General features: G+C 70.0%; 36 protein-coding genes and 1 rRNA gene. 19 read left to right on the top strand and 18 right to left on the bottom strand.

Going from position 1 to position 57671, the window contains the following annotated elements:
* The first annotated feature begins 151 nt into the window (after positions 1 to 151).
* Positions 152 to 268 (top strand): 5S ribosomal RNA (gene rrf / locus ACH4EW_RS08515).
* A 109-nt stretch (positions 269 to 377) separates the two neighbouring features.
* On the opposite strand, the gene ACH4EW_RS08520 is transcribed toward rrf, so the two are convergent.
* The 5 genes from ACH4EW_RS08520 to ACH4EW_RS08540 are packed head-to-tail and all read right to left on the bottom strand — an operon-like array spanning position 378 to position 5822.
* Positions 378 to 1688 (bottom strand): DUF58 domain-containing protein, encoded by a 1311-nt coding sequence (locus ACH4EW_RS08520; RefSeq protein ID WP_398254730.1) that lies wholly within the window; start codon positions 1686 to 1688, stop codon positions 378 to 380.
* A gap of 10 nt (positions 1689 to 1698) precedes the next feature.
* Positions 1699 to 2700 carry an AAA family ATPase gene (locus ACH4EW_RS08525; protein WP_398253376.1) on the bottom strand — a complete coding sequence of 334 codons (1002 nt, stop codon included), beginning with the start codon at positions 2698 to 2700 and terminating at the stop codon, positions 1699 to 1701.
* The gene (locus ACH4EW_RS08530; protein WP_398253378.1) at positions 2697 to 3902 is read right to left on the bottom strand and encodes a DUF4350 domain-containing protein; all 1206 of its coding nucleotides are present in this window, start codon (positions 3900 to 3902) and stop codon (positions 2697 to 2699) included. The genes ACH4EW_RS08525 and ACH4EW_RS08530 overlap by 4 nt, the downstream gene beginning before the upstream one ends.
* Positions 3899 to 4588 carry a DUF4129 domain-containing protein gene (locus ACH4EW_RS08535; RefSeq protein ID WP_398253380.1) on the bottom strand — a complete coding sequence of 230 codons (690 nt, stop codon included), beginning with the start codon at positions 4586 to 4588 and terminating at the stop codon, positions 3899 to 3901. The genes ACH4EW_RS08530 and ACH4EW_RS08535 overlap by 4 nt, the downstream gene beginning before the upstream one ends.
* Before the next feature lie 4 nt (positions 4589 to 4592).
* On the bottom strand, positions 4593 to 5822 hold the full coding sequence (locus tag ACH4EW_RS08540) for a hypothetical protein (protein ID WP_398253382.1): 1230 nt from the start codon (positions 5820 to 5822) through the stop codon (positions 4593 to 4595).
* A 140-nt stretch (positions 5823 to 5962) separates the two neighbouring features.
* Here ACH4EW_RS08540 and mtnA point away from each other — a divergent pair, with 140 nt between their 5' ends.
* From mtnA to ACH4EW_RS08575, 7 genes are all read left to right on the top strand, one after another.
* The gene (gene mtnA / locus ACH4EW_RS08545; protein WP_398253384.1) at positions 5963 to 7108 is read left to right on the top strand and encodes an S-methyl-5-thioribose-1-phosphate isomerase; all 1146 of its coding nucleotides are present in this window, start codon (positions 5963 to 5965) and stop codon (positions 7106 to 7108) included.
* Between the two features lie 4 nt (positions 7109 to 7112).
* Positions 7113 to 7802, top strand: a complete 690-nt coding sequence (gene mtrA, locus ACH4EW_RS08550; protein WP_187438793.1) for a two-component system response regulator MtrA — start codon at positions 7113 to 7115, stop codon at positions 7800 to 7802.
* A gap of 1 nt (position 7803) precedes the next feature.
* The gene (gene mtrB, locus ACH4EW_RS08555; RefSeq protein ID WP_398253386.1) at positions 7804 to 9828 is read left to right on the top strand and encodes an MtrAB system histidine kinase MtrB; all 2025 of its coding nucleotides are present in this window, start codon (positions 7804 to 7806) and stop codon (positions 9826 to 9828) included.
* A gap of 85 nt (positions 9829 to 9913) precedes the next feature.
* Complete coding sequence (locus ACH4EW_RS08560; RefSeq protein WP_398254733.1) at positions 9914 to 11683, top strand: LpqB family beta-propeller domain-containing protein; 1770 nt, start codon at positions 9914 to 9916, stop codon at positions 11681 to 11683.
* Between the two features lie 71 nt (positions 11684 to 11754).
* Positions 11755 to 12480 carry a ComF family protein gene (locus ACH4EW_RS08565; protein ID WP_398253388.1) on the top strand — a complete coding sequence of 242 codons (726 nt, stop codon included), beginning with the start codon at positions 11755 to 11757 and terminating at the stop codon, positions 12478 to 12480.
* Between the two features lie 323 nt (positions 12481 to 12803).
* Entirely contained in the window at positions 12804 to 13493 is a 690-nt protein-coding gene (hpf, locus tag ACH4EW_RS08570; RefSeq protein ID WP_398253391.1) for a ribosome hibernation-promoting factor, HPF/YfiA family, read from the top strand.
* Between the two features lie 187 nt (positions 13494 to 13680).
* On the top strand, positions 13681 to 14427 hold the full coding sequence (locus ACH4EW_RS08575; RefSeq protein ID WP_398253393.1) for a response regulator: 747 nt from the start codon (positions 13681 to 13683) through the stop codon (positions 14425 to 14427).
* A 58-nt stretch (positions 14428 to 14485) separates the two neighbouring features.
* On the opposite strand, the gene ACH4EW_RS08580 is transcribed toward ACH4EW_RS08575, so the two are convergent.
* Positions 14486 to 15661: a winged helix-turn-helix domain-containing protein gene (locus ACH4EW_RS08580; RefSeq protein ID WP_398253395.1), complete on the bottom strand. Its 1176-nt coding sequence runs from the start codon at positions 15659 to 15661 to the stop codon at positions 14486 to 14488.
* Between the two features lie 72 nt (positions 15662 to 15733).
* Positions 15734 to 16309: a GNAT family N-acetyltransferase gene (locus ACH4EW_RS08585; protein ID WP_398253397.1), complete on the bottom strand. Its 576-nt coding sequence runs from the start codon at positions 16307 to 16309 to the stop codon at positions 15734 to 15736.
* A gap of 238 nt (positions 16310 to 16547) precedes the next feature.
* Here ACH4EW_RS08585 and secA point away from each other — a divergent pair, with 238 nt between their 5' ends.
* Entirely contained in the window at positions 16548 to 19367 is a 2820-nt protein-coding gene (gene secA / locus ACH4EW_RS08590) for a preprotein translocase subunit SecA (RefSeq protein WP_398253400.1), read from the top strand.
* A 305-nt stretch (positions 19368 to 19672) separates the two neighbouring features.
* Here the strand turns inward: secA and ACH4EW_RS08595 are convergent, their stop codons facing one another.
* Complete coding sequence (locus ACH4EW_RS08595) at positions 19673 to 20101, bottom strand: Rv3235 family protein (protein WP_398253403.1); 429 nt, start codon at positions 20099 to 20101, stop codon at positions 19673 to 19675.
* 291 nt (positions 20102 to 20392) lie between these two features.
* On the opposite strand from ACH4EW_RS08595, the gene ACH4EW_RS08600 reads away from it, so the two are divergent.
* Positions 20393 to 20899, top strand: coding sequence for a DUF6912 family protein (locus ACH4EW_RS08600; protein ID WP_398253405.1), 507 nt, complete (start codon positions 20393 to 20395; stop codon positions 20897 to 20899).
* 94 nt (positions 20900 to 20993) lie between these two features.
* A complete protein-coding gene (locus ACH4EW_RS08605; RefSeq protein ID WP_398253407.1) occupies positions 20994 to 21665 on the top strand; it encodes an HAD family hydrolase in 672 nt (223 codons plus the stop codon).
* 17 nt (positions 21666 to 21682) lie between these two features.
* Here ACH4EW_RS08605 and ACH4EW_RS08610 read toward each other — a convergent pair whose 3' ends face one another.
* The gene (locus tag ACH4EW_RS08610; protein WP_398253410.1) at positions 21683 to 22252 is read right to left on the bottom strand and encodes a DJ-1/PfpI family protein; all 570 of its coding nucleotides are present in this window, start codon (positions 22250 to 22252) and stop codon (positions 21683 to 21685) included.
* Between the two features lie 390 nt (positions 22253 to 22642).
* Here ACH4EW_RS08610 and ACH4EW_RS08615 point away from each other — a divergent pair, with 390 nt between their 5' ends.
* Positions 22643 to 27637, top strand: coding sequence for an NAD-glutamate dehydrogenase (locus tag ACH4EW_RS08615; protein ID WP_398253412.1), 4995 nt, complete (start codon positions 22643 to 22645; stop codon positions 27635 to 27637).
* An 82-nt stretch (positions 27638 to 27719) separates the two neighbouring features.
* Here the strand turns inward: ACH4EW_RS08615 and ACH4EW_RS08620 are convergent, their stop codons facing one another.
* Together ACH4EW_RS08620 and ACH4EW_RS08625 are read right to left on the bottom strand one after the other, a co-directional pair.
* Positions 27720 to 28496 carry an ABC transporter ATP-binding protein gene (locus tag ACH4EW_RS08620; protein ID WP_398253414.1) on the bottom strand — a complete coding sequence of 259 codons (777 nt, stop codon included), beginning with the start codon at positions 28494 to 28496 and terminating at the stop codon, positions 27720 to 27722.
* Between the two features lie 4 nt (positions 28497 to 28500).
* Positions 28501 to 29442, bottom strand: coding sequence for an ABC transporter permease (locus ACH4EW_RS08625; protein ID WP_398253416.1), 942 nt, complete (start codon positions 29440 to 29442; stop codon positions 28501 to 28503).
* Between the two features lie 128 nt (positions 29443 to 29570).
* Here ACH4EW_RS08625 and ACH4EW_RS08630 point away from each other — a divergent pair, with 128 nt between their 5' ends.
* On the top strand, positions 29571 to 30176 hold the full coding sequence (locus tag ACH4EW_RS08630) for a TetR/AcrR family transcriptional regulator (RefSeq protein ID WP_398253418.1): 606 nt from the start codon (positions 29571 to 29573) through the stop codon (positions 30174 to 30176).
* 228 nt (positions 30177 to 30404) lie between these two features.
* Here ACH4EW_RS08630 and ACH4EW_RS08635 read toward each other — a convergent pair whose 3' ends face one another.
* A complete protein-coding gene (locus tag ACH4EW_RS08635) occupies positions 30405 to 33929 on the bottom strand; it encodes a CDP-glycerol glycerophosphotransferase family protein (protein ID WP_398253420.1) in 3525 nt (1174 codons plus the stop codon).
* A gap of 102 nt (positions 33930 to 34031) precedes the next feature.
* On the opposite strand from ACH4EW_RS08635, the gene ACH4EW_RS08640 reads away from it, so the two are divergent.
* The 5 genes from ACH4EW_RS08640 (at position 34032) to ACH4EW_RS08660 (ending at position 43227) form a co-directional block, all read left to right on the top strand.
* Complete coding sequence (locus ACH4EW_RS08640; protein WP_398253423.1) at positions 34032 to 36056, top strand: CDP-glycerol glycerophosphotransferase family protein; 2025 nt, start codon at positions 34032 to 34034, stop codon at positions 36054 to 36056.
* Positions 36057 to 36185: 129 nt separating this feature from the next.
* A complete protein-coding gene (locus ACH4EW_RS08645; RefSeq protein WP_398254735.1) occupies positions 36186 to 39752 on the top strand; it encodes a CDP-glycerol glycerophosphotransferase family protein in 3567 nt (1188 codons plus the stop codon).
* 204 nt (positions 39753 to 39956) lie between these two features.
* Positions 39957 to 41198, top strand: a complete 1242-nt coding sequence (locus ACH4EW_RS08650; RefSeq protein ID WP_398253426.1) for a glycosyltransferase family 39 protein — start codon at positions 39957 to 39959, stop codon at positions 41196 to 41198.
* 54 nt (positions 41199 to 41252) lie between these two features.
* Entirely contained in the window at positions 41253 to 42782 is a 1530-nt protein-coding gene (locus ACH4EW_RS08655; RefSeq protein ID WP_398253429.1) for a methyltransferase domain-containing protein, read from the top strand.
* 70 nt (positions 42783 to 42852) lie between these two features.
* Positions 42853 to 43227, top strand: coding sequence for a hypothetical protein (locus tag ACH4EW_RS08660; RefSeq protein ID WP_398253432.1), 375 nt, complete (start codon positions 42853 to 42855; stop codon positions 43225 to 43227).
* Positions 43228 to 43309: 82 nt separating this feature from the next.
* Here ACH4EW_RS08660 and ACH4EW_RS08665 read toward each other — a convergent pair whose 3' ends face one another.
* From ACH4EW_RS08665 to ACH4EW_RS08690, 6 genes are all read right to left on the bottom strand, one after another.
* Positions 43310 to 45484: a CDP-glycerol glycerophosphotransferase family protein gene (locus ACH4EW_RS08665; protein WP_398253434.1), complete on the bottom strand. Its 2175-nt coding sequence runs from the start codon at positions 45482 to 45484 to the stop codon at positions 43310 to 43312.
* A 97-nt stretch (positions 45485 to 45581) separates the two neighbouring features.
* Positions 45582 to 47894, bottom strand: coding sequence for a CDP-glycerol glycerophosphotransferase family protein (locus ACH4EW_RS08670; RefSeq protein ID WP_398253436.1), 2313 nt, complete (start codon positions 47892 to 47894; stop codon positions 45582 to 45584).
* 159 nt (positions 47895 to 48053) lie between these two features.
* The gene (locus ACH4EW_RS08675; RefSeq protein ID WP_398253438.1) at positions 48054 to 48959 is read right to left on the bottom strand and encodes a carbohydrate ABC transporter permease; all 906 of its coding nucleotides are present in this window, start codon (positions 48957 to 48959) and stop codon (positions 48054 to 48056) included.
* Positions 48956 to 50374: a carbohydrate ABC transporter permease gene (locus tag ACH4EW_RS08680; protein WP_398253440.1), complete on the bottom strand. Its 1419-nt coding sequence runs from the start codon at positions 50372 to 50374 to the stop codon at positions 48956 to 48958. The genes ACH4EW_RS08675 and ACH4EW_RS08680 overlap by 4 nt, the downstream gene beginning before the upstream one ends.
* A gap of 4 nt (positions 50375 to 50378) precedes the next feature.
* Positions 50379 to 51746 carry an ABC transporter substrate-binding protein gene (locus ACH4EW_RS08685; RefSeq protein ID WP_398253443.1) on the bottom strand — a complete coding sequence of 456 codons (1368 nt, stop codon included), beginning with the start codon at positions 51744 to 51746 and terminating at the stop codon, positions 50379 to 50381.
* Positions 51747 to 51888: 142 nt separating this feature from the next.
* Entirely contained in the window at positions 51889 to 55362 is a 3474-nt protein-coding gene (locus ACH4EW_RS08690; protein ID WP_398253446.1) for an FtsK/SpoIIIE domain-containing protein, read from the bottom strand.
* 488 nt (positions 55363 to 55850) lie between these two features.
* On the opposite strand from ACH4EW_RS08690, the gene ACH4EW_RS08695 reads away from it, so the two are divergent.
* Positions 55851 to 57506 (top strand): serine/threonine-protein kinase, encoded by a 1656-nt coding sequence (locus ACH4EW_RS08695; RefSeq protein WP_398253448.1) that lies wholly within the window; start codon positions 55851 to 55853, stop codon positions 57504 to 57506.
* Positions 57507 to 57671: the final 165 nt, after the last annotated feature.

Consider the following 57671-nt stretch of genomic DNA (forward strand, 5'->3'; position numbering starts at 1 on the left):
GTTGATAGGCCAGATGTGGAAGCCCGGTAACGGGTGGAGCTGACTGGTACTAATAGGCCGAGGGCTTGTCCTCAGTTGCTCGCGTCCACTGTGTTAGTTCTGAAATAACGAACGGCCGTGTTTGTTCCGGTGTTGGTTAATTTCATAGTGTTTCGGTGGTCATTGCGTTAGGGAAACGCCCGGTTACATTCCGAACCCGGAAGCTAAGCCTTTCAGCGCCGATGGTACTGCAGGGGGGACCCTGTGGGAGAGTAGGACGCCGCCGAACTCCTTTTCGGGAAAGCCCCGTGCCCTTGTGGCACGGGGCTTTTCTGCGTTCACGAGGTTCGCCGGGAGGGCCCTTCCCGATGAGTGAATTCTTTGACGTGAAAGGTGAGTCAGAGGCGCCCCGCTCCCTTGAGGGCCAGGTAGGCGTCGGCGACAGCCGGGGCGAGGTTGTCCGGGGTGGCATCGATGACCACCGCGCCGTGGCGCTGGAGCTGCTCTGCGGTGCGGAGTCGCCTCGCTTGCGCCTGTGCGCTGGCTGCGGCCTCGTAGATCGCGTCCACGGTGCCCCTGGCTCCTGCCATCTGTTCGATGTGTGGGTCGGCCACTGAAGCGACCAGCACCGTGTGGCGCTGGGTCAGTCGGCGGAGGACGGAGAGCAAGCCTTCTTCTACGGGCGCCGCGTCCAGACTGGTGAGGAGCACGATCAAGGAGTGACGAGGAGCGCTGGCAAGCACGGCAGCGCTGAGACCGCGGGCGTCCGTTTCCACGAGTGCGGGTGTGATCGGCGCCAGTGCATTCACCATGGCCGACAGGACTTCTCCCGCGGACCTGCCCTGGATCTGGGCGCGGACGCGGCGGTCGTAGGCGAGCAGATCGACGCGGTCGCCTGCCCGCGTAGCAAGCGCTGTGAGGAGCAGGGCCGCGTCCAGAGCGGCGTCGAGACGGGGCATGTCACCGACACGGCCCGCCGAAGTACGGCCGGTGTCCAGGACGACGAGGATGTGACGGTCCCGCTCGGGGCGCCACGTGCGCACTGCGACCGCGGACTGACGTGCCGTGGCCCGCCAGTCGATGGACCGCGTGTCGTCGCCGGGCACGTAGGCACGCAGGCTGTCGAACTCCGTGCCTGCTCCACGAGTGAGGACGCTGGTGCGGCCGTCCAAATCGCGCAGCCTGGCGAGGCGGGACGGTAGGTGCTTGCGGCTGGTGAAGGGCGGCAGAACACGTACCGTCCACGGGACCTTGTGATTCCCCTGGCGGGCCGCAAGCCCCAGAGGCCCGAACGAGCGCACGGTGACGCGTTCTGCTCGGCGATCACCGCGCCGTGCCGGTCGTAGGAGCGTGGTCAGCCGGCGGCGTTCCCCCGCTGGGATCGTCAGCGTGTGACGGGATGATGCCTGCTCCGTGCCGGTGGGCCAGCTGCTGGGTGGCCAGGCGTCGCGGAGGTGTGCCCGCAGGCGGCGACGGGAAGGATTGGTTACGGTGAGTTGCACTTCGGCGACCTCGCCAAGTCGAACAGTTGTGTCACCGGATCGAGTGAACTGAAGGGTTCGCACTGGCGCAGCCAGGGCGTAGTCGCACAGAATTGCTAGAGACAGCGGTGCATTGACCGCGAGCATGCCCGTCCAGCTGGGGGCCAGAATCCCTACAGGGAGTGACCCCAAGGCGGCCAGCAAGGCGGTACGTCCGGTGAGGGCCACGGTCACCGCCTCATCGGGGTACGGGGACGTGGGCGAGGACTGCGGTGATGACGGAGTCGGGAGTGACTCCCTCCATCTCTGCCTCGGGCCGCAGTTGGATTCGGTGGCGAAGCGTGGGGAGTGCCAGGGCTTTCACGTCATCCGGGATGACGTAGTCACGGCCGGTGAGCCAAGCCCAGGCACGGGCTGTCGACAACAGAGCGGTGGTGCCTCGGGGAGAGACGCCGAGAGAGAGCGAGGGGGATTCGCGCGTGGCACGACAGATATCGACGACGTAGCCGGCGATCTCGGGGGAGACCTTGGTCTGGACAACTGCGTTGCGGGCGGCTTCCAGATCGGCCGGGCCCGCGACGGGGCGGATGCCCGCTGACCTGAGGTCGCGCGGATTGAAGCCGTCGGAATGACGGGTGAGTACGTTGATCTCCTCGTCGCGGGACGGCAACGGCACCGTCAGTTTGAGGAGAAACCGGTCCAGTTGGGCCTCGGGGAGCGGGTACGTGCCCTCGTATTCGACGGGATTCTGCGTGGCGGCAACGAGGAAGGGCTCGGGCAGTAGCCGTGGGGTTCCGTCGACGGTGACCTGGCGCTCTTCCATCGCTTCCAGGAGGGAGGACTGCGTCTTGGGAGGGGTTCGGTTGATCTCGTCGGCGAGAAGCAGGTTGGTGAAGACAGGGCCGGGCTGGAAGGAGAACTCTGCCGTGCGGGCGTCGTAGACCAGTGAGCCGGTGACGTCGCTGGGCATCAGGTCGGGGGTGAACTGGACACGCTTGGTGTCGAGTTCGAGTGAAGCCGCGAGAGCCCGGACCAAGAGGGTCTTGGCCACGCCGGGGACGCCTTCGAGAAGGACATGGCCTCGGCAGAGAAGAGCGACGACGAGCCCGGTGACTGCTGGGTCCTGGCCGACTACGGCCTTGGCGATCTCGGAACGCAGCGCTTCCAGGGATCCGCGGGCTGTCTCGCTGTTCCCGACGGTCTCGGTAGTCCCGGCAGGCACTGGGGGCGGGGCGCTCATGATGTGCGTACCTCTCTTTCGAGGGCGTCGAGTTGGTCTGCCAGATGTACAAGAGCGGCGTCGTCGGACGGGGTGGGGCCGAAGAGCAGGGTTTGAAGGTCGTTGCCTGTGGTGCTGAGACAGGCGGAAACGGCAGGGATGAGTGTTGCGGGGGAGTCGGCATTACGTGGGGAGACGCCGATGAGTGGGGCGATGCGGGTGCGGGTGGCGGCGCGCAGTGAGTCGGCGGCCCGGTCACGGGCATTCGCCCTGCGGTAGAGGCGGGCTCGGCCTTCGGTGGATTCGGAGGCGCGGATGGCCACGGGCAGCCGCTCGACCACCAGCGGGCCCAGGCGACGGGCGCGCCAGATGGCGGCGAGCACGGCGGCGAGTGCGAGTTGCAGGGTGCCCCACAGCCAGCCCCGTGGAATCAGGTCGACGAAGCTGCGGTCGTCGTCGGAGCCGTCCCCGCTGCCCTCGGCGGCAGCGGAGGTATCAGCGAGCGAGGGGAGGTACCAGACCAGATGCGGGCGGGAACCAAGCAGTTGCAGGGCCAGGGAGGCATTGCCCTGTTTTCCGAGCCGTTCGTTGTGGAGAAGGTCGGGGGAACCGAGGAGAACGGTGTCACCCGCGCCCTGCTCGACCAGGAGCAGGGTGGGGAGGCCGTCGCTCGGGAAGCAGGCGGTGGTATCGAGGCCGTCCGAGGCGTAGTGGAAGCCCCCCGTTTCGACATCGCCGGCCTTGCGGGCGGCGGGCAGGGAGCACTGAGGGGCGCGGGTGGCTACCGGTCCGGCGGACTCCGCGCGGACACCGGGGACCAGTGTGCCCACGGAGGGAGGGCCCGCCGCGAGAAGGACGGTGCGGCCGGCGGAGTGGTCGGTCGTGGCACGGAGTTCGCTCTGCTGGTGCGGTGTCAGCAGATTGGGGGAGGCGACGAGCAGCGTGGTTTCGGGGCCGACCCGGGTTGTGGCCTCGTCGAGCGTCGTGACCACGTGAACGGAGACGCCACGCTCCTTGAGGAGCTCAGCGATGGCCCGGCTGCCGTGGCGGTCGGCGGAACGGGGGTCGAGGCGGCCGTGCTGGTCACCGGAGCGCACGGTTGCCAGCGTGATGCCGGCAGCGAGGAGTACGAGGAGGGCGAGCAGCAGGCCGCGGATGCGGATCCAGATCTGGTGCGGGGCGAGGGATGCCGAGGTGGTGGGGGCGGGGGTGACCTCGGTCATTCGGCTGCTCCGTGGGCCGCGGCTGTCAGGAGGGGCTTGGCGGTTTCGAGATCGAGGTCCAGAGCTTGTATGTCCAGATACGCCTGCTGGTCTGCAGTGCGGCCGCCGTACGTGACATCGTCGAATTCTCTGGCGGCGGCGTGGAGGCGCCTGGCGTGTGCGGGCAGTGGACGGCCCGCTTCGGCAGCGGCCTCGTCGGCGGTGCGCCCGGGGCGGGGGTCGAGCAGGGCGCGCTCCTCCAGGGAACGGACAATGGCGCGCATGCGCTCCTGGACCGCCTCGGTCCAGCGGTGGGCGGCGGCGTGGGCTTCGGCGGCCGTGCGGTGTTCGGCCGCGCTGCGGGGGCGGTCGTCGAAGAGGGCGTCTGCGGAACGCACGGTGCGGTGCGGGGTGCCCAGCCGCCACCAGAGTGCGGCGGCCAGGCCGATGACCACCAGCACGAGCACGGCAAGACCGAGTGGGCCCCCTGGTGCGGCGCCGGAAGCCGCGTTCAGGAGTTCGCCGATCCAGCTCCAGAGGCGGTCGAGGCCGCGCTGGAAGAGGTTGGGATCGTTCTCGTGGTACATCGGTTTGGACAGCTCGTGCTTCGCGGCCTCGCGGGCGGGGACACGTGGAGTGTCCACGGGTATGTCACTGCTCGCTTGGATGAGTAGTCGTGCTGCTGTTGTGCCCCCCGCCCCCGACACGGCATCACCTCCTGGTGTCGTATCCGGGCAAGCCCGCTGCCCGGGCGAGCTCGAGGTCGAGTGCCTCGCGGCGGATGCGCTGATCGATGTAGAGCAAGGCCATCACGCCGGCGAAGAGGGGGTAGGTGATCGTGGCAGTGATCACCTGACCGATGCCGGAGACGATCAGGAACGGCCAGCCGAAGTCCATGGAGCCGTCCGTCAGGAAGGAGCCGATACCGCCGTCCACAGCCATCGCGATGAAGCTGAACGGGGTGCCGATGATCACGCTCACGATGAGAGTCAGCAGCCGGGTGAGCACCAGGATGCCGAAGATCCGCCACCATGCGCCCCCGACCAGCTTGGCGGAGCGGCGCATGGAGGTCGTGATCGATTGCCGCTCCAGCATCAGCGCCGGCGAGGCGAGACAGAAGCGGACCATCACCCAGATGACGACGACGAATGCGGCCAGGAGTCCAATGAAGACGAGCCCGGCGCCTGCGGCGGAGCCGACCAGCATGCCCGGCAGCACGCCCACCGTCATGATGACGGCGCTGATCAGGGCGAGCAGCAGAGCCAGACCCAGCAACTGAGTAAGCCGGGGCCGGGCCTCGGCCCATGTATCGGAGAGCGTCACCGGGCGGCCCAGCACCGAGCGGCTGATCACCACGGTCAGTACGGATGTCGTGATCAGCAGGGCGATCATGGTGATGAGCAGGGACGGCACATTGCTGACCAGTGCCGACTGAGCCGAGTCGGCGGCTTGCCGGAGTGCCTCCGAGCCGGTGGCGTTCGGGTCGATCGCTGCGGGTTCCGGCAGCAAATAGCGTTGCACGAGGATGATGGCGATCTGGGCGATCACGGACATGGTCAGCGTGATACCGAGGACCGTGCGCCAGTGGGCCCGCATCGTGGAGACCGCGCCGTCGAGGATCTCGCCGACACCGAGTGGCCGGAGCGGGATGACACCGGGCTTGGCCGCGACGGGCGACTGCCCCCAGCCGGAGCCGTGCGGCCCGCCTCCCCAGCCAGGGCCGCCCTGAGGTCCCCCGCCCCAACCGGGGGCGGGGGGCGGTGCGTCGGGACCTGTGCCGGGAGCGCCCGGTGGGGACCACTGCCCTGCGGGCGGCTGCGTGGGAGACCAGTTCCCTGCTGGGCCGCTGCCGTCGACGGGCTCGGAAGGCCGGGGGCTGCCTGCCCCCTGGTCTTCGGAGGAAGCAGATCCGGGCGAGGCCCAGCCCGGAGTGTCGTTCATTCTCGCTCCTTCACGGTCCTGTCCGCTCATCGGGGCGGCAGGTTGGCAGCCATCGTGCCACGCGTTGCTCCGGTACGGGCCTGGCGCTGTATTTCCTTCGTACCTTCATTTGTGGGTGGCTCACGGGGCAGACTGGGCGGATGGCTGATCAGGACGCGCAATCGCCGGTGGACATCGCGCCTCCCGCGCTTCCCGTACTTCGCTGGGACGAGCTTCCGGATAGTCCCGTGCTGGTGCTCCTCGACCAGACTCGGCTGCCTGCCGAGGAGGCCGAGTTGGTGTGCACCGATGTGCTCGCGCTGGTGCAGGCGATTCGAACGCTGGCGGTGCGCGGGGCGCCGTTGCTGGGCATCGCAGGGGCCTATGGTGTGGCTCTGGCAGCGGTGCGGGGAGACGATGTGGCGCAGGCCGCAGAGTTGCTGGAGCGGGCGCGGCCCACCGCGGTGAATCTCGGTTACGGGGTGCGGCGGGCTGCCGGGGCGTACCGGGCGGCTGTGGAGAGGGGGGCGGATCGGGGGCGGGCTGCGGCGGTGGCCCTGGCCGAGGCCAGGGCGCTGCACCGGGAGGATGCCGAGGCCAGTGGGCGTATGGCGCGGTACGGCCTTGCCCTTCTGGACGAACTGCTGCCCGGTGGCGGGCATCGGCTGCTGACCCACTGCAATACGGGGGCGCTCGTCTCGGGTGGTGAGGGCACTGCCTTCGCGGTGGCACTCGGGGCACACCGGGAGGGGCGGCTGCGCCGGCTGTGGGTGGACGAGACGCGCCCGCTGCTGCAGGGGTCCCGGCTGACCGCGTACGAGGCCGCGCGCAATGGCATGCCGTACAACTTGCTTACGGACAACGCCGCAGGTTCGCTGTTCGCCGCAGGGGAGGTGGATGCCGTGCTCATCGGGGCGGATCGCATTGCGGCGGACGGGTCGGTGGCGAACAAGGTGGGGAGCTATCCGCTGGCTGTGCTCGCGAAGTACCACCACGTACCGTTCGTCGTGGTGGCGCCGACCACGACCGTGGACCTGGACACCGCGGACGGGGCATCGATCACTGTGGAACAGCGGCCGGGGCATGAAGTGACGGAGCTCATATCCCCGCAGATCCAGGTGGCAGGAGGGGAAACCGCCGGATTGCTCATCGCGCCGGAGGGAACGCCGGTGTACAACCCCGCGTTCGACATCACACCGCCGGAGCTGGTCACGGCGATCGTCACGGAGGAGGGCACAGTTTCCCCGGTCACGGGGGTCGGACTGGCAGAGCTGTGTGCCAGATCATCACAGGTAACGATTAGCTAATGGGATGATGTCGATTATGAAGGGACGCGTCCTTGTCGTCGACGACGACACCGCACTGGCCGAGATGCTCGGGATTGTGCTGCGTGGTGAAGGGTTCGAGCCGTCGTTCGTAGCGGACGGCGACAAGGCACTTGCCGCATTTCGTGAGGCCAAGCCGGACCTGGTCCTGCTGGATCTGATGCTGCCCGGCAGGGATGGCATCGAGGTCTGCAGGCTGATCAGGGCCGAGTCGGGTGTGCCGATCGTCATGCTCACTGCCAAGAGTGACACGGTTGACGTGGTGGTGGGCCTGGAGTCCGGGGCCGACGACTACATCGTCAAGCCGTTCAAACCTAAGGAGTTGGTTGCCCGGATCAGGGCACGTCTGCGGAGGTCCGAGGAACCGGCGCCGGAGCAGCTGGCCATCGGGGATCTGGTCATCGATGTGGCCGGTCACTCGGTGAAGCGGGAGGGACAGTCGATCGCCCTCACTCCGCTGGAGTTCGACCTGCTGGTCGCACTCGCCCGTAAGCCGTGGCAGGTCTTCACCCGTGAGGTACTGCTGGAGCAGGTCTGGGGATACCGCCACGCTGCCGACACCCGGCTGGTGAATGTGCATGTCCAGCGCCTGCGCTCCAAGGTCGAGAAGGACCCGGAGCGGCCCGAGATCGTGGTGACCGTCCGAGGCGTCGGTTACAAGGCCGGGCCGAGCTGAAATGCCCCTGAGTAGCGCTGCTCCGCAGCCCGGGGAGCCGGGAGTCCGTGCGGAGCGGGCTGCCGCTCCGGGACACAAGGCGTCCCGGGTCGGACTTCTGCTGCGGGGGGGCCGGTTGTTCCACGACCGGGCGCCCGGCGGCCTTGTGCCGCGACTGCTGATGCGCTGGGTACGGCGTCCGCTGCTGCCCGCCGTGCGGCTTTGGCGACGCAACCTCCAGCTGCGGGTCGTCGCGGGCACGCTGCTCATGTCGCTCGGTGTGGTGCTGCTCCTTGGTCTGGTCGTGATCGGACAGGTGCGCAACGGCCTGCTCGAAGCGAAGGGCAAGGCTGCTCAGACCCAGGCCGCCGGCGGTTTCGCGGCGGCCCAGGAGAAGGCGAACGCCCCGCTCGCCCCCGGTGGGCAGGGCGGCGATGCGGCGGACGGCACCTCTGCCAACAACTCCTGGCGGACGGAGCTCGTCGATCAGCTCGCCAGTGGCGGCAAGAACGCCTTCCACGTCGTGGCGCTCAGCGCCGACGAGGGCACCCGTGCGCCGCGAGGCTCGGGCAGTGTGGAGGCGGCGAGCATTCCACAGCGCCTGCGGGACTCCGTGAACAAGGGCCCGGGAGCGTACCAGACGTACTCCATGATCCAGTACGCGAACGGCCAGGAGGAGCAGCCTGGGCTCGTCGTGGGCAAGCGGCTCTACGACATCGACCACAATCCGTACCAGCTCTACTACCTCTTCCCGCTGACGCAGGAGGAGAAGTCATTGATGATGATCAAGGGCACGCTGGCGACTGCGGGACTGTTCGTGGTCGTGCTGATCGGGGCCATCGCCTGGTTCGTGGTGCGGCAGGTTGTCACGCCGGTACGGATGGCGGCGGGTATCGCCGAGCGGCTCTCCGCAGGCAGGCTCCAGGAACGGATGAAGGTCACCGGCGAGGACGACATCGCACGGCTCGGTGAGGCCTTCAACAAGATGGCGCAGAACCTGCAGCTGAAGATCCAGCAGTTGGAGGAGCTGTCCCGGATGCAGCGGCGTTTCGTCTCCGACGTCTCCCACGAGCTGCGGACGCCGCTGACGACCGTACGGATGGCCGCCGATGTCATCCATGAGGCCCGCAGCGACTTCGATCCCGTGACGGCGCGTTCAGCGGAGCTGCTCGGGGATCAGCTCGACCGGTTCGAGTCGCTGCTCTCCGATCTGCTGGAGATCAGTCGGTTCGATGCGGGCGCCGCCGCGCTGGAGGCCGAGCCGATAGATCTGCGGCAGGTCGTACGGCGGGTGATCGGCGGGGCCGAGCCGCTGGCCGAGCGCAAGGGTACCCGGATCAGGGTGGTCGGCGACGAGCAGCCGGTGATCGCGGAGGCCGACGCGCGGCGGGTCGAGCGCGTCCTGCGCAACCTTGTGGTCAACGCCGTCGAGCACGGCGAGGGCAGGGACGTCGTGGTGCGGATGGGGGTGGCCGGAGGTGCGGTCGCCGTGGCCGTCCGGGACTACGGCGTGGGGCTCAAGCCCGGCGAAGCGACGCGGGTGTTCAACCGTTTCTGGCGGGCCGACCCGGCTCGCGCACGGACAACCGGCGGTACCGGACTCGGACTGTCCATCGCCGTGGAGGACGCCCGGCTGCACGGCGGCTGGCTACAGGCATGGGGCGAGCCGGGCGGTGGTTCGCAGTTCCGGCTGACTCTGCCGCGCACGGCGGACGAACCGCTGCGCGGTTCGCCGATACCACTGGAACCCGAGGACTCCCGGAGCAACCGGGAGAACCAGGAGCGAGCCGCGGCCGCTTCCACGACCGGGAGCGAGCACCGGCTGACGGCAGTGCCGTCCCAGCCCGGTGGCAACGACCGGTCCGCGCTGCCCGTACCCGCGCGTGCCCCCGTGGTCTCCCGGACGGCGCCGGCCTCGGTGCATCCGGCGGCCCTGCCGGGCAGCGGCGCACGGGTGGTCGCGCGCGCCGCCGAGGACCGGCCGGACGGCGATTTCGACTCTGCAGTGCAGGACCCGGAGCGGGGGGACACGAATCGTGGGCGCTGACCGTCGTAGGGACGGCCACGGAGGCGCGCTGGGGCTGCTCGCGCTGGTCGGATGCGGTGTCGTACTGCTGTCCGCGTGCGGCTCGATGCCCGTCACCGGGGATGTCAAGGCTGTCGACGCCTCGCAGCCCGGTGACTCCCAGGTGCAGGTGTATGCCGTGGCGCCGCGCGACAACGCCACCCCCAACGAGGTCGTCGACGGCTTCCTGGAGTCCATGACCAGTGATGACTCGAACTTCAGGACGACCCGCAAGTACCTGACGAGGAAGGCAGCCAGTACCTGGAAGCCGAGCGCGTTCACGACGGTGCTCACCAAGGCGCCGAACCGGAGCGACCGCCCGTCCCGCGACAACGGCCCAGGCGCCAAGGAGATCACCTACACCCTGACAGGTGAGAAAGTGGCAACGGTCGACGCCCAGAGTGCCTATCAGCCGCTCGCGCCCACGCACTACGACGAGAAGCTGCGTCTGGTGAAGGAGAACGGGCCGTCGGGCAAGGAGTGGCGCATCGACAGTGTGCCGGACGGCCTTCTGCTCGGGCAGTCGGACTTCAAACGTCTCTACCGCTCTGTGGACAAGTACTACTTCGCGGCGGGGGGGACGCCGGAGCAATCGACCCTGGTTGCCGACCCCGTGTATCTCCGCAGCCGGACGGATCCTGTCACAGGGATGGACACCGTGACACAGGCGGTCCGCAGCCTCCTGGCAGGGCCGACCAGTTGGTTGCGACCGGTGGTCGACTCCCGCTTCCCCGCCGGTACGACGCTGAAAAAGGGCGTCACCTCGCTGGCCCCCGACGACCGCAACGTACTGGAGGTCCCGCTCAACAGCCGGGCGGACAACGCCGGACAGCGCGCCTGCCGCATGATGGCCTCACAGGTCCTCTACACCCTGCGGGACCTGACGTCCGCACGGGTCGAGCAGGTCGAACTGCAGCGCTCCGACGGCTCCCCGCTGTGCGTCCTCGGGACGGACCAGGCGGAGGAGTTCGCCCCTGACGGTTCATCGAGCGGGCCGGACAGCCAGTACTTCATCGACGGCAAGGGGCATGTGGAGCGAATTCCCGGCAGTACCAAGGGCAGTGGCACCCCGGAGGCGGTGGCCGGTCCGCTCGGCGACGGGCCGGAGCCGATGGGCGCGGTCGGTGTGGCCAGGGACGAGCAGTTGGCGGCGGCGGTCACGCGCGACAAGGCGGCCCTCTACGTGTCGTCCATCGTCTCGGGCGGCGAGCTTCCCGCGGCCGCGGTGACCAGCAAGGCCCAGGATCCGAACAACCGTCTGTCCGTGCCGAGTTGGGATGGAAGGGGCGACCTCTGGGTGGCCGACCGGGATCCCGACAACCCCAGATTGCTGAGGCTGACCGGTGGTGTCGGCAAGCCGCAGAAGGTCAGCGTGCCGAGCTTGGACGGCGGGCGCATCGAGGCGCTGCGGATGTCCGCGGACGGAGTGCGGATCGCGCTCCTGGTGACGCAGGATGGCCACAACACGCTGAAGATCGGCCGGATCGAGCGGAGTGGGCCGGAGACGGAGCAGAAGGTCTCGGTGGTGGATCTGCGGCAGGCCGCACCGCAGCTGACGGATGTGACGGCGATGTCGTGGTCGGGCCCGAGCCGTCTCGTGGTGGTCGGCAAGGAGCAGGACGGCGTGCAGCAGGTGCGCTATGTGCAGGCGGACGGTTCGACGCCCGCGTCGGGTGTTCTGCCCGGTGTGAATCAGGTGTCGTCGGTCGCGGCGGCGGACGACGAGCAGTTGCCGCTGATGGCGGTCACGTCGAGCGACGGGATAGTGAAGCTGTCGCCGGGTGACAACTGGCAGACGGTGGTCAAGGAAGGCTCGTCGCTGGTCTATCCGGGCTGAGGTCCCACAAGGCCGCTCCCGCGTTTTCCACAGGGGTGGCCCGGCCCCTTCGGGGAGGGCACAGTGGAGTCATGCGGGGATGGTGGCGGGAGATCTCCGGACTGGTCCTGCCGGTGTCCTGCGGTGGCTGCGGCACGCCGCGTACCGAACTGTGCGAGGAATGCCGTTCGGAGCTGTACGGCGGGGTACCGCGCAGGGTACGGCCCGTGCCGGAGCCCGCGGGCCTACCGGTGGTGCATGCCGCCGCCGCGTACGAGAACGCGGTACGTGCGGTGCTCCTGGCCCATAAGGAGCGGGGTGCACTGGGGCTGGCGGGAGCGCTCGGCAAGGCGCTGGCGGGGGCTGTACGGGCCGGGACGGGGCAGATGGACACCGGGCCGCTGCTGCTCGTGCCCGTGCCGTCGGCGCGGCGGGCCGTGGCAGCGCGGGGGCATGATCCGATGCGTCGGATCGCGCTGGCGGCCGCAGGCGAGTTGCGGCGCGGAGGCACCCGTACCCGGATGGCCGCGGTGCTCCGGCAGCGGCGGCCAGTGGCCGATCAGGCGGGGCTGGGAGCCCGGCAGAGACAGGCGAATCTTGCCGGGGCACTGGAGGTCGTAGCCGGGGGCGAACGGCTGCTTGCCGCTGGACGGGTGGTACTGGTGGACGACCTTTTGACGACCGGTGCCTCGCTGGCCGAGGCAGCCCGGGCGATCGGGGCAGCGGACGGGCGCAAGGGTGCCCTGCCCGGCAGCGGGCAGGCGGCCGTTGTCGCAGTATCTCCGTCGGCTTTTGAAAGAAACCGGAACTGCCTGTGAGCTCGGATCGTTGCAGGTAGTGACTGGGTGAAAACACCTGAACGGAGGTACGTGCGAGTAGCGGGTGCCGACATCCGGCCGGGCAGGCTATGTTCGGTTGTGAGGAATGGTGAATGCCGGACCTCGATGAATGCACCACTAGGTTTCGGGCAGGCAAATCACCCGTAGTCCAGAAGCAGAGGATTCGGTGGGGTGGAGACCCTGCCGATGGGGGAGGAGGAGGTGGAAGTCACCGAGTCCGCGGCTCCGGTTACCACCGGGGCCTGGTGCAAAAAGGGAGATGCTCCGCCCATGAGCGGAGTGATCCGGGAACGGAGTTCTGCGTGGACATCGTCGTCAAGGGCCGCAAGACCGAGGTGCCCGAGCGGTTCCGCAAGCACGTGGCCGAGAAGCTGAAGCTGGACAAGATTCAGAAGTTCGACGGCAAGGTGATCAGCCTCGACGTCGAGGTGTCCAAGGAGCCGAACCCCCGTCAGGCCGACCGTTCCGATCGAGTGGAGATCACGCTCCGCTCGCGTGGACCGGTCATCCGGGCAGAAGCGGCCGCAGGCGACCCGTACGCAGCGCTGGACCTGGCCACCGGCAAGCTGGAGGCGCGGCTGCGGAAGCAGCACGACAAGCGCTACAGCCGTCGTGGCAACGGCCGGATTCCCGCTGCCGAAGTCGCCGAGACCGTGCCGGGCACGGCATCGTTCAACGGCGAGGGTGATCTGGTCGGTAACGAGGCGGCTCAGTCCGTACCCACCACCAGGTTCGGCTCGCTGGAGGTACAGGGCGAGGGTCCGCTGGTGATGCGCGAGAAGACGCACGTTGCCGCACCGATGTCGCTCAATCAGGCGCTCTACGAGATGGAGCTGGTCGGGCACGACTTCTATCTGTTCGTCGACTCCGAAACGAAGGAACCCAGCGTCGTCTACCGACGGCACGCCTATGACTACGGTGTCATTCACCTGAGGACCGATCCGCTGGCCGCCGACGAAGCGGGTGGCGCGGGCGGTGCGCTCGGCGGCTGACGCCACACTTCTGCGGTGCCCCTGGAGCGCCTGTGCGCCCCCCAGGGGCACCTGTATGCGGCCACAGGATCAACCGCTCCGACGTCCAGGCGTGAAATCATGTCGTCCCAAGCCAACCGGTGCTCTGTGAACTGCCGTTGGCGGACAGTTTGTGAACTTCAGGCCATGGCCTTCAGGGGGAGGAACGATGGCGGACACCTTCGGGCCCGTGCGCGATGCTAATGATGTCGACGGCGCTGCCGATACCGAGGCGTCGGACAGTGGTTCCTGCAAGGAGCCGATCCGGGTCCTCGTGGTGGACGACCACGCGCTCTTCCGCAGAGGTCTGGAGATCGTCCTCGCCCAGGAGGAGGACATCCAGGTCGTCGGCGAGGCTGGTGACGGGGCGGAGGCGGTCGACAAGGCGGCCGATCTGCTGCCCGACATCGTGCTGATGGATGTGCGGATGCCCAAGCGCGGCGGCATCGAGGCCTGCACGTCGATCAAGGAGGTGGCCCCCAGCGCGAAGATCATCATGCTGACGATCAGCGACGAGGAGGCCGACCTCTACGACGCGATCAAGGCGGGCGCCACCGGCTATCTCCTCAAGGAGATCTCCACGGACGAGGTGGCCACCGCGATTCGCGCGGTCGCCGACGGGCAGTCCCAGATCAGCCCCTCCATGGCGTCGAAACTGCTCACCGAGTTCAAGTCGATGATCCAGCGGACCGACGAGCGCAGGCTGGTGCCGGCGCCGCGGCTCACCGACCGGGAGCTGGAAGTGCTGAAACTCGTTGCTACGGGCATGAACAATCGCGATATCGCGAAGGAACTGTTCATTTCCGAGAACACCGTGAAGAACCACGTCCGCAACATTCTGGAGAAACTGCAGCTGCACTCCAGGATGGAAGCCGTGGTCTATGCCATGCGGGAGAAGATCCTGGAGATCGGATGACCGCTCCCATGACGGGACCGGACAGGACGACGCAGGGTAAAGGGACGGGAATGCGCGCTCATGCCAGAGCGCGGGCGATTTCCTGGGCCAGCGGCCCGCGCAGCTCCGGCGCGTCGACCCGCTCCAGCCGGATATCCGTACAACCGACCCAGGACGCGGCCTCCAGCAGCGCCTCGGCCATCGGCGTCACGGCCTTCCTGCTCTCCAGGGACACCTGGCGGGCGACCAGCGTGCTGCCCTCACGCGCCGGATCGACGCGGCCCTGCAGCTTTCCGCCCGACAGCAGAGGCATCGCGAAGTAACCGTGTATCCGCTTGGGCTTGGGGACGTAGGCCTCCAGACGATGGGTGAAACCGAAGATCCGCTCGGTGCGTGCCCGCTCCCAGACCAGCGAGTCGAACGGCGACAACAGGGTCGTACGGTGCCGCCCGCGCGGCTCCGTAGCCAGTGCCGCCGGGTCCGCCCAGGCCGGCTTCGCCCAGCCCTGCACCGTCACCGGCACCAGGCCGGAGTCCGCCACCACCGCGTCGAACTGCTCACCCTTGAGCCGGTGGTAGTCCGCGATGTCCGCGCGGGTGCCGACCCCCAGGGACTGTCCCGCGAGCGCGACCAGCCGTCGCAGGCACTCCGCGTCGTCCAGATCGTCGTGCAGCACGGCATCGGGCAGGGCGCGCTCGGCGAGGTCGTACACCCGCTTCCAGCCGCGCCGCTCGGTACACACCACCTCGCCGTACATCAGGGCGCGCTCGACGGCGACCTTCGACTCCGACCAGTCCCACCACTCCCCGCCGTTCTTCGCGCCGCCCAGCTCGGTCGCCGTCAGGGGGCCCTCGGTACGCAGCTGCTTGATCACCGTCTCGTAGGCGCCGTCCGGCAGGTCGTGGTGCCAGTGGGGGCGCGAGCGGTAGGCGCGGCGGCGGAACGCGAAGTGCGGCCACTCCTCGACCGGCAGGATGCAGGCCGCGTGCGACCAGTACTCGAAGGTACGGCCACCCGACCAGTACGCCTCCTCGACCGTGCGCCGGCCGACCGCGCCGAGGCGCGCGTACGGAATCAGTTCGTGCGAACGCGCGAGCACCGAGATCGTGTCGAGCTGTACGGCACCGAGATGCCGCAGCACGCCTGGAACCCCGGCCCGGCGGGCCGGAGCGCCCAGGAAGCCCTGGGCGCGCAGGGCGATCCTGCGCGCCTGATCGGCGGAGAGTTCGGCGGCGGGAGGCGGCGCAGACGTCATGCCCCGCACCCTAGAGGGAGGCACTGACATCCGGTCGTGGCGTTCTCCGAGGCGGCAAAGAGAGGCCGTGAGTCATGTGGTGGCGGGCAGGTAGGCGTGGGTGCCTGGCAGGCCGAGATCGGACGGGAGCAGCGAACCCACCCACGCGTCGCGCCGGACGCCCTTGTTGAGCAGCCCCGACCGCTGCTCGCCCTCCATCCGGAATCCCGCCCGCAGCGCCACGGCGCGCGAGGGGGCGTTGCCGACCTCGGCCCGCCATTCAAGCCGGTCAGCGCCGAGCGAGGTGAAGGTCCAGCGGGCGGCGGACAGCACCGCCTCCGTCATGCAGCCGCGGCCGCGGTGCTGCTTGGCGGTCCAGAACCCCACCTCGTACGTGCCCGGAAGGTTGCGGCGATTGATGCCGAGCGCGCCCGCCAGGGCCCCGCCTTCGCGCAGGACCACCGCGAAGTTGTACATGGAGTCGTCGCGCCAGCCGCCGGGGGACAGCTCGCCCGCGAAGAGCTCCGCGTCGGCTCGGCCGTACGGCGAGGGCACGACTGTCCAGCGCTGGATGTCCGGGTCCTGACAAGCAGCGTGGATCTCGTCCACGTCCCCGATCGTGAAAGGGCGCAGCAGCAGTCGCTCGGTGGTGAGGGTGATCGGCTCCATGTGCGGATTCTGGCGAGATGCCGGCCGTGAAGCGAACACTTTTCGGACTTCCCGGCACCTTCGGAGCCCCCCGGCCGTTGACTCGGAGGGGATGACGGAGCCGACGCGGCGGCAGCCCTCCCGGCGCGGTGGGGTCCTCGCTTACGATGGCCGTTGCGGTGGGGCCCACCTGCCGTGCCCGTGCCAGAGTCCATACACGACCCAGTGCCAGGCCCGACCGGCAAGGAGACCAGCCTCAGTGTCCGTCTTCAACAAGCTCATGCGTGCAGGCGAAGGCAAGATCCTGCGCAAACTGCACCGCATCGCGGACCAGGTCAGCTCCATCGAAGAGGACTTCGTCAACCTCTCCGACGCCGAGCTGCGGGCGCTCACCGACGAGTACAAGGAACGGTACGCGGACGGCGAGAGCCTGGACGACCTGCTCCCCGAGGCATTCGCAACCGTCCGTGAGGCCGCCAAGCGGGTCCTCGGACAGCGTCACTACGACGTCCAGATGATGGGCGGCGCAGCTCTGCACCTCGGCTATGTGGCCGAGATGAAGACCGGCGAGGGCAAGACCCTGGTCGGTACCCTGCCGGCGTATCTCAACGCACTCTCCGGCAAGGGCGTGCACCTGATCACGGTCAATGACTATCTGGCCGAGCGCGACTCCGAGCTGATGGGCCGGGTCCACAAGTTCCTCGGCCTGACCGTCGGCTGCATCATCGCCAACATGACGCCGGCCCAGCGCCGTGAGCAGTACGCCTGCGACATCACGTACGGCACGAACAACGAGTTCGGTTTCGACTACCTCCGCGACAACATGGCGTGGTCCGCGGACGAGCTCGTCCAGCGCGGCCACAACTTCGCCGTGGTCGACGAGGTCGACTCGATCCTCGTCGACGAGGCCCGTACGCCGCTGATCATCTCCGGCCCGGCCGACCAGGCCACCAAGTGGTACGGCGACTTCGCCAAGCTGGTCACTCGTCTGACCAAGGGCGAGGCGGGCAACCCGCTCAAGGGCATCGAGGAGACCGGCGACTACGAGGTCGACGAGAAGAAGCGGACCGTCGCCATCCATGAGTCCGGCGTCTCGAAGGTCGAGGACTGGCTCGGCATCGAGAACCTCTACGAGTCGGTGAACACCCCTCTCGTCGGGTACCTCAACAACGCCATCAAGGCCAAGGAACTCTTCAAGAAGGACAAGGACTACGTCGTCATCGACGGCGAAGTCATGATCGTCGACGAGCACACCGGCCGTATCCTCGCCGGCCGCCGCTACAACGAGGGCATGCACCAGGCGATCGAGGCGAAGGAAGGGGTGGACATCAAGGACGAGAACCAGACGCTCGCCACGATCACCCTGCAGAACTTCTTCCGCCTCTACAGCAAGCTTTCCGGTATGACCGGTACGGCGATGACCGAGGCCGCCGAGTTCCACCAGATCTACAAGCTCGGTGTGGTGCCGATCCCGACCAACCGGCCGATGGTCCGTGCCGACCAGTCGGACCTGATCTACCGCACCGAGGTCGCGAAGTTCGCCGCGGTCGTCGACGACATCGCGGAGAAGCACGAGAAGGGCCAGCCGATCCTGGTCGGCACCACCTCGGTCGAGAAGTCCGAGTACCTCTCGCAGCAGCTCTCCAAGCGCGGTGTCCAGCACGAGGTCCTCAACGCCAAGCAGCACGATCGTGAGGCGACGATCGTCGCCCAGGCCGGCCGCAAGGGCGCGGTCACGGTCGCGACGAACATGGCCGGACGAGGCACCGACATCAAGCTCGGCGGCAACCCCGACGACCTCGCCGAGGCGGAGCTGCGTCAGCGCGGCCTCGACCCCGTCGATCATGTCGAGGAGTGGGCGGCCGCGCTGCCCGCCGCGCTGGAGAAGGCCGAACAGGCTGTGAAGGCGGAGTTCGAAGAGGTCAGGGAGCTCGGCGGGCTCTACGTCCTGGGCACCGAGCGGCACGAGTCGCGCCGTATCGACAACCAGCTGCGCGGTCGTTCCGGCCGTCAGGGCGACCCGGGCGAGTCCCGCTTCTATCTTTCGCTCGGCGACGACCTGATGCGGCTGTTCAAGGCGCAGATGGTCGAGCGCGTCATGTCGATGGCCAATGTGCCGGACGATGTGCCGATCGAGAACAAGATGGTGACGCGGGCGATCGCATCGGCCCAGTCGCAGGTCGAGCAGCAGAACTTCGAGACGCGTAAGAACGTCCTGAAGTACGACGAGGTGCTCAACCGGCAGCGCGAGGTCATCTACGGCGAGCGTCGCCGGGTCCTGGAGGGCGAGGATCTGCAGGACCAGGTCCTCCATTTCATGGACGACACGATCGACGACTACATCCGCCAGGAGACCGCCGAGGGCTTCGCCGAGGAGTGGGACCTGGACCGGCTGTGGGGTGCGTTCAAGCAGCTCTACCCGGTGAAGGTCACCGTGGAGGAGCTGGAGGAGGCGGCAGGCGACCGGGCCGGGATCACCGCCGAGTTCATCGGCGAGTCCATCAAGGACGACATCCACGAGCAGTACGGCGCGCGCGAGAAGCAGCTCGGCTCGGACATCATGCGTGAGCTGGAGCGGCGTGTGGTGCTGTCCGTCCTGGACCGCAAGTGGCGTGAGCACCTCTACGAGATGGACTACCTCCAGGAGGGCATCGGCCTCCGTGCCATGGCGCAGAAGGACCCGCTGGTCGAGTACCAGCGCGAGGGCTTCGACATGTTCAACGCCATGATGGAGGGCATCAAGGAGGAGTCCGTCGGCTACCTGTTCAACCTGGAGGTCCAGGTCGAGCAGCAGGTCGAGGAGGTGCCGGTGCAGGACGAGGCCGAGCGGACCTCGCTCGCCAAGGAGGACCTCGTGCCGGCGGCGCGTCCGGAGATCCGGGCCAAGGGGCTCGATGCTCCGCAGCGTCCGGACCGGCTGCACTTCTCCGCTCCCACGGTGGACGGGGAGGGCGGGGTCGTCGAGGGCGACTTCTCCAACGGTGACGGTGGGGTCGCGTCCGGGTCGGACGGGTTGACTCGGGCGGAGCGGCGCAAGGCGCAGAAGAATGGTGGGGGTGGGCGGCGCCGCAAGAAGTAGCGGTGGCGCCGGCGCTGTTGGCGCCGGTGGGTTTTGGCTGGGGCCGGACACCTTTTGCGGGTGCCGGCCCCGGCTTTTTCTGGGCCCCTGGTGCGGCGACCCCACGGCCCGGGGCCCCCAGGCCGCGGGGCACGGGCCACGGGGCGCGTGGGGTGGGTGGGTGCCTTTGGCGCGGATGGTGTGCCATTGCGCGGGGCTGTTCTCTCCTCCGGTGGTACGCGGGGCTCCCTCCGGCCCCGGGGGGCTTCCCCCCTGGCCCCGCTGTTCGCGCGTCTGAGGGGCGTGGGAGGTCCTGGGCCGGGCGTTTACCGGGTGGGCGTTGCCTGGAGGTGTTCGTCGCCCAGTTCCACTGCCGCGCAGCGCCAGCGGAGGTCCGTACCTTGTTCCAGGCGGAAGGCCATGGCCCTTACCTGTTCGCCCGCTGCGATGCTCGCGCAGGCCTCCACCACGCCCGGAGCCGGCTGGGCGCCGTGGCACATGCGGATGACCGGGCGGGCGCCGCGGGCCCTGAGGGGGGTGCGGGGGGCCAGTTCGGCCAGTTGGTCGTATGCCTCGCCGATGGTGTGTCCGAGCATCCAGTGCACCGGGCGCTGGCCGCTGAGCACCGCCAGGAGGCGCTCGGCGAACCAGTGGTGGGGGCGGACGCGTCGGGGAGTTCTCGCTCGTTGCGGTGGTACGGACTCGGGCCTGCGCTGGTCGTGTCGTCCGCTGGGCCGGGTCCTGTTCGTGCTCATCGTTCATCGCCCCCGTGCTTCAGAGGCCCGGCCGAATACCGGGCGGTAACTTCTGCTGTGGACCTTCTACGGCGACGGCGGGGGCGGTCGCAAGCGCCGATGGGGCGCCGGACGTGATCTGGAGAAATCACCTATCCGGGTGATGCACCCGGTGCCGAGCGGGGTGCGAGGAAGGCGTAGGGAGGGTGAGAGACGGTTGCGGGGTGGACGGGGCAGCAGTGGTGCAGGTAACTCCAAAGGGGGACGTCGCACGTATCCTGAGGGCGTTTCCGACTACGAAAGCGGCCAGCCATGCGCGTGTACGTCCCCCTGACGCTCTCCGGTCTCGCAGCGGCGCACAAGGCCGGCGAGATCGGTCCCGGTCCGCTGACCGCCTATGCGGTGACCCCCGGACTGCGCGAGTGGTACGTCTCCGACGACATCGAGGAGCTGGAGTACGCGGCGCTCAACCGGGCCGCTTCCGCCTCGCTGCGTCTGATCGCCGGGAACCCCGACGCGGTCCGCCGGCGGGTCGTCGTCGCCGTCGACGTACCGGACGGCGCGGCCGTGGCCGACCCGGACCGCAGCCTCGACTCGTCCTCGCTCGGCGAGGTGCGGATCGCGTCCTCCGTGGCGCTGACCGAGGCCGCCGCTGTGCATGTCGACGGGGACGACGCGGAGAAGGACGTCACGGCCGCCGCGGCCGCGCTGGGCGCGGCGGACCTCGGTGACGACGACGCTCAGTTCACCGTGGACGGCGCCGAGGACCACGAGTTGCTCTGGTTCGGCATTCAGGAGATTCCGAATCTGATCGGATAAGTCAGATAAGGGGGAGAGGAAGAGGGAAAAGGGCGGTGGGGATGCTGCCCCTGCTCCTGACCGGGTGTCGGACCCGGCGGGTACTTTCTTGGGTATGGGGACGCATCGGAAGCACCGCACACATCTGGTCTGGGACTGGAACGGCACGCTGCTCGACGACAACGCCGCGGTCGTCGGCGCGGCCAACGCCGCGTTCGGTGAGGTCGGCCTGGAGCCGATCACGCTGGAGCAGTACCGCGAGATGTACTGCGTCCCGATCCCCCGCTTCTACGAACGGCTGATGGGCCGGCTGCCCACGGAGGCCGAGTGGGAGCGGATGGACGGGATATTTCACCGGCATTACACCGAGCAGCGGGCCGCCTGCGCTCTCACCGAAGGTGCCGAGGAGCTTCTCGTGCAGTGGCAGCTGGCCGGGCGCAGCCAGTCCCTCCTGAGCATGTACGGACACGACCAGCTGGTCCCCGTGGTCCGGGGGTACGGCATCGAGCGGCACTTCGTACGCGTCGACGGGCGCACCGGGCCTTCCGGCGGCAGCAAGGCCCGGCACATGGAGCGGCACATCGCCGCGCTGGACGGGGTGTCCCCGGAACACACGGTGGTCATCGGCGATGCGGCGGACGACGCCGTGGCCGCCGCCCATGTCGGTGCGAAGGCCGTGCTCTACACCGGCGGATCGCACAGCAGAGCCAGTCTGGAGGCGGCCGGGGTGCCGGTCGTCGACAGCTTGGCCGAGGCCACCGCTCTCGCCGAGCGGATGGCTGGATAGGAAGGCCGCAAGCGCCGTCAGGTGGTTACCGGGGCCTTGGTGCGGAGCACCTTCAGGAATTCGCGCATCCATGCCGAGTGGTCCGGCCACGCACGGGACGAGATCAGGGTGCCGTCGACCACCGCCTCGTGGTCCTCGAAGACGGCGCCCGCCGTCTGCATGTCGAGCTCCAGGGCGGGGTACGCGGTGACGCGCCGGCCGACCAGTGCGCCGACCGCCGCCGTCATCAGCGGGCCGTGGCAGATCTGGGCCACCGGCCGGTCCGAGTCGAAGAACGCCTTGAGGATCTTGCGCAGCTCGGCGTCGTTGCGCAGATACTCGGGGGCCCGGCCGCCCGGGACGACCAGGGCCACGTAGTCTCCCGGGGAGACCTCGGAGAAGGCCAGGTCGGCGGGCCAGGTGTAGCCGGGCTTCTCGGTGTACGTATCGAAGCCGGGCTCGAAGTCGTGGACCACGAAGCGGAGCGTCTTGCGGGAGGGGGCCGCGATATGGACGTCGTAACCCTCCTCGCGCAGCCGCTGGTAGGGATAGAGGACTTCCAGGGACTCGGCGGCGTCGCCGGTGACGATCAGGATTTTCGGTGCCATGGCGGGGCTCCCACGGTTCGTCGGCCTGTTCCGTCTACCAGAGTGCGGCAATGCGGGCCGACGCGCTGTCCAGAGTGTCAAACTTCGGGGCCATCTTTTATACACAAACGGCTCGTGACGGTTACGGGGGCGGGCGAGATAGCCTGGACCCCGTGATCAGCGCGATACGCCTCGGGGGCAGCGAAGCCCCCGGCCTGCGCCCGGAGTGCCACAGCACCCGGGCCATCACTGATCCTCACATCCCGGGCCGACTGCCAAAAATTGCCAATATGGTCCCGGGCATCTCCCATAGCGGCATAGCGTCGACTCAGACCGGAAACCCCGCGTCGTGGCGGTACGTCGCCTTCTTCACCTACGTCACGCAACGGCGCGCGACAGGAGCCAGAGGACATGCAGACCAAGCTGGACGAAGCCAAGGCCGAGCTGCTCGTACGGGCCGCCAAGGTAGCTGACAACAGCCCGGGCGGTGGTGTCGGTGGCCCGGGCGGTACCTCCCGGGTACGTGTTGCGGCCACCGGGGCCGACCCGGAGCGTCCCGGGCAGGACGTACTCCTTGCCTACCTCCAGCGCTACTACCTGCACACCGCTGCGGAGGACATCGCGGGCCGCGACCCCGTGGACGTCTTCGGCGCCGCCTCCTCCCACTACCGCCTCGCGGAGACACGCCCGCAGGGCACGGCGAACGTCCGGGTGCACACCCCGACCGTCGAGGAGAACGGCTGGACGTGCAGCCACTCCGTGGTCGAGGTCGTCACCGACGACATGCCGTTCCTGGTCGACTCCGTCACCAATGAGCTGTCCCGGCAGGGGCGCGGCATCCATGTCGTGATCCACCCGCAGGTCCTCGTACGCCGCGACGTCACCGGCAAGCTCATCGAGGTCCTTGCCGAGGGCAACGGCATCGCGACGGGCCCGCAGGGCGTCGAGGACGCCGGGACCGAGCTGCCGCACGACGCACTCGTCGAGTCCTGGATCCACGTCGAGATCGACCGCGAGACCGACCGCTCCGACCTCCAGCAGATCGCCACCGATCTGCTGCGGGTGCTGTCCGACGTACGGGAGACCGTCGAGGACTGGGAGAAGATGCGCGACGCCGCGCTGCGCATCGCCGACGACCTGCCCGGCGAGCCGCTCGACGACCTCGCCGACGAAGAGGTGAACGAGGCCAGGGAGCTGCTGCGCTGGCTCGCCGCCGACCACTTCACCTTCCTCGGCTACCGCGAGTACGAGCTGAAGGAAACCGACGCGCTGGCCGCCGTCCCCGGCACCGGCCTCGGCATCCTGCGCTCCGACCCGCACCACAGCGTCGACGAGGCGCACCCCGTCAGCCCGTCCTTCGACCGGCTGCCCGCCGACGTCCGGGCCAAGGCCCGCGAGCGCAAGCTCCTCATCCTCACCAAGGCCAACAGCCGGTCGACCGTCCACCGCCCCAGCTACCTCGACTACGTCGGCGTGAAGAAGTTCGACGCCGACGGCAATGTCATCGGTGAGCGCCGCTTCCTCGGGCTGTTCTCGTCCGCCGCCTACACCGAGTCCGTGCGCCGGGTGCCCGTCATCCGCCGCAAGGTCGACGAGGTGCTGGAGGGCGCGGGCTTCTCGCCCAACAGCCACGACGGCCGCGACCTGCTGCAGATCCTGGAGACGTACCCGCGCGACGAGCTCTTCCAGACGCCCGTCGACCAGCTGCGCTCCGTCGTCACCTCCGTGCTGTACCTCCAGGAGCGCCGTCGGCTGCGGCTCTACCTGCGCCAGGACGAGTACGGGCGCTACTACTCCGCGATCGTCTACCTGCCGCGCGACCGCTACACCACCGGTGTACGCCTGCGACTGATCGACATCCTCAAGGAGGAACTGGGCGGCACCAGCGTCGACTTCACCGCCTGGAACACCGAGTCGATCCTCTCCCGGCTGCACTTCGTCGTCCGGGTCGCACCCGGCACCGAGCTGCCCGACCTCACCGACGCCGAGGCCGACCGCATCGAGGCCCGGCTCGTCGAGGCAGCCCGCTCCTGGGCCGACGGCTTCCAGGAGGCGCTGGGCGCCGAGTGCGGCGAGGAGCGTGCCGCCGAGCTGCTGCGCCAATACGGCCACTCGTTCCCCGAGGGCTACAAGGCCGACCACACGCCACGCGCCGCCGTGGCCGACCTGGTCCACCTGGAGGCCCTGAAGAAGGACGAGAAGGACTTCGCCCTCAGCCTGTACGAGCCGGTCGGCGCCGGCCCCGGCGAGCGCCGCTTCAAGATCTACCGGACCGGCGAGCAGGTCTCCCTCTCCGCCGTGCTCCCGGCGCTCCAGCGACTCGGTGTCGAGGTCGTCGACGAGCGTCCGTACGAGCTGCGCTGCGCGGACCGTACCCACGCCTGGATCTACGACTTCGGCCTGCGGATGCCGCAGACCAACGGCAGCGGCAACTACCTCGCCGACGACGCCCGCGACCGGTTCCAGGACGCCTTCGCCGCCGTGTGGACGGGTGAGGCGGAGAACGACGGCTTCAACTCGCTCGTGCTGGGCGCCGGTCTGAACTGGCGTCAGGCGATGGTGCTGCGCGCCTACGCGAAGTACCTGCGCCAGGCCGGGTCGACCTTCAGCCAGGACTACATGGAGAGCACTCTCCGTAACAACGTCCACACCACCCGGCTGCTGGTCTCGCTCTTCGAGGCGCGGATGTCGCCCGAGCGCCAGCGGGCCGGTACGGAGCTGACCGACGGCATCCTCGAGGAGCTGGACGGGGCCCTGGACCAGGTCGCCTCGCTCGACGAGGACCGGATCCTGCGGTCCTTCCTCACTGTCATCAAGGCCACCCTGCGTACCAACTTCTTCCAGACGGAGGACGGTGGCAAGCCGCACGGTTACGTCTCGATGAAGTTCGACCCGCAGTCCATCCCGGACCTGCCGGCGCCCCGCCCCGCGTTCGAGATCTGGGTCTACTCGCCGCGCGTCGAGGGCGTGCACCTGCGCTTCGGCAAGGTCGCCCGAGGCGGTCTGCGCTGGTCGGACCGGCGCGAGGACTTCCGTACGGAGATCCTCGGCCTGGTCAAGGCGCAGATGGTGAAGAACACCGTCATCGTGCCGGTCGGCGCCAAGGGCGGCTTCGTCGCCAAGCAGCTCCCGGACCCGGCCGTCGACCGGGACGCCTGGATGGCCGAGGGCATCGCCTCCTACCGCACCTTCATCTCGGCGCTGCTCGACATCACCGACAACATGGTGGCCGGCGAGGTCGTGCCGCCCAGGGACGTCGTCCGTCACGACGAGGACGACACCTACCTGGTCGTCGCCGCCGACAAGGGCACCGCGAAGTTCTCCGACATCGCCAACGAGGTCGCCGACTCGTACGGCTTCTGGCTCGGCGACGCGTTCGCCTCCGGCGGTTCCGCCGGTTACGACCACAAGGGCATGGGCATCACCGCCCGCGGCGCCTGGGAGTCCGTCAAGCGGCACTTCCGCGAGCTCGGCCACGACACCCAGACCGAGGACTTCACCGTCGTCGGCGTCGGTGACATGTCGGGTGACGTGTTCGGCAACGGCATGCTGCTCTCCGAGCACATCCGGCTCGTCGCCGCCTTCGACCACCGGCACATCTTCCTCGACCCGAACCCGGACGCCGCCACCTCGTACGCCGAGCGGCGCCGCCTCTTCGACCTGCCGCGCAGCTCCTGGGCCGACTACAACAAGGACCTGATCTCCGCGGGCGGTGGCATCCACCCGCGCAGCGCCAAGTCCATCCCGGTCAACGCGCACATCCGTGAGGCTCTCGGTATCGAGTCGGGTGTCACGAAGATGACGCCCGCCGAGCTGATGCAGACCATCCTCAAGGCCCGCGTCGACCTGGTGTGGAACGGCGGCATCGGTACGTACATCAAGTCGTCCGCCGAGACGAACCCGGACGTCGGCGACAAGGCCAACGACGCGATCCGCGTCAACGGCCAGGACCTGCGGGCCAAGGTCGTCGGCGAGGGCGGCAACCTCGGTGCCACCCAGCTCGGGCGGATCGAGTTCGCCCGCAACGGCGGCCGGATCAACACCGACGCGATCGACAACAGCGCCGGTGTGGACACCTCCGACCACGAGGTGAACATCAAGATCCTGCTCAACGGTCTGGTCCGGGACGGCGACATGACCGTCAAGCAGCGCAACAAGCTGCTCGCCGAGATGACCGACGCGATCGGCCGTCTGGTGCTGCGCAACAACTACGCGCAGAACGTGGCGCTCGCCAACGCCACGGCCCAGACGTCCTCCCTGCTCCACGCCCACCAGCGCTTCATGCGCCGGCTGGTCCGTGACGGGGACCTCGACCGCGGGCTGGAGTTCCTGCCCACCGACCGGCAGATCCGTGAACTGCTGAACGCCGGCAAGGGGCTCAGCCAGCCCGAACTGGCTGTGCTGCTCGCGTACACGAAGATCACAGTGGCCCGGGAGCTGATCAAGACCAGCCTGCCGGACGACCCGCACCTGCAGAAGCTGCTGCACGCCTACTTCCCGCAGCAGCTGCGCGAGCAGTTCCCCGAGGCGGTCGACGGCCACGCGCTGCGTCGCGAGATCATTACCACGGTTCTGGTCAACGACACCGTGAACAGCGGTGGTTCGACCTTCCTGCACCGGCTGCGGGAAGAGACCGGCGCCTCGATCGAGGAGATCGTGCGGGCGCAGTTCGTGGCCCGCGAGATCTTCGGCCTCGGCCAGGTGTGGGACGCCGTCGAGGCGCTCGACAACAAGGTCGCCGCCGATGTGCAGACCCGGATCCGGCTGCACTCGCGCCGGCTCGTCGAGCGCGGCTCGCGCTGGCTGCTCGGCAACCGGCTGCAGCCGCTGGAGATCGCCGGGACGATCGACTTCTTCAAGGCGGGTGTCGAGCAGGTCTGGGCCGAGCTGCCCAAGATGCTGATGGGCGCCGACCTGGACTGGTACCAGTCGATCCTGGACGAGCTCACCGAGGCGGGTGTCCCGGACGAGCTGGCCCAGCGGGTCGCCGGATTCTCCTCCGCCTTCCCGGTGCTGGACATCGTGGCGATCGCGGACCGCACCGGCAAGGACCCGCTCTCCGTCGCCGAGGTGTACTACGACCTCGCGGACCGGCTGGGCATCACCCAGCTGATGGACCGGATCATCGAGCTGCCGCGGGCCGACCGCTGGCAGTCCATGGCCCGCGCCTCCATCCGCGAGGACCTGTACGCCGCGCATGCCGCGCTCACCGCGGATGTGCTGTCCGTGGGCAACGGGACCTCCACGCCGGAGGAGCGGTTCATGGCGTGGGAGGAGAAGAACGCGGCGATCCTCACCCGGTCGCGTTCCACGCTTGAGGAGATTCAGGGGTCGGAAGCGTTCGATCTGGCGAACCTGTCGGTCGCCATGCGGACGATGCGGACCTTGCTGCGTACGCACGCGTAGGGATTGATGGGGGCGGGGCGGTTGCCGAGGGGCAACCGCCCCGCCCTCAGTCACGGACGGGCCCGGCCGGCCGCCCGCGCCGCTACTTCTTGCCGGTGAACTTCTCGTAAGCGGCCACGACCTCGTCCGCCGGACCGTCCATGCGCAGCGTCCCCGCCTCCAGCCAGATCGCCCGGTCGCAGGTCTCGGTGATCGACTTGTTGCTGTGGCTGACCAGGAAGACCGTGCCCGCCTCCTTGCGCAGCTCCTTGATCCGCTCCTTGCTGCGCCGCTGGAACCTGGCGTCGCCGGTGGACAGCGCCTCGTCGATCAGGAGGACGTCATGGCTCTTGGCGGCCGCGATCGAGAAGCGCAGCCGGGCGCCCATGCCGGAGGAGTACGTCCGCATCGGCAGCGTGATGAAGTCGCCCTTCTCGTTGATGCCGGAGAAGTCGACGATCCCCTGGTAGCGCTCGCGGATCTGGGCCCGCGTCATACCCATCGCGAGGCCGCCGAGCACGACGTTGCGCTCGCCGGTCAGATCGCTCATCAGCGCCGCGTTCACGCCGAGCAGCGAGGGCTGGCCCTGGGTGTGCACCCGGCCCTTCGTCGCGGGCAGCAGACCGGCGATCGCCTTCAGCAGCGTCGACTTCCCCGAGCCGTTGGAACCGATCAGGCCGATGGCCTCGCCCTTGTACGCGGCGAAGCTCACCCCCTTCACGGCGTGCACCTCGCGCACCCCGGGGGTCTGCCGGCGCGAGACGATCCGGCTGAGCGCCGAGGTGGCGCTGCCCTTTCCGGTACGGGCGCCATTGACCCGGTACGTGATGTGGACGTCGTCCACGACGACGGTCGGCACCCGCTCGTTGTAGTCAGCCATGTCGTCAGCCACGTCCGTACCGCTCTTCCGCCTGCCAGAAGTACACGAATCCGCCCACGCCGCACACGAGCGCCCAGCCCGCGGCGATCGCCCACACATGCGGCGGCAGATGGGACGCGCCGAAGCTGTCGATGAGTGCGAACCGCATCAGGTCGATGAAGACCGCTGCCGGATTGCACTCCAGCATCACCAGCACGAAGTGCGGAACCCGGTCCCCCTCGAGCATCGTGTCCACGCTCCACATGACGCCCGAGGCATACATCCAGGTGCGCAGGATGAACGGCATCAGCTGGGCGATGTCCGGCGTCCGCGCGGCCAGCCGTGCCACCACCATGGAGACACCGGTGTTGAACACCGCCTGCAGGAACAGCGCCGGAATCGCCAGCAGCCAGGACGGTCTGGGAAACTGCCCGAACCCCACCAGAATCAGCACCAGCGCGCCCAGCGAGAACAGCAGCTGCTGGAGCTGCTGCAGGGCCAGCGCGATCGGCAGCGAGGCGCGAGGGAAGTGCAGGGCCCGGACGAGCCCGAGATTGCCGCTGATCGCGCGGGTGCCCGCGGTGATCGAGCTGCTGGTGAAGGTCCAGATGAACACGCCGGTGACGAGGAACGGAACGAAGTCCTCGACGTCCTTCTTCGTGTTCATCAGGACGCCGAAGATGAAGTAGTAGACCGTCGCGTTCAGCAGCGGGGTCATGATCTGCCAGATCTGGCCGAGCTTCGCCTGGCTGTACTGGGCGGTCAGCTTGGCGGTGGCGAAGGCCGTGATGAAGTGCCGCCGCCCCCACAACTGCCGGATGTACGCGCCCAGCGAGGGCCGGGCCCCGCTCATGGTCAGTCCGTGCCGGGCGGCGAGCGCGGCGAGCTCACCCGGTGCGTAGACCGGGAAGGGTGCACCGGCAGGGGTGTCGGCCGGGGCCGCTGGGATTGTTGTCTGGCTCACCACGATCGCTTTCGGCGGGAGGGCAGGATCACGACGACCGACGGGACGGAACCGTATCGTCGCAACGCCGAGGGTAGGGTGCATGCACGTCGCAACGCAACCGTTTCGTCGTTGCGGACTATGCTTCGGTCATGACCACCGATCCGGGAACCCGCCGCCGTGCCCCCGCCGGAGCCGCTGTGCTGCGCGAGGACATCACCGATGCGATTCGCAGCGCCGTCTTCGAGGAGCTGGCCGCGGTGGGCTTCGCCCGGATGTCGATCGAGGGCATCGCCCGGCGCGCGGGCGTCGGCAAGACCGCCGTCTACCGCCGCTGGAAGTCCAAGCTGGCCCTGGTCCTCGACCTGGTCTCCGCCGTCGCCGTCCAGGGCGTGCCGGCTCCGGCGACCGGTTCGCTGTACGGGGATGTCCGCGCTGTACTCGAACTCGCCTCCTACGCCCTGCGTCACCCCGTCGCCTCGCAGGTCATCCCGGATCTGCTGGTCGAGGCGGCCCGCAGTCCGGAGATCTCCGAGACGATCAAGGCCGCTCTGCTGGACCCGCATCAGGGCATCGCCGCCGTCGTCGTACGGGAGGCCGTGGCGCGCGGCGAACTGCCCGAGGGCAGCGACCCGGACCGCGCGCTGGACCTGATCGTCGGCCCGCTCTACTGGCGGCTCGCCGTCGTCCGCACCGCGCTGCCCAAGGGCTACCTCGACGACCTGGCGGCATCCGCCGTCGCCGCTCTCCAGAACTGAGCCCACCAGGGATTACGGGACAGCCCTTACGACCTCGCCCACGATTGTCAGCGGCGTCGCGGTGTCTGGGACCTCCGCCTCCGGCGTTGTCGTCAGTCTTCCCCAAGGTCTCGGCTTCGCTCGACCTGGGGGAGACCCCATCCGCTCTGCGTCGACTCCCTCCTCCGCCTTGGATTCGAAGGCCCCAGACGCCGCTCCTTCTCCCACTGCCAATCGTGGGCGAGGTCGTTAACCCTCGGCGAGCAGCCGGTCCGCGACCCGCGCCGCCGCCCCGCCGTCGTCCAGGTCGCAGAAGTCCCGGCGGAAACTCTCGTACGCCTCCGCGTGCCGGGCCGCCGACGCGGTCAGGGCACGGGAATCGCGCAGGACTCCGGCGATCTCGTCCGTGCCGACGAGCAGCGGCCCCGGCGCCCGGGTCTCGAAATCCAGGCAGAAACCGCGCACCGTGTCGCGGTAGTGCTCCAGGTCGTAGGTGTGGAAGAGCATCGGGCGGCCCGTGTGCGCGTAGTCGAACATCAGCCCCGCATAGTCCGTGACCAGTACATCGGCGATCAGCAGCAGCTCCGCGGTGTCCGGGTGCGCCGACACATCGCGTACGCCGTGTCCCTCGGGCACGCTGCCGGTCACCCGCGGGTGGCGCCGGACCAGCACGGTGTGGCTGTCGCCGAGGGACCGCACCAGCGCTGCCAGGTCGAGTGCCGGATCCCAGCGGTAACGGGGCCGCTCGCCGCCGGGGCCGGGCGGGTGGGCCAGCTGGTCACGGTAGGTCGGCGCATACAGCACGACCCGGCGGCCGTCCGGGATGCCGAGCCTGTGCCGTACCCGCTCGGCGGTCTTGGCCCGATCGGCCGAGAAGAGCAGATCGTTGGCGGGGGAGCCCGCCTCCAGGACCTCGCCCCCGTAGCCGAGAGCGCGGCGCAGCAGCGGGGTGGAGTGGCGGCTGGGGGAGACCAGGACGGACCACTGGGCCGCCCGGCGCGGCAGCGAGGCGAGCTCGTGGTGGTCGGCGTACAGCGTGCCGCCCAGATCCGCGCCGAAGCGGCCGAGCGGCGTGCCGTGCCAGGTCTGCACGACGATCTGGCCGGGCCGCCGCTCGAACCACTCGGGCAGCTGGTCGGCGGTGACGATCCGGCGGGACCGCGCCAGCGCCTCGTACCAGGCGGCGCTGTGTTCGATGACCGGGACGGTGGCGGAGGGGATGTGCCCGTGGAGCGCGTCGGTGACCCAGAGGTGCTCCGACTCCACGCCCCGGCGCAGGAGTTCGGCGTGCACGGCACGCGGTGAGTCGCCGCCCGTGTAGAGGACGGCGTCCCGCAGCGGCAGCGCGCGCCGGGCCGGATAGTGCGTGCCGCGCAATTCGGCCCGGCGGTACGCGCCCCGCTCGGCGACCGCGAGTACCGGCCCGGCCTGCACGGTCAGCCGGTCGCCGAACCTGCGGTCCAGGGCGAACTCCCGGCCGTGCGCGGGGGCCGTGGTGCCCGCCCCGGTGCGGCGGAGCGGCAGACGGGCGGTGAGTGCGGTCAGTACACGGACCGGCCGACCGCCCAGATAGGCGTCCCAGCGGCCCTCGTGCAGCCCTGCGGCCACCGAGGGCGCGAGGAACGCGGTGAAGCGGCGCCCCTCGTAAGCCCCGGCGTCCGCATTCCCGTACGCCCCCGCGCGCGGCTCCTCGTGTGTGACGGGGACGACCACCCTCTCGCGCAGTGCCTCGTGCCGCAGTACGAGGTGGGCCGGGCCGTCGTCCTGCCGCACGTCCGTCCCGGCGCCGGTCACCCCCTCCACCCGCAGCGCGCCGTCCGACGTCCATGCCGCCCCGTCCACGAACGGCTGCCCGCCCAGGTCCAGCACCAGCTCGCCCGCCGCATCGGCCACGACCGGCGGCGCCACCTCAGGGGCCGCGGCCAGCGGCACCCTCGAACCGTCCGCCAGCACCAGCCGCGCCCGCCACCGCCCGCCGGGCTCCGGTTCGACCTCGCGGGGCGCCCGGTGCGGTGCCTGGGGTGCGACCGCCATCCCGGCGAGGTCGGCGAGCGGAATCCGTACCGTGAAACGGTCGTCGGCCCGGCACTCGACCGGGTGGCCGAACTCCTGGTCCGCCACCCCTTCGCAGGTCAGCACCAGGGCCTTTGGCCGGGCGCCCCCGTACAGCCGGCCGGTCAACTCCAGCTCCTCGCCGATGCGACGGTCCTCGCACCGGGCCGGCAACTGTGTCAGGGTCATCCTCAGCCGCCCGTCCAGGTGGTCGAGCACCGCCCGCCGCCCGTCGCCCAGGTCATGGACGAGCGGCTGCGCGGCCCCCGCCTCCACGGCCCGCACGGCCACCCGGCGGACCGTGCCTTGAGCGGCCACCATCATGCCCACCAGCCAGCCGCCGGGCCGCAGCCGACACGGGTCGAGAGTCAGCTCGAAGCCCGAGTGGTCGTAACTGTGCAGTTCCTGCCCGGAGTTGATGGTGGCCTCGGGTGCGGGCACGTTCCGTACCGGCACCGTTCGCAGATGCTGGCCGCGGGTCGCGCGCACCATGCCCACCTTCAGTGAGTGGCGCGGCGCCGCAGCCGGCAGATTGCGGATGTACGCGTATCCGCGCAGCCGCAGCTTGCCGTCCTCGCCCCACTGAGCCTCCAACAGCCGTGCCACGGCCGGGAGATCGTTACGGGCGAGGCGGGTGCTGTCCGGGATGCCGGGGAAACCGGCCTGCCGCCGCCCCGGTACGCCGCCGACCGTGAACGTCCCAGCGCCGTTGGCCCGTTCGAAGGCGAGCACGGCCAGCAGCTCCGCAAGCCTGCGCTCCTTCACCAGCTGCCACTTGATCCGCAGCTCGACCGGCAGCTCATGGGCCACGTCCCGGCCCGGCCTGGCCACCGAGTCCATCCGCTCCATCCGGTCCAGGAACGCCCCCGCGTCCGCCATGAACGCGTCCCGGTACTCGGGACCGCCCATCGTGAGCCCCTCCAGGAAGTACACGAAGTCGTCGCGCAGGCACGAGAGGTCGTAGCGGCGCCGCGCACCGCCGTGTCCCCCCCGGCCCCGGCTCGCCAGGAACGCGCTGACCTGCTCGCATGCCGAGATCCGGTCCCGTACGCCCTGCACATCCGTACGCCGCCGGGTGATCGACCCCTCCCGAACCCGCCAGTAATAGACGTGCTCGTGCAGCACATCGACCGAGCCCGCGAGGAAGTGCGCCGGGATCACTACTGGGGTGTCCTCGTAGAGCTTCCCCTCCGGGAAGGCGAAGGCGTGCCGGTCCCAGAAAGAGCGCCGGAACACCTTGTTCCAGGCGACCCGGTCGGCGAGCAGCCGCGGATCGCGGCTGATGTGGGTGCGGGCCCGGGTGGCGGTCAGCCAGCGGTACTGCCAGGCCTGCTGCCGCCCCTGCTCGGTCAGCCGCCACACATTGCCGGTGGCGAGATCGGAACCGGTCGACTCCAGCGAGGCCAGCATCCGCTCGAAGGCGTCATGGACGACGATGTCGTCGCTGTCGACGAACGCCAGATACGGCACGCTTGCCGTGGTGTGCCGTACGCCCGTGTTGCGGGCCGCGCTCAGCCCCGCGTTGGGCTGACGGACATAGCGGAAGCGGCGGTCGCGGGCGGCGAACGCCCTGGCGAGGGCCGCGCTGCCGTCCGTCGAACCGTCGTCGACGAGGACCGCCTCGATCTCGGCGACCGACTGTTCGGCCACCGACCGCAGGCAGTCCTCCAGATAGTCCTCGACGTTGTGGACCGGGACGACGACACTGAGGCGCGGCTTCATGCCAGGTCAACCGGGGCGGACGCGCCGGGTCACCGGCACTGCCCCGAACGGGTGAACACGCGATTCGGTGCGCGGTGGGCGAGGTCGTTACGCTCGGCTGCCATGCTCCTCAGTGTTGTCGTGCCCGTCCACCGCGTTCAGGGTTACCTCAGGGCGAACCTGGAGTCCGTACTCGGCCAGGGCCCCGGGGAATGGGAGCTTCTCGTCGCCGACGACGGGTCGAGGGACGGCAGCGCCGAGATCGCCGCCGAGTTCGCGGCGCGCGACCCGAGGGTCAGGGTGATCACGCTTCCCGAGCACCGCGGGGCGGGTCCGGCCCGCAACGCCGGGGCGGCGCAGGCGCGCGGCCGGTATCTGCTCTTCCTCGACGGCGACGACCTGCTGCGACCGGGGGCCCTGGAAGCGATCAGCGACCGGCTGGCCGCGGGCGAACCGGACGTACTCCTCCTGGGGCACGACCGCGTCGACTGGTTGGGCGACGTATCGTCCCCGGTGTCCGTGATCCCGTCCCCGGTGTCCATGGCCGAGGGCTTCTCCACCGCCACTCCGCGCCTCTTCCGCCACGCTTTCTGGACCGCGCACGGCCTCCACTTCACCGACGGTCCCTACGAGGACGTCCTCCCCGTCCACCGCGCCACCCTCCTCGCCTCCGACGCCGGTACGCTCGACGCCCTCGACCGGATCTGTGTCCGCCACCGCATCCGCCGCTCCGGCACCTTCGCCGCCACCCCGGGACGCCATCACTTCGCGATCCTCGACGCATACGAACGCCTGCTCGCCGAGACGGGCCACGATCCACGGATCCAGGCGGCGCGCACCCGCCACCTGCGCGCCGTCCTCGCCGACACCGGCCGGACCGCCCCCGAGGACCGCGCCGCCTTCCACCGCGCCGCGGCCCTCCCCGGCAGCTACGCCGTCCACCGTGCCCGGGAAGCCGCCCGCACCGGCCGCACCCGCACCCGGGCCGCCCTGCGCCGCCGCAAGAAGACGCTCCGGGCCCGCGTCATGCGCGCCGCCTACCGCACCGACCTGCACCGCCCCCTGGACCCCGGCCTCGCGGTGTACGGGGCCTATTGGAACCGGGGCGTCGCCTGCAACCCGGCCGCGATCCACGCCAAGGCCCTCGAACTCGCCCCGCACATCCGGGGCGTCTGGGCCGTCTCCTCCCGTCACCGCGACCGCATGCCGCCCGGCGTCCCGTACGTCATCGAGGGCTCCCGCGCCTACTGGCGGGCGATGGCCACCGCCACGTACCTGATCAACAACTCCAGCTTCCCCGGCGGCTTCACCAAACGCCCCGGCCAGCGCTATCTCCAGACCCACCACGGCACCCCGCTGAAGACCATGGGCCTGGACCAGCGCGCCTACCCGGCCCTCACCAACGGCATCAGCTTCGAGAAGATCGTCGCCCACGCCGACCAGTGGGACTTCTCCCTCTCCGCCAACCCGCACACCACCGAGATCTGGGACCGGGTCTACCCGTCCGGATACGAGCATCTGAACCTCGGCTACCCGCGCAACGACATCTTCTTCACCGCCACCCCCGAGCAGACCGCCGCGATCCGGCAGCGCCTCTGCCTCGCCCAGGACCGGACCGTGCTGCTGTACGCGCCCACCCACCGCGACTACCGCAAGGGCTTCGTCCCCCACCTCGACCTGGAACGACTCTCCCGCGAACTCGGGCCGGACTACGTCGTGCTGGTCCGCGCGCACTACTTCTACGGCCGCTCGGCACAGCTGGACAGCGCCCGGGTGGTGGACGTGACGGGATATCCGTCCGTCGAGGAACTCTGCCTGGTCTCCGACGCGTTGATCACCGACTACTCGTCGCTGATGTTCGACTACGCCTGTCTGGACCGCCCGATCATCAGCCACGTCCCGGACTGGGCCGCCTACCGGGCCTCGCGCGGCACCTACTTCGACCTGCTCTCCGGACGGCCCGGCGACACCCCGGGCGCCGTCGCCACCGACGAGGACGAGCTGCTGGAACTGTTCAGGACGGGCGAATGGCGATCGGCGCGGACAGCGGAGCTGCGGGCGGCATTCCGGGAGCGCTTCTGCCCGTACGACGACGGGCACGCGGCCGAGCGCGTGGTGCGGCGGCTCTTCCTGAGCGACAGGGAGTAACGACCTCGCCGGTCCACGCGGCGCAGCCGATGTCACCCGTTCGGGAGAGACCGCAACCGGTGACCCCCGGCCCTTCACGGGGTTGAGCCATACGGACAACCAGGCCCCCGATGAACGGACGTGCTCAACATGCCGCCACGGCTCAGTGTCGTCGTACCCGTCCACAACGTCGAGCTCTATCTGACGGACTGCCTGAAGTCCCTCGCGGAGCAGACCATGACCGACCTGGAGGTGGTGATGGTCGACGACGGGTCCACCGACAACAGCGCGGCCCTGGCCGCCGAGTTCGCCGAACAGGACGGCCGGTTCCGGCTGGTGAGCCAGGAGAACGGCGGACTGGGGCACGCCCGCAACACCGGGGTCCGCAACTGCGACCCGGGCGCCCGCCATCTCGCTTTCGTCGACAGCGACGATGTGCTCCCGCCTCGCGCGTACGAACTCCTCCTCGGCGCCCTGGACGAGACCGGCTCGGACATCGCGTCCGGCAATGTGCTGCGGCTGCGGGCCTCGGGCAGGCTCCAGCAGTCGCCCAACTTCCGCAAGCCCATGGCGACGACCCGGCTGCGCACCCACATCTCCCGCGACTGGGACCTCGCCGCCGACAGGATCGCCTGCAACAAGGTCTTCCGCCGGTCCTTCTGGGACGAGCACGCCTTCGCCTTCCCGGTCGGCGCCCTGTACGAGGACATCCCCGTCGTCCTGCCCGCCCACTTCCTGGCCCGCTCCGTCGATGTGCTGAAGGACGCCGTCTACCACTGGCGCGACCGGGCGGGTTCGATCACCACCCGCCGCGCCGTCGTCCGCGGCGTCCAGGACCGGGCCTCGCATGTGCTGGGCGTCTCCACCTTCCTCGACGAGCACCGCGGCGCCGCCGACAAACGGCAGTACGAGGCGCATGTCCTCGCCAACGACCTCTGGTACTTCATGGAGGCGCTGCCCGACGGCGACGAGGAGTACCGGCGCGCCTTCCTCACGTACGCCAACGAGTTCACGGACCAGGTCGACCCGGCCGTGCTCGACGCGCTCCCGTTGCGGCTGCGCCTGATGTGGCATCTCGTGCGCGAACGGCGGACCGATGATCTGCTCGCCCTGCTCGCCTTCGACAAGGCCGAGCCGGGAGCGTTCGCGGTACGGGGCATGCGGCGCCGCAGTGCCTTCTTCCCGGCCCTCACCCGGCCGGTGCCGCGCTCGGTGCTGCGGGTCACCGACCGGGACCTGCCGCTCACCGCCCGGCTGCTGGACGCGGACTGGCGGGGCGGCAAGCTGCACCTCAAGGGGTACGCCTACATCCGGAACCTCCCCGCCACCACGCGCGGCACCGAGTTCCGGGCCGGCTGGCTGCGGGCGGGGCGACGGCATGTGGTGCCGCTCCGGCTGCGCACGGTCGCCGAAGCCGAGGCCACCGCCCGGTCCCGGCAGAGCCTGCACGACTACGACCGGTCCGGCTTCGAGACCGTCATCGACCCGGCAAGGCTCCGCATCGATGCGGGCGGCAGCCTCGAACGGCTCACCTGGCGCCTGGAGATCGGCATCGCCGGACATGGCATGCTGCGCCGATCCGACCTCTCGACGAACGAGGCGGCCGCACCGCCGCCCGTGCACCGGCCCGACGGCGACCACCGGATCGTGCCCGCCTTCGAGAGCGGCAGGCTCGTGCTGCACACCGAGCGGATCGACGCCCGCTTCGAGACGCACCGCGCGGGCGACACCGGCGACGGCGACGGCACCGTGGCGATCGACGGGATGATCCGGGACCGCTTCGGCCAGGGACCGCTGCGCCTCGCACTCACCCACCGGGCCTCCGGTACCTCCTTCGACTGTCCGGTGACCGTGCACGAGGGGGCCGCACCCTCGGCGGCGGGATGGCGGCGCTTCACCGCCGATGTCCCGCTCGGCGCCTTCGCCGACGCCCGGAGGAGCGCGGGGGAGGGGCCTGCGTGCGCGCAGCTGCCGTACAGCCTGCATCTGGTCGGCCCGGACGGGCGCAGGACACCGATCGATGTGCCGGGGCCCGTACTGCCGGGCCGCTACCCGCTGGGCGAGAACGGAGACAAGCGGCGCGAGCTCGGGCTCACCGCCAGTTCCCGAGGCAATCTGCTGATCAGCGACCGCATCGTGCAGCCCGCCGTCGACCTGGCGACCTGGACGGAGGACGGACGACTCCTCCTGGAGGGCACCTTCCCCGACGACCCGGAACGGCCCGTCGAGCTGGTGGCCCGGCACAGCGGGCACGGCGAGGAGGCCGTCTTCGCCCTCGTCTCCTCCGGGGCCGTCGGGGCGCGGCGGTTCAGGGCCGCGCTCCGGCCGGACGCCGTCGAGGGAGCCGGCGGGAGACTGCCGCTGGGCGAGGGGCACTGGTACCTCTTCCTCCGCGAGAAGGGCGCGAGAGACGACGCGTACGACGCACCACTGCGTGTCCCGGCCGCCGCACACCGCACCCTGCCCGCCGCCCGCACCCTCGCGGGCCGGAAGTACCTCATCGAACGGCGCTTCCACGACCAGCTGCTGATCAACTCCGCGCCGGTGCTCACCGCCGCGGAACGCGGTGCGCGCGGCAAGCGGCTGCTGCGCGAGGCGTACCGGGGCCTGCGCATGGCACCCCTGCGCGAGACCGTGTTGTACAGCAGCTTCGACGGCCGTCAGTACTCCGACTCGCCGCGCGCGATCCATGAGGAAGTGGCCTGGCGGGGCGTCGAGTTGGAGCATCTTTGGGTGGTGCGCGACCAGCAGGCCCGTATCCCGGCGGGTACCACGGCCGTCGAGCACGGCTCCGCAGCCTGGCATGAGGCGCTGGCCCGCAGCCGTCACATCGTCACCAACACCCAGCTGCCGGAGTGGTTCGAGCGGCGCCAGGGTCAGTGCGTCGTCCAGACCTGGCACGGCACCCCCCTCAAGCGCATCGGGCTCGACCTCGCAGGCACCGCCCAGGCCAACGCCGCCTATATCGCCACCATCGAGCAGCGCGCCCGCCAGTGGAGCGTCCTGGTCTCCCCGAACCGCTTCGCCACCCCCGTCCTGCGGCGGTCGTTCGGCTACCAGGGCGAGGTCCTGGAGTGCGGCTATCCCCGCAACGACCTGTTCCGCGCCCCGGACCGGCACAAGGTCGCCACGGCGGTACGGGAGCGGCTCGGCATCCCCGAGGGCAAGCGGGTCGTGCTGTACGCGCCGACCTGGCGCGAGGACCGGCCGCAGGGCGGCGGCCGCTACGCCCTCGACCTGCAGCTCGACCTGTCCGCCGCCGAACGCGAACTCGGCGCGGACACCGTCCTGTTGATCCGCCGCCACTACCTGGTCGCCGACCGCCTCCCGGACAGCGGCAGCGGCTTCGTCCGTGACGTCTCGCGCTACGGGGACGTCGGTGAGCTGATGCTGATCAGCGATGCACTGGTCACCGACTACTCCTCGCTGATGTTCGACTTCGCCCAGACCGGCCGCCCGATGCTCTTCCACACCTACGATCTGGCGCACTACCGCGACACCCTGCGCGGCTTCTGCTTCGACTTCGAGGCGCACGCCCCCGGCCCCCTGATTCCCGGCTCCGCCGGACTCATCGAGGCGCTGCGCGACCCGGAGCAGGCCACCGGGGGGCACGCGCAGGCGTACGAGGCATTTCTCCGGGACTTCTGCGACCTGGACGACGGACGCGCGGCGGCGGCGGTGGTCGACCGGATGCTCCAGGACCTTGACCGGCCCTGATCCGCCGGACCCGGGTCCGCGCAGCCCGGCCGGTCCCGGTACCGGCCGGGCAGGGGGCCCGAGGCCATCACGCCCCCTGAATCGTTCGAGTGATTCTGGGATTCGGGCCTTTGCGTAGATACGCAGGGCATTGAAGTAGCGATCCATATAAGCGCGGTCATCGGTGCGTTGCCCAGCGTCTTCAGGTTGCTACGTTCTTTTTTCATGGGTATCCGAATGCGATGCGAAACCTGGGACGTACGACGGGCGAGGGTTGTCGTACTCATTGCTGCGGCCGCGGGTCTCCTCACCCGAATGCTGATCGCGGCGAACATGCCGGGCCCGGCCGACGTGCGGATCTTTCAAGGCTTCGCACAGGCCATCGTGCGATACGGCCCCATTCGGATTTACGAACAACCGCTGCCGGGACTGCCCGTCTACAACCATCCGCCACTGGCGGGCTGGATACTCCTCGGTCTGAACGAACTCTCCCGACTCGGAATTCCGTTCGGAACGCTGATCAGATCACCCGCCTCGATCTCCGACTTCTTCTGCGCGCTCCTCGTGTTCGAAATCGTGCGCCGGCGCCGCTCCGTCGGCGCGGCGGTCGCCTGCGGTGTGGGCGTGGCCGTCAGCCCCGTACTGATCGCCACCTCCGGTTATCACGGCAACACCGACGAGGTCGCCATCATGTTCGCCCTGGCCGCCGCCCATCTGCTCGTGGACAGGAAGGCACCGCTGGCCGCCGGGGTGAGCGCCGCGCTGTCGATCAGCGTCAAGTTCGTCCCGGTGGTGGTGATTCCGGCGCTGTTCGTCGTCGCGCTGCGGGCAGGCCGGCCGGCGCTCATCCGTTTCACCGCCGGGTTCACCGCCCTGGTCGTCCTGGTCTGGGGGCCGGTCCTGTCGACCGTGCCGCAGAACCTCAAGGAGAACGTCCTGGAATACGCGGGCGGCAACTATCGGCTCTGGGGCCTCGTCCGGTTCGCCGATGAGTTCGGCCTGCCGCAGTCGTTCATCACCTTCATCCAGGGCGAGGGCCACTTCCTCTTCGTGCTGGCCTGTGCGGCGGCCGGGGTCTGGCTTGCCTGGCTGCGGCCCGCGCAGCTGCCTGGTGTCGTCGCCGTCACGATGGGTCTCCTGCTGCTGCTCTCCACCGCGTCCGCCCTGCAGTACCTGACCTGGGCGGCCGCCGGACTGTTCGTCGTCGGGTTCTGGGAAGGCGCCGCGTACAGCTGTCTGCTCGGCCTGACCGCGGTCCTCGGCTACCAGGGGCGCTCCGCGGTGCGCTGGAGCGAAACGGTGCTGCACCTCGGCGAGGCCGGCTGGTTCGTCCTCGCCGTCGGCCTCGTCAGCGGAATCCGCAAGATTCTCGCCGCGCAGCCGGCCGTGCCCCCGCAACCCCCCGCCGAGCGGACCTCGGTCGCGGCGTCCCGCACCTCGCGGTCCACCGGTTCCGCCGTCGACTGACCGCCCCTCCCAAGCACCGAGCACCGAGCACCGAGCACAACTGGAGAACGCCCCGTGAAGGAAAGCCCGAGCCCCAGGATCGGCATCCTGGTGGTCGCGTACAACGCCGAGACGACGCTGGAGAGGACCCTCGACCGCATTCCGGAGGACTTCCGGTCCAAGGTCGCCGAGGTCCTCATTCTCGACGACGCGAGCCATGACGCGACCTTCACCGCGGGCTGCCGCTGGTCGCAGACGGAGGGATTGCCGCGGACCGTGGTGATGCGGCACACCAAGAATCTTGGATACGGCGGAAACCAGAAGGCCGGATACGCGCTGGCCGCCGAACACGGACTCGACATCATCGTGCTGCTGCACGGCGACGGGCAGTACGCCCCTGAATTTCTGCCCGACATGGTCGCACCGATCGAACGCGGCGAATGCGAGGCCGTGTTCGGATCCCGGATGATGAAATCCGGATCCGCTCTCAAGGGCGGTATGCCGGTGTACAAATGGCTCGGCAATCGCATTCTCACCCGGGTGGAGAACATCCTGCTCGGCTCGCAGCTCACCGAATTCCACTCCGGCTACCGCGCCTACAGCGTCGCGGCACTCAAGAAGCTGCCGATCCACCGGAACACCGACGCGTTCGATTTCGACACCCAGATCATCGTCCAGCTGCTCAACGAGGGAATGCGGATCAAGGAGATCCCCGTCCCCACCTACTACGGCGACGAGATCTGCTACGTCAATGGCATGAAGTATGCGAAGGACGTTGTCAAGGACGTCCTCGAATACCGGCTCGCCGTCAAGGGATTCGGCACCTGCGCCTGGATCCCCAAACCCGTCGAGTACGCGTTCAAGGAGGGAGACGGTTCCTCGCACGCCGTCATCCTGGAGAAGATGCGCAGCCTCCCGCCCGGCCGGGTCCTCGATCTCGGCTGTTCCGGCGGCCTGTTCGCACAGCGCCTCGAAGCCCTCGGCCACGAAGTGACGGGCGTGGACTACGTGGAGGTCCCCGGCGTACGCGAGAGATGCACCCACTTCCACCTCGCCGACCTGGAGGAGGGGCTGCCCGCGGAGATCGACGCCGACTACGACTACGTCGTCGCCGGCGATGTCATCGAGCACCTCTCCCGCCCCGAGCGCGTGCTCACCGAGGTCGCCACCGTGCTGCGACCCGGCGGCCATGTGCTGCTCTCCGTACCGAACTTCAGCCACTGGTACTCACGGCTGCGGGTCGCGCTCGGCGTCTTCGACTACGACCGGCGCGGCATCCTCGACGAAACACATCTGCGCTTCTTCACCCGGGCCAGCCTGCGCCGCACCGTCAGGAACGCGGGCTACGACGTCCTCCACATCACCTCCACCGGGGCCCCGTTCTGGGCGCTGCTCGGCGGCGGACCGCTCCCGGCGGTCCTGGGCGCGGTGTCGAAGCTGCTCACCCGGATCCGGCCGACGCTGTTCGGCTATCAGCACGTCGCACTGCTGACCCCGCATGCGGCCGAGACGATCATCGCTGGAGAGCACGTCGATGTACAGGACATCCTCAACCAGGACATCCTCAACCGGCAGGACGCCTCCGCCGACCGGGTCGGCGTCTGAGGCCGCCGTCTCCCGTCCCACCCCCGCCCCGCCGTCCGAAACCCCGGTCGTCGCAGTCAGGAGCAAGGCCTTGACCCTCCCCAGTCTGATGCTGCTGCTGTTCGCCGTGTTCTCGTCGGCGGGCGGACAGATCATGTTGAAGCACGGGATGAAGGGCGCCGTGGCCGCTGCCGCGCAGGGCGGCGGCTCCGTCGTCCTGCGGGCCGCGACCAGCCCCTGGGTCGTCCTCGGCCTGCTGGTCTTCGCGGTGTCCGCCCTCGCCTGGATGACCACTCTGGCCAAGGTGCCGCTGTCCATCGCCTATCCGTTCAACGCCCTCGGATATCTGCTGATCGTGCTGGCGGGGGCGACCGTGCTGCACGAGCGGACCTCGATGTGGACCTGGGGCGGCTCGCTGCTCGTGGTCGTCGGCCTCTTCACGGTGATGGCGGGCCAGCGACGCTGAGGGCGCATCGCCGGACGGGCCCGGTACTCAGAGCCTGTCCGACGACCTCTGATCGGGCGATCGAAGGTCACCCGACAGGCTCTCAGGCCCGTCCGACGACCGGCGCAGCCTCCCTCAGCAGCACCCTGCGTACCACCCGCTCCGCGGCGCGCCCGTCGTCGTACGGGCAGAACCGGGCCCGGAACGCGGCCCGCAGTGCCTCGTTCACCGGGCTCTGCCAGCTGCCGTCGAGGAAGATCCGGGCCAGCTCGTCCGTATCGGTGGAGACCGCCCCAGGGGTGTCGCCGGGCTTCCCGGACAGCAGATCGAAGCAGACTCCCCGGACCGTGCGGTACGTCTCCCAGTCGGGGGCGTGCACCACGATCGGGCGGTCCAGATGGGCGTAGTCGAACATCACCGAGGAGTAGTCCGTCACCAGCGCGTCCGCAGCCAGGCACAGCTCCTCGATCCGCGGATGGTCGCAGACATCGACGAGCGAAGGGTGCTCCGGCAGCCCGGCACCCTCGTAGAAGTAGTGGGCGCGGACCAGCACCACGGTGTCCGGGCCGAGCGCCTCGCAGAGCCGGACCAGATCGAGCCGGCTGGTGAACGCCGCCTCGTAGTCGCGGTGCGTCGGCGCGTACAGGATGGCGCGCCGGCCGGGCCGGATGCCGAGCGCCTCGCGGATCTGTGCGATCCGCTCGTCCGTCGCCGTCGCGAAGACGTCATTGCGCGGATAGCCCGATTCGAGGGACTGTGCGGCGCCCGGATAGGCGCGTGCCCACACCTCGGTGGAGTGCGGATTGGCGGAGACGCTCCAGTCCCACCGGTCGACGCGCTGGAGCAGCCGGTCGAAGTTCAGTCCCTGGGCCGCCGCCGGATAGTCCTGCTGGTCGAGCCCCATGATCTTCAGTGGGGTGCCGTGATGGGTCATCACATGGATCTGGCCGGGGCGCTTGACCAGATGGTCGGGGAAGTTGACGTTGTTGAAGAAATACGTGGCCCGGGCCAGCGCCTGCCAGTAGCGGCGGGTTCCCGGCACCACGTGATCGATGCCCTCGGGCACCGTGTCCACCTGGTTCTTCGACACCACCCACACCCCGCGCACCTGTGGGGCCAGCTCCTGGGCCTTGCGGAAGACGGCCTCCGGATTGCAGTTCACCCCGCGGTTCCAGTACGCGGCATAGACGGCGAGCCCGGGGTCCAGCGGAAGCCCGCGCTGCCACCAGTAGTAGTGCGCGGACAGGGTGTGCCTGGCCCGCTCCCGTACAGCGCCGGGCGCCGCCCGCAGGCTCCGGCGCAGGGCCAGGACCGAGTCGAGGGCGCCGAGCAGGACATACCGGCCACCGCCCATCAGCTTCGGCCGCAGCCCCTGGGCGCCGCCCGGGAAGCGGTGCTCCTCGGGCCGGTGCGCACGGTGGAACGCCGCCACGGACCGTACGTATCGCCTGCGCCGCCTGGTCACCGACGGGTAGCCGGCAAGGAGTTCCCGGGACGCCCGGTCGAAGAGCAGCGGCCCCACCGGATACAGCGGCGGCCGGTCCCGTACGAACTCCATCAGACCGGCGTACGCGTCGACGAGCTGGTGCGGCGTCGAGCCGTCCGCCGGTTCCGCCCCGTCGGCCGGAGGGGGCAGGTGGCGTCCGCTGCGGTGCTCGACGCAGGCGGTGGGGAGCACGGCGACGGATTCGGCCGCGGCGAGGGTCTGGAGTGCGTACATGCGCTCCCCGTGCTGTCCCGGCCCGAAGGACAGCTTCTCGCCCTCGTGGAGGGTGCGGCGCACGGCGCGGTTCCAGGAGACCGGTGCGATGTCCAGGAGTACGGGGTGTTCGAGCAGGGTGTGCCGGCCCTTCGGCAGTTCACCGAGCAGCTCCAGCGACCGGGTCGGGCGGGGGCGGCCCCGGAACGGGCGTCTGTGATGGCCGAACAGCAGCAGTTCGGGGTCACCGGCGGCGTTCAGCCGGTCGGCGACGGCCCGCAGGGCGCCCGGCAGGTGGACGAAGTTGCCCTCCAGGAAGAGGAGGTAGTCCCCGACGGCCCGCTCCGCCCCGGTGTTGCGCCGCCCGTCCGGCCCGGCCCCCGGCGGCAGATGGATGGCCTGCACCCGGTCGTCCCTTGCGGCGAACTCGTCGAGCAGCAGCCCCGAATCGTCCGGTGCGCCGTCGTCGACCCCGATCACCTCGATGTCCGTGAACGACTGCGTGAGCACCGACTCCAGGCACTCGCGCAGCTGTCCTCGGGCGCGGTGGACGGGGATGATGACACTCAGCCGGGGCATACGGCCTCTTTCTCGGACTCGGGTCCAGGGGGAGGGGTGCGCTCAGAGCCTGCCGGGCGCCCTTCGATCGCCCGGTCGGGGGTCATCCGGCAGGCTCTCAGGGGTGGTTGGTGGGCTGCGCCCCGGCGAGGCCGCGGCCCGCGGACGCCTGCCGGTCCGCCGGGACCGTGGCGGTGGCCGGTGCCGGGACCGGGGCCTGAGCCGGGTTGCCCGCCGCCGGTGCGGGCCGCCGCTGCGCCGGAGGGATCGTGGGCGGCTGCGCGGCCGTGTCGCCCAGGAAGACCCGGCGCACCACGCGTTCCGCCGCGTGCCCGTCGTCGTAGGGACAGAAGCGCTCCCGGAATGCCTCGCGCAGCCGGGCGGACCGGGTTCCGCACCAGTGGCCGGTCGCGAAGATGTCGAGCAGTTCGTCCTCGCTGTGCGCGATGGCGCCGGGCGGGCAGGAGTGCAGGTCGAAGTAGGTGCCGCGGGCCGCTTCGTACGCCTCGCGGTCGGCGCAGTGGATGACGACGGGCCGGTCCAGATTGACGTAGTCGAACATCAGCGACGAGTAGTCCGTGATCAGCGCGTCCGAGGCGAGTGCGAGCGCCTCGACGCAGGGGTGGCCGCTGACGTCGATGATCCGCGGGTGCGGTTCGCCGGCCGGCGCGGCGCCGTACGAGTAGTGCGCGCGGTTCAGGATCACGAAGCCCGGACCGAGGACCCGCAGCACGCGTGCCAGGTCGAGTGCGATGTACTGGCCGCGCCGGTAGTCGCGATGCGTGGGCGCGTGCAGCAGGGCAAGGGCGCCCACGGGGATGCCGATCGACTCGCGCAGCCGTGCCACGTCGTCGGCGGTGGCCCGCTGGTAGACGTCGTTGCGCGGATAGCCGTACTCCAGCGTCGCGCAGCTCGTGGAGGCCGACGGGTAGGCCTTCTCCCAGACGAGGGTGGAGTGCTGGTTCGCGGAGAGGGAGTAGTCCCACTTGTCGACATTGGCGAGCAGCCGGCCGAAGTCCGTCCCGAGGGCCGCCGCCGGCCGGTCCTGGAGGTCGAGGCCCATGGCCTTGAGCGGGGTGCCGTGGTGGGTCTGGAGCAGTACCTGTCCACGCCGCTTGACCAGCCGCCGGTCGAAGTTGACGTTGTTCACCAGATACCTGGAGCGGGCCAGCGCCCGCCAGTAGCCGTAGGTCCCGGGCGTGAGCCGCTGTGTTGCGGTGGGCACCGTGTGCGCGTCCTCGGGCCGGCAGATCCAGGCGGTCCGCAGGCCGGGGACCAGTTCGCGGGCCTTCGCCTCGATCGCGGCCGGATTGCAGGCGTAGCCGCGGTGCCAGTACGCCGCGAACACCGCCCGGTCCGTCTGGACGGGCAGCCGCAGCTGGATGCGGTAGTACGCCTGGAGAGCGGCGGCCCGCAGATTCCGGCGGACGGCCGCGGTGACCTTCCGCAGCCGGCCGTGCAGCAACTGGGCTGTCCACAGCGCACGGTACGTACGGCGCGCGCCCAGCCGGATCAGGCCGTGGCGCAGCCGGGCGCGGCGAGGGGCGGGGGCGCCCGGGGTGCGGTAGCGGACACAGTGGGCGCGGGCACGGCGGAAGAATTCGGGCCGGCTGCCGCGCGGTAGCCGGCCCGGGGTGGTGAACAGCGTGCAGAAGTGGTCGAGCATCCTGCGGAAGATCAGCGGCTGCCAGGGCGCGAGTTCGGGGCGGGCGTCGATGAACGCGAAGACCCGGTCGTACTGGTCGAAGATGTCGAAGTGCTTGCGGCTGGTGGTGGCCAGGATGTTGCCCTGGCGCCGCTGCCGGTAGCCGACGCACACCCGGTCGAGGACCGCGATCGAGCGGGCGGCCAGCAGCACCGGGTACGTCCAGGGCGTGTCCTCGTAGTAGCCGGGCGGGAAGACGAACCCCTCGGCCTCGACGAACGCGCGGCGGTACGCCTTGTTCCAGACGACCATCAGGATCTTGAGCAGTCCGGGCCGGCCGGCGAGCGTGAAGGTGGCGGGGCCGGTCTCGGCGAGGTGCTCGGCGAAGGTGTTGCGTACGCTCTCGCCCGTCCAGTACGTGCGGGCGTAGTCGTAGATCAGGACGTCCGGTTCCCCGGTCTCCTCGATCCGGTCGGCGACGGCCCGCAGGGCGCCGGGGGCGAGGGTGTCATCGCTGTCCAGGAAGATCAGATAGTCGCCGGTGGCCTGTGCGATCCCGGCGTTACGGGCCCGGCCCAGGCCCACGTTCTCCGGCAGATGCAAGGCCCGCACCCGGTGGTCCCGGGCGGCGAACTCATCGATGACGGCGCCGCATGCATCGGGTGAGCAGTCGTCCACCGCGATGAGCTCGAAGTCCTCGAAGGACTGCGTCAGTACCGAGTCCAGGCTCTCGCGCAGATACGCCTGAACCCGGTACGCGGGCACGATGACACTGAACCGGGGCACAACACATCCATGGGTCGTTCGCAGTGCGGGCGGGTGGTCCGCAAACTTCCGATGGAGTAACAGGGTTACGCCAAAACGTGGCAAACCCGCGAAATGGCAGGTGGGGTGGTCCTGTCGCGGTGAACAGGACCACCCCGCATTGACGTACAGCTGTGCGCCCTACTTCACCGCGCCCGCCATCACGCCTGAGACGAACTGACGCTGGAAGGCGAAGAAGACCGCAAGCGGAATCACCATCGACACGAACGCGCCGGGCGCCAGCACATCGATGTTGTTGCCGAACTGCCTTACTTGCTGCTGCAGGGCCACCGTGATCGGCGGGGAGTCGGAGTTCGCGAAGATCAGTGCGACCAGCATGTCGTTCCACACCCAGAGGAACTGGAAGATCCCGAGCGAGGCGATCGCCGGACCGCCCAGCGGCATCACGACCCGGGTGAAGAGCCGGATCTCGCCCGCCCCGTCGAGCCGGGCGGCCTCCAGCAGCTCCCTCGGGATCTCCGCGAAGAAGTTACGCAGCAGGAAGATCGCGAAGGGCAGACCGAAGGCCGTGTGGAAGATGATCACGCCGAAGGTCGTCTCGAAGATCCCGACCGCTCCGAAGAGCTTGGAGACGGGGACCAGGGCGACCTGAACCGGCACCACCAACAGCCCTACGACCACGAGGAACCACCAGTCGCGGCCGGGGAACTCCATCCAGGCGAAGGCGTATCCGGCCAGTGAACCGATCACGATGACCAGGACGGTCGCCGGGACGGTGATCACGACCGTGCTGAGGAGGGAGTGGGTGATGGTCGAATTGTCCAGCAGCCGGGAGTAGTTGTCGAAGGTGAGCTGGGACGGGGCCGTGAAGACCTTCCACCAGCCGGTCGACGCGATGTCGTCCGCACCGCGCAGCGAGGACAGCAGCAGCCCGATGGTCGGCATCAACCAGAACAGGCCCACCAGGATGAGGAAGACCCGCATCACACCGCCGCCGGCGCGGGCGGCGATGCGCGCACCGAGGGACTGCTCGGCCTTCACCGGTTTGTTTGCGGCTGTCGTGTTCGTGGCCGGTGCTGTCGTCATCGGCGCCCCTCCCGCCGGATCCGGCGTACGTTGACGAACATCACCGGGAGAACCAGAAGCAGCAGGAGGACGGCGATGGCGCTGCCGATCCCGAGGTCCGCGTCCGTACCGAACGAGGAGCGGTAGAGCTGGAACGCCAGCACATTCGCATCGTCCTGCGAGGAGCCCGGTGCGATGATGAAGACCAGGTCGAAGATCTTCAGGACGTTGATCATCAACGTGACCAGCACCACCGCGAGAACGGGCGCGAGCATCGGCACCGTGATACGGCGGAACACCTGCCACTCGTTCGCGCCGTCCACCCGGGCCGCTTCGAGGAGTTCACGCGGCAGGCCCGCCAGGCCCGCCGCGATCAGCACCATGGCGAACCCGGCCCACATCCAGACGTAGGAGCCGATGATCCCCGGTGTGACCAGGGTCGGGCCGAGCCACTCGACCCCGTTGTACGGTTCCCTGAAGTTCGAGGCGGGGAGGCGGAGTGCGGCGCCGTCGGCCGAAGCGGGCAGGGTGAACGTACCGTCCGCGCCCGCCGTCGCCGAGGCGACCACCTTGCCGTCCTTGACAGCCTCCACCTCGATGCCCTTGAGCCCCAGCTCCTTGGCGTCGATGACATTGGGTCTGCCGCCGCCACCCCGGGTGAAGTCCAGCCACGCGGTGCCGGTGATCTTCCCGGCCTCTGCCGCCGCGGCCTTCGCGGGCTTCGCGTCCGTCGGCATCTTCGCCGGTGCCACACCGACCAGAGGCAGTTGCACCGGCTGCCCGGCCCGCACCGGCGCCCTGGTGACGAACGAACCGCCGCCGCCGGCCTTGAGCGGGTGGACGGGCAGCGGATGCGCCTTCGGGTAGCCCGCCGACTCGGTGAACGTGTCGTGCACACCCACCCATACGGCGTTGGCGATCCCACGCTCCGGGGCCGCGTCGTACACCAGCCGGAAGATGATGCCCGCGGCGAGCATGGAGATCGCCATCGGCATGAAGACGACCAGCTTGAACGCCGTACCCCAGCGGATCCGCTCCGTCAGCACAGCGAAGATCAGCCCGAGCACCGTGGAGACCGTCGGCGCGAACACGACCCAGATCGCGTTGTTCTTGACCGCGGTACGGATGGTGTCGTCCGTGAACAGCGCCTTGTAGTTGTCGAGTCCGGCGAAGCCCGTACCCGCCTGGTCGAAGAACGACCGGTAGACGGAGTACACGATCGGATAGACCACGAGCGCGCCCAGCAGCACCAGCGCGGGCGCCAGGAACAGCGCCGCGATGACCCGGCGGGTGCCCGTCACCCCCCTGCGGCCGCGTCCCGGGCCGCCTGCCGGGGCAGCGGAGGGCTTCCTGGGCGCGGGCAGCGACGGCCGGACGGACGGATGCTTGTCGGCGGGGGGCACCGCGTCGGCGTCCCCCGCTGCGGCTGTCGTCATCCCGTCAGCTCTTGTACGCCTTGGCCGCGTCGGACTCCAGCTTCGCTTGGGTCCCCGCGATGTCCTTCGGGTTCTTCAGGAAGTCCTGGAGTGTCTTCCACTCGCCCTTCCCGGGCGTCCCGCCGAACGACTGCGGGGCCTGGTCGGACATGTCGAACCGAACGGCGTCACCCGCTGCGACCAGCGCCTTCGCCATCGTGCGCTGAACCTCGTTCGGGTACGCGGATGCGTCCAGGGTTTTGTTCGGCGAGATGAACCCGCCCTGCTCGGCCATGATCTTCGCCGCGTCCGTCGAGCCCAGCCAGGTCAGCAGGGCCTGGGCGCCCTTGCCGTCCTTCAGCGCCACCGCCGCGTCGCCACCCGTAAGGACGGGGGACTGGGCGCCTACCGCCGGGAACGGGAACACCTTGGCGTCGGTCCCGATCTTCGCCTTCGTCTGCGCGATGTTGACGCCCACGAAGTCGCCCTCGAAGACCATCGCGGCCTTGGGCTGGTCACCGCCGGTGAAAGTCTGGGTGACCGATGCCGCGAACTCCGTCTGCAGCGCACCGTCCACTCCGCCCGCGATCAGCGACGGCTTGCCGAAGAGCTGCGCGAGCGTGGTCAGCGCGTCCTTGACGGACGGGTCCGTCCACTTGATCTCGTGCTGGGCCAGCTGGTCGTACTTCTCCGGACCGGCCTGGGAGAGATAGATGTTCTCGAACCAGTCGGTGAGGGTCCAGCCGTCCGCGCCACCGACCGAGACCGGGGTGACACCCGAGGCGGAGACCGTCTCGGCCGTCGCCAGGAAGTCCTTCCAGGTCTTCGGCTCAGCTGCGCCCGCGTTCTCGAACGCCTTGGCGTTGTACCAGATCAGGGACTTGTTGGCGGCCTTGAAGTAGACGCCGTACTGGGTGCCGTCCACCGCACCGAGGTCCTGCCAGACCTTCGAGTAGTTCTTGGCCAGCTGGGCCTTGGCCTCGGGACCGACCGGCTTGGCCCACTTCTTCCGGGCGGCCTGCTGGATCGCGCCTACCTGCGGGATCATCGCGACGTCCGGCGGCTGGCCGCCCGCGATCTTCGTACCGAGGAAGTTGACGATCGGGTCCTGCGCCGGGACAAAAGTCACCGTCGCCCCCGTGCGGTTCTCGAACTCCTTGAGCACCTTGACGAAGTTGGCCTGCTCGACTCCGGTCCAGACCGCCGCGACCGAGAGCTTCTCCCCGTCCAGTTTCGGTAGGACGACACTCGACGAACTTCCCTTGCCACCCCCGGAGATCTTTTCCGGCTTTGCTCTTCCGCTGTCGGCGTCGTCACCGCAACCGGTCAGAGCCAGTGCGCCGATGGCGGTGAACACCATGGCGGCCCTGCTGAACCGAAGGGTTGTGCGCATCGCTGCCCCGTCTCTCACATCGTTGTGTGCGCACAGTCCTACGCCCGGTGTACGGGTGCCGCAATACCGCTTGTCATGTCAACTCGCCTATCGTGATGGGCTCGTGACGTGAAGTCAGCAGACGTTCATGCCCCGGCGTCCGTCAGGAGCGGACGGGCCCGAACGGGGCTATCGGCTCGGCATTCACCGACCGGGCCGCCCGCTCCAGCGCACTGGCCAGCAGCGCCAGGTCCGTCGGACCGTTGCCCAGCTCGCGGACCGGGCGCCGGGCCGGCGGATCGCCCATCCGCTCCCACTCCAGCGGGACGACAGTGGGGCGCAGGGTCGCCGTACGCGGAATACGCCCCGTCACCCTGCCGCCCTGGAACGGTGTCACCCGCCCGTCCGGATGCCCCAGCCGACCACGGCCTGGTGCCGGATCCTCCGGCGACGGCGCGACGACCGGCATGTCGAGCACGATGCGCAGCCGGGCCCCATGGGCCAGGTCCGTGTCCTCCGTACGGTCCGGGCGGGCGGATGTCGCGACCAGATGGACGCCGAGCCGGCCGCCCTCCCTGGCCACGGCCTCCAGGGCCCGCATGACCGAACCCGCGGCGGGGCGGCCGGGGCTGCCGAGCGCCGGGGCGACCAGCGCGTCGAAGTCGTCGACCAGGACGACGAGCCGGGGCAGCGGAGAGGGGCCGGGGTCTGCGGACCGCGCGGCGGCGGGCCGCAGCCGGATCGTCCCGCTCATCGGGGATTCCGCTTCTGCGCGCTGCTCCGCGGCGCTCGGTGGGCGCTGGCCGACCATCCGCGGCGCCGTCTCGTGCCGGTGGTGCCACTCGGTGAAGTCGTACTGGCCGAGCAGTTCGGCGCGCCGCTTCAGCTCGCCGCCCAGTGCCTGCGCGAACTCGCGCATCCGTACCGGATCCGAGGCCACCAGGTGCGTGAACGCGTGGGGGAGTTCGGTACACGGGCGCAGGCCCTCGCCGCGCTCGCCACCGGCGCCGTCGACCAGGAGTATGCCCAGCCGGTCGGGCCGGGCGGCCGCGGCCAGCGAGGCGGCGACGGCCCGCAGCAGCTCCGTACGCCCGCTGCCGGCCGGACCCTCGATGAGGAGATGGGGGCCCTCCTCCGCCAGATCCACACTGACCGGGCCCCGGGGCCCGGCCCCGAGCACCACGACGGGCCGCCCGGCGGCCATGGCAGCGGTGCCTTCGTCCCAGGCGGCCGCGGGCATGCCGGTGCCTGTGCCCGTGTTCACTTTCACGGCGGTGCGTGCGGCCGGGGCGTCCCCGGGTGAACTGCCGTAGCGCCCGTCGCCGGCACGGGGGACGGAGGCGCCGGGGTACGGGGTGCGTCCGGAGCCATGGGTGTCATGGGCGTCGTCGCGGCCCGCGGTGCCGACGTGGGTGGTGGTCTCGCTGCCGGGGTACGGGGTGCGCCCCGAGCCGGGGGCGTACCCGCCCGCGCGGTCCGGCCCCGGCCCCCCGCCTGTGCGCTGAGCGCCCACGCGGGGGGCCGCACCGCGCGGGTACTCCGTACGGCCCGAACCGCGGGTATCCGAGCCCGCGGCATCCGCACCGGCGCCCGCCGGCCCGCCCGTCCAGCGGCCCGAACCGCGGACCGTTGCGCCGGGCCGGTCGTCCGCGGTGGAGGCCCAGCGGGCCATCAGGGAGGCCGGCGTGGCACGCGCCAGACCCAGTTCGTCCAGCAGCCGGGCGGTCGGCGGGAGCGCCGCCGACGCGGTCCCGCCGTGAGCCGCGGCCGCTCCTTCCGTACGCAGCGGGGCCAGTGCCCTGCCGAACCGCTCGGCCCAGTGCGCCGACACCGCGTCCACCACGGCGACCGTGCCGCGGCCCGCGGCCCGGCCGTCCGCCGTCCGCAGCAGCCGCAGTGCCGTCGCCACATCGCCGCTCAGCATCGCCACCGCTCCGCACTCGCGGAACGCTATCGAGGCGTGGCAGGCGGCCTCGTACGTCGCCGCGACCGGTGAGGTGGGCGTGGCGGCCGGGGTCTCGGCCAGACAGATCAGATGGATCCCGGCAGCGGCACCCGCGGCGGCCAGCCGGGCGGTGTTCTCGCGCAGCACCGACGAGCCGGGGTCACCGTCGACGATCACCACCGTGTACGGGCCCGAGTACTGCCCGGCGGCCTCGGCGACCGTGCTCCGGTCCAGGCTCGCCCAGCCGGGCCCCAGCGGCCCGTCGTCCAGCCGGCGCACCAGCTCCGTCGTACGGGCGACGGCCTGCTCGCGGTCGTACGCGAGGAGCAGCCGGCAGTCCTGGCCGTGCATGGGGCGCAGATGAGGCAGCCAGCCGAGCCAGGCCCACTCGCGCCTGCGCTCGTCGGCGCTGCGGGCGCGGTCCGCGCTGATCAGCACGATCTCCAGATCGGCGGGGGAGTGCAGCGCGGCGAGCTGCGCCACCACCGAACGCGCGAGTCCGGCCAGCCGGGTCCGCGGCCCGGAGAGCCCGAGGGAACCGGCCTCCCGCAGCCCCACGGTCACCGGCACGGCGGGCAGCTCGGCCCGGTCCGTCGTCCCCAGGCGCACCACGAGCGCCTCCGGGTGTGCGGTGTCGCGCTCCCACAGCCGGGGGCCGGGGCCGAGCGCGGTCAGCAGCACGGCCGCGGGGTCCGGCCAGCTGCTCTCCGCGGCGGATCCCGATGGTGCCGCGGGGGAGGCGGCGGCCGGGAACGGCAGCCCGGCCGCACCTGTCTCGTCGGGTGCCGCCTCGTGTACCGGTTCGCCCTTGTTGCCCGCGAGTCTGCGCGCCCAGGCGCCTATCCCGCCCCGCCGGGGTGTTCCGTCGTCCGGGAAGCGGGGGGAGCGCTCGGAGGAGGACTGGCGGCGGGTCTCGGCCCACTCGTCTTCGCCGCTCCGGTGCGTGTGACGGTCGCCGGGCCCGGGGTCGGCGGCGGCCGGGGCGTACCCGTGGCCGGAGCCGTGCTCCTTGGCGAAGCCGCCGTCGGTGGCCTCCGCGCCTGCCGTACCGGACACCCGCAGATGCCCCTCGCCGTCCGGGGCCGTCGCCAGCGTCGGCGTACGCGCGCCCGAGGTGAGCCGGAGCGTCGATTCGCCGAGCCGCAGCAGCGCACCGGGCTTCAGACGGACCGGGCGGTCACGGACCTCCCTGCCACTGAGCAGGGTGCCGTTGGTCGAGCCCAGGTCCGCCACCGAGACCAGGCCGTCCGAGGAGACCGTCACCGTGCAGTGCAGCCGGGACACATCGGGGTCGTCGAGCGGGACGTCCGCGTCGGCGGAGCGGCCGATCCGTATCCGGCCGCCGTGCAGCAGATGGACCCCGCCCGCGTCGGGCCCCGCGACCACGTGCAGCTGCGCCGGAACGGAGTCGTCCGCCGCCTCGCCCTCGCCGGGGACCTGGAGTGAGAGCACCGCTCCGTCGATCAGCGGGGGCTCACCGAGCGCACACCGCTGCGCGTCCAGCCGCTCACGCCCGGCGAACAGCACCACCGCACCGCTGCCGAGCGAGCCATCGGGCCCGGAGACGGCGGCGGCCAGATTGGACGCCACGGTGGCGAGCGCCGTCCCCGGTGGGGCGGTGACCAGCACGTCGCAGGCGCGCGCCGGGGTCTGGCCGCTGCGCGGCGCGAGGACGGTCAGCCGGATCTGCATCGCCGTCAGCGGTCCCTTCTGCGCGGGGCGCCGGGCAGGGGAAACGCCCTGTGATTCCCCCCACCCGACACGGACGCGTCGTCCGGTACAGGTTTGTCACGTGCCGCAGGGCTCCCTACCCCACGGTCCGTGCTGGAGGCATCCTCGCACCTGCCACTGACGACACGCCCGGGGGCCACCGCTAATTGATCTTGAATGGTCGGCTGTGCGCCCATAAGTGCCTGCTCGGAACGCCCTCCGCGGTGGCGGAACCGCTCCGGCCGGTCTTGATCGCACGTGCGTGCGGCAACCATCCGCCCGGTGTGAGCGTCTTGTTCCGCAACCGGCCGGTATCTCCTCGAGGAGGCAATCGGGTCCGGCGACCAAGGGTGGCGACGGCAACCGGGCGGACCAGTCCGACTCCGCCGGTCACCCCACTAGAGTGGGCCGGAACTCCCGGGTGGATCCGGGAGCACCGCAAGCACCACGACCAGCAGGGAGCGCATGACGTGCGGCCGGTAGGCAGCAAGTACCTGCTCGAGGAGCCGCTGGGACGCGGCGCCACGGGCACCGTCTGGCGTGCCCGCCAGCGGGAGACCGCAGGCGCGGAGGCGGCCGTCGCCGGCCAGCCCGGCGAGACCGTGGCGATCAAGGTCCTGAAGGAGGAACTCGCCAACGACGCGGACGTCGTGATGCGGTTCCTGCGCGAGCGTTCCGTGTTGCTCCGGCTCACCCACGAGAACATCGTGCGCACCCGCGACCTGGTCGTCGAGGGGGACCTGCTCGCCCTCGTCATGGACCTGGTCGACGGCCCGGACCTGCACCGCTACATCCGCGAGAACGGCCCCCTCACCCCGGTCGCCGCCGCGCTCCTCACCGCGCAGATCGCGGACGCGCTCGCCGCCAGCCACGCCGACGGCGTCGTCCACCGCGACCTGAAGCCCGCCAACGTCCTGCTCGACGAGCGCGACGGCCAGATGCGCCCGATGCTCACCGACTTCGGTATCGCGCGCCTGGCCGACTCCCCGGGGCTGACCCGTACCCATGAGTTCGTCGGCACGCCCGCCTATGTGGCGCCCGAGTCCGCCGAGGGCCGCCCGCAGACCTCCGCCGTCGACATCTACGGTGCGGGCATCCTGCTGTACGAGCTGGTCACCGGCCGCCCGCCGTTCGCCGGCGGCACCGCCCTCGAAGTCCTGCACCAGCACCTCAGCGAGGAGCCCCGCCGCCCCTCCACCGTCCCGGCGCCGCTGTGGACGGTGATAGAGCGCTGCCTGAGCAAGGAACCCGGCCGGCGGCCCAGCGCCGAGAACCTGGCCCGCGGGCTGCGCACCGTCGCGGCCGGCATCGGTGTGCACGCCAGCTCTGCCCAGATCGCGGCGGCCGAGGGCGTGGGTGCCCTGCTCGCACCCGACCCGGCGCCCGCGGCCGTTCCCCAGACCCCCGGCGCGGCCGACCCGACACAGGTGCTGCCGAGCAACGCGGGCTCGTACGATCCGAGCGCCGCGACCAGTGTCATGCAGCACGCCCCCGGCCCGGGCCAGAGCGGGCACGCCGACCCGACCTCGGTCATGCCGCCCGTACCGCCGAGCCCGGACGGCCCTCCGCAGCCCGAGGGGCCGCACCCCTGGCAGTCCCAGCTCCGGGCGGCCCGCGATCGCAACGAGCAGACACAGGTCCAGTACCTCGACCCCAGCCAGGACCCGCTGCGCCGCCGCCCTCAGCGGCCCCAGCCCCAGCCCCAACAGCCTCAGCGACGGCAGCAGCCGCCGCAGCATCAGCAGCACCAGCAGCCGCCGCAGCAGTACCCCCAGCCCCGGCAGCAGCAGTACCAGCCGCAGCCCCAGTACCAGCCCCAACAGCAGTACCAGCGGCAGCAGTACGCGCCCCCGCAGCCGCCGGCCCCGCGCCAGCCCCGCGAGCCGAGGCAGCGCAGCGCCAACCCGATGAGGATTCCCGGCCTCGGCTGCCTCAAGGGCTGTCTGTTCACGCTGGTGCTGCTGTTCGTCGCTAGCTGGCTGATCTGGGAACTGACCCCGCTGCAGGACTGGATCGGCCAGGGCAAGAGCTACTGGCAGGCGATCAGCGACAGCGTCTCCGGCGTGACCGACTGGATCTCGAAGCTGGGCGGCAGCAGCGACAGCATCGGCAACAGCGGTCCCTGAGCGGCCGATGCACCATCAACTCTGTAGCTATATCGACTTCTGCGGGTCAATTTCTGCCGCATTTCGCCCGCAGAAGTGAAGGTTGGCGCCATCCCGGGCAATCAACACCCCGATCGACGCGTAACTTTGTCGACCGGGGGTCATGAGCGACGGTTCATCGCCAGC

The sequence above is a fragment of the Streptomyces sp. NPDC018000 genome, from assembly GCF_044328025.1.
Lineage (GTDB): Bacteria > Actinomycetota > Actinomycetes > Streptomycetales > Streptomycetaceae > Streptomyces.

Excerpts from the sequence above, each read along its gene's own strand:
- ACH4EW_RS08525 (WP_398253376.1), bottom strand. The coding sequence starts at position 2,700 with ATGAGCGCCCCGCCCCCAGTGCCTGCCGGGACTACCGAGACCGTCGGG.
- ACH4EW_RS08530 (WP_398253378.1), bottom strand. The coding sequence starts at position 3,902 with ATGACCGAGGTCACCCCCGCCCCCACCACCTCGGCATCCCTCGCCCCG.
- ACH4EW_RS08540 (WP_398253382.1), bottom strand. The coding sequence starts at position 5,822 with ATGAACGACACTCCGGGCTGGGCCTCGCCCGGATCTGCTTCCTCCGAA.
- mtnA (WP_398253384.1), top strand. The coding sequence starts at position 5,963 with ATGGCTGATCAGGACGCGCAATCGCCGGTGGACATCGCGCCTCCCGCG.
- mtrA (WP_187438793.1), top strand. The coding sequence starts at position 7,113 with ATGATGTCGATTATGAAGGGACGCGTCCTTGTCGTCGACGACGACACC.
- mtrB (WP_398253386.1), top strand. The coding sequence starts at position 7,804 with ATGCCCCTGAGTAGCGCTGCTCCGCAGCCCGGGGAGCCGGGAGTCCGT.
- ACH4EW_RS08560 (WP_398254733.1), top strand. The coding sequence starts at position 9,914 with ATGCCCGTCACCGGGGATGTCAAGGCTGTCGACGCCTCGCAGCCCGGT.
- ACH4EW_RS08565 (WP_398253388.1), top strand. The coding sequence starts at position 11,755 with ATGCGGGGATGGTGGCGGGAGATCTCCGGACTGGTCCTGCCGGTGTCC.
- ACH4EW_RS08575 (WP_398253393.1), top strand. The coding sequence starts at position 13,681 with ATGGCGGACACCTTCGGGCCCGTGCGCGATGCTAATGATGTCGACGGC.
- ACH4EW_RS08580 (WP_398253395.1), bottom strand. The coding sequence starts at position 15,661 with ATGACGTCTGCGCCGCCTCCCGCCGCCGAACTCTCCGCCGATCAGGCG.
- ACH4EW_RS08585 (WP_398253397.1), bottom strand. The coding sequence starts at position 16,309 with ATGGAGCCGATCACCCTCACCACCGAGCGACTGCTGCTGCGCCCTTTC.
- ACH4EW_RS08595 (WP_398253403.1), bottom strand. The coding sequence starts at position 20,101 with ATGAGCACGAACAGGACCCGGCCCAGCGGACGACACGACCAGCGCAGG.
- ACH4EW_RS08600 (WP_398253405.1), top strand. The coding sequence starts at position 20,393 with ATGCGCGTGTACGTCCCCCTGACGCTCTCCGGTCTCGCAGCGGCGCAC.
- ACH4EW_RS08605 (WP_398253407.1), top strand. The coding sequence starts at position 20,994 with ATGGGGACGCATCGGAAGCACCGCACACATCTGGTCTGGGACTGGAAC.
- ACH4EW_RS08610 (WP_398253410.1), bottom strand. The coding sequence starts at position 22,252 with ATGGCACCGAAAATCCTGATCGTCACCGGCGACGCCGCCGAGTCCCTG.
- ACH4EW_RS08615 (WP_398253412.1), top strand. The coding sequence starts at position 22,643 with ATGCAGACCAAGCTGGACGAAGCCAAGGCCGAGCTGCTCGTACGGGCC.
- ACH4EW_RS08620 (WP_398253414.1), bottom strand. The coding sequence starts at position 28,496 with ATGGCTGACTACAACGAGCGGGTGCCGACCGTCGTCGTGGACGACGTC.
- ACH4EW_RS08630 (WP_398253418.1), top strand. The coding sequence starts at position 29,571 with ATGACCACCGATCCGGGAACCCGCCGCCGTGCCCCCGCCGGAGCCGCT.
- ACH4EW_RS08635 (WP_398253420.1), bottom strand. The coding sequence starts at position 33,929 with ATGAAGCCGCGCCTCAGTGTCGTCGTCCCGGTCCACAACGTCGAGGAC.
- ACH4EW_RS08640 (WP_398253423.1), top strand. The coding sequence starts at position 34,032 with ATGCTCCTCAGTGTTGTCGTGCCCGTCCACCGCGTTCAGGGTTACCTC.
- ACH4EW_RS08645 (WP_398254735.1), top strand. The coding sequence starts at position 36,186 with ATGCCGCCACGGCTCAGTGTCGTCGTACCCGTCCACAACGTCGAGCTC.
- ACH4EW_RS08650 (WP_398253426.1), top strand. The coding sequence starts at position 39,957 with ATGGGTATCCGAATGCGATGCGAAACCTGGGACGTACGACGGGCGAGG.
- ACH4EW_RS08665 (WP_398253434.1), bottom strand. The coding sequence starts at position 45,484 with ATGCCCCGGCTGAGTGTCATCATCCCCGTCCACCGCGCCCGAGGACAG.
- ACH4EW_RS08675 (WP_398253438.1), bottom strand. The coding sequence starts at position 48,959 with ATGACGACAGCACCGGCCACGAACACGACAGCCGCAAACAAACCGGTG.
- ACH4EW_RS08680 (WP_398253440.1), bottom strand. The coding sequence starts at position 50,374 with ATGACGACAGCCGCAGCGGGGGACGCCGACGCGGTGCCCCCCGCCGAC.
- ACH4EW_RS08685 (WP_398253443.1), bottom strand. The coding sequence starts at position 51,746 with ATGCGCACAACCCTTCGGTTCAGCAGGGCCGCCATGGTGTTCACCGCC.
- ACH4EW_RS08690 (WP_398253446.1), bottom strand. The coding sequence starts at position 55,362 with ATGCAGATCCGGCTGACCGTCCTCGCGCCGCGCAGCGGCCAGACCCCG.